We start from the raw sequence: 55,895 nt of genomic DNA, 5'->3' as shown, positions 1-55,895 counted from the left end.
CCTCGTCGGCGTACTCGGAGCGTAGAAAATGATCGACTTCCTCAACCGGAACATCTTCCAGCCCCACCCCGAGCTGCTCGTCTTCCTCACCGTGGCGATCGGTTTCCTCTTCGGGAAGCTGCGCTACAAGGCCATCGCGCTCGGCGCGGTCACCGGCTGCCTGGTCGCGGGGCTGCTGCTCGGGGCGCGGTTCAAGGTCGAGATCGACGGGACGGTGAAGAACCTCTTCTTCACGATGTTCCTGTTCGCACTCGGCTACAAGGTCGGCCCGCAGTTCTTCCGCGGCCTGAAGAAGGACGGCCTTCCGCAGGTGCTCAACGCGGTCGTGGTCTGTGTGACAGGACTGCTCGTCTGCTGGGGCTTCGCCGCGATGCTCAGCTACGGCCCCGGTCTCTCCGCAGGGCTGCTCGGCGGCGCGCTCACCCAGTCCGCCGTCATCGGTGTCGCGGGCGACGCGATCTCCAATCTGCCGGGGCTCAGCTCCGGACAGGTCAAGAGCGAGTCGAACCTCGTCGCCATCGGGTACGCGGTGACGTACCCGCTCGGCACGATCCTCTGCGCGATGCTGCTCGCCAACGTCCTGCCCAAGCTCTACCGCCGCGACCTGGCGGCCGAATCAGCCGCCCTGGCGAAGGAGTTGGACGCACCCGGCGACAATCCCGACCTCGCCGACGGCTACTACGAAGTCGTCCTGCGCGCCTACACCATCCAGCGCCCGGACCTCGCGGGCCGCACCATCGAGGACTTCGAGAACCAGCAGCGCGAGCTGGGCCGCCGGGTCTACATCACGCGCGTACGCAGAGAGGGGAACATCCTCGACCACGACCAGCGGACCGCCCTGCGCGAAGGCGATGTCGTCGCGCTCAGCGCGCTGCGCGGCTCGCTCGTCGAGTTCGACGCCCGTACGCACATCGGCCCCGAGACCGACGACGTCGAACTCCTCGGCTACCAGACCGAGTCACTGCATGTAGTCGCCTCCGAGAAGGCCCAACTGGGCAAGGCCATCGGAGACTTGCGCCGAGAGCCGTTCATGGTCGGCGTCTACGTCAGCAAGCTGTACCGCTCCGGCTCCGAATTCCCCTACCGCCTCTCCACCCAGCTGGAGCGCGGCGACACCCTCATCCTCACCGGCCCCAAACGCCTGGTGGACCCGGCGGGCAAGGAGCTCGGCAAGCCCGTGCCGACCTCCTTCGCCACCGACATGCTCTGGGTGGGCCTCGGCATCTTCCTCGGCGGCTGCATCGGCATCCCGGCGCTTACGGCGGGCGGTGTGCCGATCTCGCTCTCCACGTCCGGCGGCGCGCTGATCATGGGCCTGATCTTCGGGTGGATCCGCGGCAAGTACCCGACGTACGGGAACGTACCGCCCGGCGCCCAGTGGTTCATGGACACGCTCGGGCTCTGCCTCTTCGTCGCGGTCGTCGGCATCAACGCCGGGCCGAGCTTCACCTCGGGCCTTTCGACGGCGGGCTGGGGGCTGCTGCTCTTCGGCGCGATCGCCACGGTGATCCCGCTGATCGTCGGCTTCCTCTTCGGGTACTACGTCCAGAAGATCCGCTTCCCGATCCTGATGGGAGTCCTGGCGGGCGGCCAGACGACCACGGCCGCGATCGGCGCGATCAACGAAACGTCCAAGTCCCAGATTCCCACGCTCGGTTACACGATTCCGTACGCCGTCGGAAACGTGCTCCTGACGATCTGGGGAGCCGTCATCGTCCTGCTCCACCACTGATGCCCCCACCCCCGTTCCCGTACGCATGTGAGGAATGAGCCGTGCCCAAGACCACCTTCACCCGAGCGGAAATCCAGTCGTTCGCCCAGCTCAGCCCCTTCGAGCTGAAGGACAAGTTCATCCAGCTCGCGCAGGCGACGCAAGGAGACAAGCCGGGCCAGAAGGAGAAGTCGAGCGCCCAGATGCTCAACGCGGGTCGTGGCAACCCCAATTGGGTCGCCACCGGACCGCGTGAGGCGTTCTACGCGCTCGGCTACTTCGCCCTCTCCGAGTCCCGCCGCGTCTGGACCGCCGACGACCTCGGCGGTATGCCGGAGAAGAAGGGATCAGGCGACCGCTTCGACATGTTCGTACGCCGGCACCCGGATCTGCCCGGCATCGAGCTGCTCCAGAAGTGCGTCGAGTACGCCATCGAGCGCTTCGGCTTCGACAAGGACGACTTCGTCCACGAGCTGACGGACAGCTCGGTCGGCGACAACTACCCGGTCCCCGACCGGATGTTGAAGCACTCGGAGCAGATCGTGCGCGGTTACATCGCGGACGAGATGTTCGACAAGAGGCCGCCCTCCGACAATCTGTCGCTCTTCGCCACCGAGGGCGGCACGGCGGCGATGTGCTACATCTTCGACTCGCTCATGAAGAACGGCATCCTGCACAAGGGCGACAAGATCGCCCTGATGGTGCCGGTATTCACGCCGTACATCGAGATTCCCGAGCTCGACACGTACGAGTTCGACGTGACGTACGTCGAAGCGAGCAAGTTCGCCGAGGCGGGCGTGCGGGAGTGGCGCTACCCGGAGGAGGAGGTGGCCAAGCTCGCGGACCCCGACATCAAGCTGGTCTGCCTGGTCAACCCCTCCAACCCGCCCTCGCTGGCGCTGAGTCAGCGGGTCGCGAACCAGATCAAGCAGATCGTCGCCACGTCGAATCCGAACCTGCTGATCGTCACGGACGACGTATACGGCACGTTCGTCGACGGCTTCCGTTCCATCGCCGCCGACCTGCCGCGCAACACGCTGCTCGTCTACTCGTACTCCAAGCACTACGGCGCGACCGGCTGGCGGCTCGGCGTGATCGGCCTGCACGACGACAACGTCATCGACGAGCTGATCGCCGCGCTCCCGCAGGCCGAGAAGGACCGGCTCGCGAAGCGGTACGGGACGCTTTCGCTGAATCCCGAGAAGATCAGGTTCATCGACCGTCTCGTCGCGGACTCACGCCAAGTGGCGCTGAACCACACCTCCGGACTCTCGCTCCCCCAGCAGATGATCATGGTCCTCTTCTCCCTCTTCGACATGCAGGAGGAGGGCCAGGCGTACAAGCTGCGCATCCGGGCGATCGTGCGGCGGCGGCTCGAACTCCTCCTGGAGGGCGCCGGGATGAAGATCTCGGAGGACCCCCAGCGTGCCGCCTACTACATCGAGCTCGACCTCCTCGCCGAGGCGGAACGCGTCCACGGCAAGGACTTCGCCGACTTCCTGGAGAAGAACTACGAGCCGGTCGACGCACTGTTCCGCCTCGCCGAGCAGACGCACGTGGTGCTTCTGAACGGGGGTGGGTTCGATGGGCCCGAGTGGTCGGTGCGGGTGTCGTTGGCGAATCTCGATGACCTGGACTACTTGAAGATCGGGCATCATCTGCGGGCGATCTTCAACGACTACGCGTCGGAGTGGCAGGCGTCAGGCGTCGAAGGCGTGACAGGCTGATGAGGTGGGCGCCCCGACCGGGTGGGGGGATGCCGGTCGAGGCGCCGTGGGGGGGCGGTGGCTTACTTGGTGGCTATCTGGTGGCTACTTGGCGGCTTACGTGGTGGCCACTTGGCGGCTTACTTGTAGGCGCCGAACGCCTTCGTGAAGGCGAGCGGCTCCTGCTCGATCGACGAACAGGTCGGCTGTGCGCCGTTGTTGGCGCCGCCCTCACAGGCCTTGTCGCGGGTCGACGACCACATCCCGAGCCAGCCGATGCCCTTCTCCTCGGCGAACTTCACCAGCTCCGTGGCGTCGTCGACCTTGAAGATCTCAGTGGTGACGTCGTTGACGCCGATCATCGGGGTGACCGCGACGGCCTTCCAGGCCGCCTCGTCGGACAGGTCGAGGGCGCCCTTGATCTGCTTCTGTGTGGCGGTCGCGGCGTCGATCGCGTACTTGCCCATGTCATCGCTGTAGGAGGGTCCGTAGTCCATCGCCATGATGTTCACGGCGGAGACCTTCACGCCGTTCTTCTTGGCGTCGGCGACGAGGTCGACGCCGGGCTGGGTGAGACCCTCGGGCATGACGGGCAAGGTGAAGGACACATCGAGCCCTTCGTGGTCCTTCTGAAGCTGCGAGATCGCCTGCGCACGGCGGGTGTTGGCGGCGGTCTCGGGGAGCGCGGCGCCTTCGATGTCGAAGTCGACCTTCGTCAGCTTGTACTTGTCGATGACCTTGCCGTACGCCTTGGCGAGCGCGTCGGCGCTGTCGCACTTGAGGCCGAGCTCGGAGCCGGAGGCGCCGCCGAAGGACACGCGTACGTCGCCGCCCTTGGCCCGCAGGGCCTCGATCTGCGAGGCGACCTTGTCGTCGTCCAGGCCGGTGACGCCACCCCACAGGGGCTCGCAGCTGCCGCCCGAGGTGATGAAGGCGAGGTTGAACTCCTTCACGCCGGTCTTGGTCGCGGTGTCGACGAGGTCGTACGCGGGAGCGAGTGAAGTGTCCACGAACGGGGCGAACTTGCTGCTTTCGGCGGCCTTCGCGGTGGGCTCGGACTCGGCGGGAGCCTTGGTCGCCTGTGCGGTACCGGCGAGGAGGAAGCCTCCGCCGCCGACGAGGGTGGCGGCCACGAGCCCGCCTATGACCTTGGTCTTGCTGCTCACCGTGCGCCGATGCGTGCTGCTCATCGCGTGCCTGCCTTAGCTGTGCGGGGGGGTGGGGGGTGCGTTGGTGCGTTGGTGCGGTCAGCACGTTAGCTTCGCGTGGGCGCGACATTGCGGGCAAATGGGGCTCTGCACGGGATCTTAGGGTCCGCTTAAGGGCGCGATCGGGGGTGGTTAATGGTGGGGCCCGGGGGCGGGCCGGGGTGCGGGCCCTGGGCATTCCCAGGTGGGCGGGCCGTGGGCGGACTCCCGTGCTCCGCACGGATCTCCCCCGCCCGCACGCACGGTGTACCTCTGCGGGTGCGCTGTGGCTGGTCGCGCAGTTCCCCGCGCCCCTTCAGGGCACCACACCATGCACCTCTACAGGTGCACCGTGGCTGGGCGCGCCGTTCCCCGCGCCCCTTCGGAGGCGGTCCGGCACCGGGCTCCTTGCGCCCGCCCACCCGGTTTCGCCACGGGGTGATCGGATGGGTGGGTGGGAAAGATCCGCCGCTAAGCGGCGGTATTGGGACCCACCGGCAAAGGCCTAGCGCACGCTAGGGGCGCGTCGACGGCGGCGTACGGAGCCCCCGTGTCCACGACCCCCCGTAACCGGGCGCCGCCCATCCAGCTGGATCCAGATGCGGACCTCGGTCCCGCCAAGCACGGACCGCCCGATGCGGACATCACCGCCCGTGGACTCCGCCAGCTGCCGCACGATGTCCAGGCCGAGCCCCGTGGACCCGTCGGCCCCCGACCCCGCCCCCCGCGCCAACGCCGCTTCAGGATCGGCGATCCCCGCCCCCGCGTCCGACACCAGGACGATCACCGCGTCCTCGCCACTGTGCACGTCCACCGCGAACGCGGACCCTTCCCGCGTGTGCCGGAAGACATTGCCGAGCAACGCGTCAAGCGTGGCGACCAGTTCGGGACGGGCCACCGGGATCCACACCGGCCGTTCCACCCCGGCGACGCGCACCTCGCGCCCCTCGTCCTCCGCGAGCGCCGACCAGAAGGCCATCCGCTCCTGGATGACCTCGGAGGCGTCGCAGCCCGCGCCTGGGCCGACCGTGACGGTCTGCGGCTTGGCGTCCCGTGCCGTACGGATGATCGTGTCGACCTCGCGCTCCAACTTCTCCACCGCGATACGGGTCTGCTCAGCCGCAGGACCGTCCCCCAGGGACGCCGCGTTGAGCCGAAGGACAGTAAGCGGCGTACGCAGGCGGTGCGACAGGTCCGCCGCCAACTCCCGCTCGTTCGCCAGCAACTGCACCACCTGGTCCGCCATCGAGTTGAACGCCACCGCGGCAAGGCGCAGTTCCGTCGGCCCTTCCTCCGGCACCCGCGCGCCCAGCTTCCCCTCCCCCAGGGACCGCGCCGCGCCCACAAGCCGCTTGGCGGGCTGCACCATCCGTACGCCCAGACGGTCCGCCACCGCCACGGACCCGATGATCAGCGCGATGCCGACACCCGCGAGCACCAGCCACGCCGTGGTCACCCCATTGCTGACCGCGCCCTCGGGAACGAAGATCTCGACCACGGCGATCTTGCCGGAGCTCAGCGCCATCGGCTGGAGGAGGGCGAAGCCGCCCTCGACCGGAGCCGTCCGCGCCCGGCCCTCCTTGCGCGTGGTCTCCACCGCGTGCGCGTCCGCCCGCCGGTCGCCGATCTCCAGTGCGGGCGCCTTGTCGATGGCCGGTACGTACACGGCCATCCGTCCCTCACCGCCCGCCTCGGACGTCGCGACGGCCCGCGTCAGCTGATCGTGGTCGGTGGTGATGGAGAGCGTGGTGCCCATACCGGACGCGTGCCGCTCGGCGTTCGAGAAGGCCCGGTCCCGCGCCATCTCCTGGATGACGAGGCCGAGCGGTACCGCGAAGGCGACCACGACCATCGTCGTGACGGCCAGGCACACCTTGACGAGTGCCCACCTCACAGCGGTGGCTCCAGCTTGACGCCGACACCCCGCAGCGTGTGCAGATAGCGTGGGCTCGCAGCCGTTTCGCCCAACTTGCGCCGCAGCCACGACAGATGTACGTCGATGGTCTGGTCGTCCCCGTAACTCTGCTGCCACACCTCGGCGAGCAGTTCCTTGCGGGGTACGACGACACCGGGCCGCCCGGCGAGGAAGGCGAGCAGGTCGAATTCGCGCCGCGTCAGATCGAGCCGCGCCCCGTCCAGCTCAGCCTGGCGCCGCAGCGGATCGATGGCGAGCCCGCCCACCCGCAGCTCCCGGCTCGGCGGGGCCTCGCCCGCCGTGACGCGCGAGCGGCGCAGGACGGCGGCCATCCGGGCCGACAGGTGCTCGACGGAGAACGGCTTGGTCAGGTAGTCGTCGGCGCCGTCGTTGAGGAGGCGCACGATCTCGGTCTCGTCGTCGCGCGCGGTGGCGATGATCACGGGTACGTCGGTGATCCCGCGCAGCATCTTCAGCGCCTCTGAACCGTCCAGATCGGGCAGACCTAGGTCCAGGATCACCACGTCGAAACGGAAATGGGCCACCTCGCGCAGCGCCTCGAGGGCCGTGCCGACGCTGCGCACGGTGTGCGATGCCTCGGTCAGATGCCGGATGAGTGCGGAGCGTACGAACTGGTCATCCTCGACGACGAGCACACTTGCCATGGGCGGCACCGTACGCCATATGAGTGACCCCGGTCCTCCTGGGAGACCGGCGACAGCGGCGGGGCCAGTGGTGCAGTATGGCTCGCGATGCGCAGAGGACTCGTACACGCAATAGCTTGGTCGCTGGCCACGGGCGCGGCGGTCACGCTCTCCTGGTGGGGTGTCCACACGGTCATGGCGGGCACCGCGTACGACCCGCCGCGCGCCGTCCCGCTGGCCGCCGAAGGCGACGCGGCCGAGCCGCTCTCCTCCTCCACGCACCGCCCGGACCCGACGCCGTCACCGTCGAAGAAGCCTTCGGAGACCCCCGAGAGCAAGCCGTCGAAGTCGAGTACCGACAAGCCGAGCAAACCGAGCAAGCCGAGCGAACCCTCCACACCTGCCTCCACGCCCGGCAACGTGAAGAGCTACTCCACCGACGGCGGCCGGGTCGTCTTCGACCTCGGCAAGGACTCCGCGACGCTGGTCTCCGCGACCCCGGCGGCGGGCTGGTCGGTGCAGGTGTGGAAGCAGGACACCTGGATCCGCGTGGAGTTCACGGCGGGCGCGGCGAGAGTCTCGGTGTTCTGCACCTGGCACGACCACGCACCGTCGGTCGAGATCAATAAGTACTGACCGGATCAGTACGTACTGACCGGATCAATACGTACTGACCGGCCGGTTCAGCGGAACACCGAAGGCGGCGGCGCGGGCGACGCCACCGCGCTCGCGTCCGTGACGGCGGCCGCTCCCCCGCTGAAGTCGACGAGCGCCCTGCCGTGCTCGACCCGCGCCGGATGCGAGTCCCCCGCGCTGCGCCGGGTCAGCTCGGCGATCGGCAGCGGCAGATCGGAGCCGACGAGCACCGCGTTGCCGAAGCGCTTGCCGCGCAGCACGGCGGGGTCGGCGATGAGTGCGAGCTCCGGGAAGAGCGCGGCTGCGGTGGCGAGCTGGCCGCGCAGATGCGCGAGCGGCGGCCCGTCGGCGAGATTCGCGGCGTAGAGACCGCCGGGCTTCAGGACCCTGCGTACGTCGGTGAGGAACTCGGTGCTCGTCAGGTGCCCGGGGGTGCGGGCGCCGCTGAAGACGTCGGCGATGACGAGGTCGGCCCAGCCGTCCGCGATCTTCGCGAGCCCCTCGCGGGCGTCGGCGGCGCGCACGCGCACCCGCGCCTGCGGGTCCAACGGCAGCTCGCGGCGGACGAGTTGGATGAGTGCGGTGTCGCGCTCGATGACCTGCTGGGTGGAGCGGGGCCGTGTCGCGGCTATATAGCGGGCGAGGGTGAAGGCACCGCCGCCGAGGTGCAGGGCCTGGACGGGTTTGCCGACGGGTGCGACGAGGTCGGCGACGTGGCCGATCCTGCGTTGGTACTCGAAGTCGAGATACGTCGGATCATCGAGATCGACATGGGACTGCGGGGCGCCGTCCACCAGCAGCGTCCACGCGCGGCGCCTGTCCCGGTCGGGCATCAGCTCGGCGAGGCCACCGTCCACCTTCTCGACGACGGCTTCCGCCTCTTCCCGGGTTCGCCTGTTCCTTGCCATCGGACCATTATCGGCGTACGCGGACCACGCGGCCCGATGACCTTGGAGCACCGCCCCATCGCGGGCTCAGCGGCAGTTGTCGGCGGCCTCGATCGTGCGGGCCGCGAGGCCGAGCGCCGCGCGCAGGACGGCGGGGTCGGTGACCGGATCGGTCTCGTCGGGGGGCAGCAGCCAGCCGGTCCCGGCGACCGGGGGCGGCGGGGGTACGGGCTCGGGCTCGGTGTGCAGGCTGACGCCTCGGCCGAAGGTCTGCGTACACGCGCTGCCCGGCAGGTCCCAGCCGTCGGCGGTACCCGGCGGCACCAGGAAGCCGAGGGTGTCGCAGCTCCCGTCGTGCAGGACGGGGCCGACGGCGTCGCCCGCACCCCGGCGCAGGATGTCGACGGCCTCCAGGCCCTGGCGGGCCGGGACCGTGACCAGGTCGCAGGGGTCGGCGGGCCCGGTGGGTTCCGCGGGCTGCGGTGGTGGTGCGCTGTGGTCCTGGGTCGGCAGATGTCGTGCCGTGGTCAAGGACGCCCGCGATTCGCCGTTCTCCACGCTGATCTCCAACAAGGGGACCCCTCCTCGCAAGGGCGGAAGCCACGTCGCTCCCTCTCCACATGGTTCAACGCGGAGCGGCGTCAACAGCTACGGCACAACACCGCCGCAAAGGATGGCACTTCATGGCGGATCATGGGTGAGATATCCGGTTTGTAGCCAAACTCCGCGTGGTGTCCCCGTCCCAGCCGGTACGTTCGTGCTCCGCCGGAGCAGGGGCAGCAGCGTGAGTCCAGCAGGACAGAGCGCACTCCGGCACGATCCGTACGAGAGGGTCAGGCCATGACGTCGTCACCGATGACATCGTCAACTCCGTCCCCACGACCGAATCTTTCCTTCCGGCGCCTGCGTGGACAGCGCTCGCCCGGCGAGTTCGCCGCCGTGATCCGCAGGGCAGCTCGTGAGATCGGTGAGCGCGTCAGCTGCGACGCCCGATACATCGGACGCGTCGAGGCGGGCGAGATCCGCTGTCCCAACTACGCGTACGAGCGGGTGTTCCTGCACATGTTCCCCGGCCGGTCGCTGACGGACCTGGGCTTCTTCCCCCGCGCGGCAGTGCGCGGGCGAGGGGCGCGCGCCAGGTCCGAAGCGCCTGTGCCACACACCACGATCCAGCTGTATGAGTCTCCTCCGTCCGGGCCGCTCGGTTCCGAATTGAACGAGTGCGACCCGTACGAGATCCAGAGTCACGAGGAGAGCGACGTGCGGCGTCGCGCATTCATGAGCGGCACGGCCACCGTGGCCGCCGCCTCTTTGGGCCCCTTCGGGTTCGCCGCCCAGGACCCCGCGGAGGCCACCGCACAGCGCGGCGGCCGGGCGGGCGAGGCCGAGGCGTCCGCGGTCGAGGACGCCGTACGCAAGATCCGGCTGCTCGACGACCGGCACGGCGCCGACGGCCTCTACCGACGCGCTTCCGCCCCGCTGCGGACCGCCTACGCCCTGCTCGACGCGGGCACCACACGGCAGTCCATGGCGGACCGTCTTTACGCGGGCGCCGGCGAACTGGCCATCTCCGTGGGCTGGTTGGCGCACGACTCCGGCCGCTTCGACGACGCGCGCTCGCACTACGCGGAGGCGCTCGCGACGTCCCGGATGGCCGGTGATCCGGCCCTCGAGGCACACGCCTTCTGCAATACGGCCTTCCTGGCACGCGATGCCGGGCGGCCCCGCGAGGCGGTGCGCGCGGCACAGGCGGCGGCGCGGGCGGCCAGGCACCTCGCGTCGCCCCGGCTGCTCTCGCTGCTCGCGCTGCGCGAGGCCGGGGGCTGGGCGGGGCTCGGCGACCGCGCGGGCTGCGAGCAGTCCCTGACCCGTGCGCACGCCCTCTTCGACCGGGGGCCTTCCGACGCCGACCCGGAGTGGATGAGCTTCTACGGCGCTGCCGAACTGGAAGGGCTCGAGGCGCAGTGCTGGTCGGCGCTCGGCGACTGGGGGCGGGCGGCGCGGCACGCACGGCGCGCGGCGGGTGTGGCGACGGCGCAGACCCCGCAGTTCACCAGGAACATCGCCCTCTACACCGCGGAGCTCGCCGACGACCTGGCCCGCGCGGGCCGCCCCGACGAAGCGGCGACGGCGGGCCTGCGGGTGCTCGGGCTCCTGGACGAGGTGCAGTCGTCGCGCATCCAGGCGATGCTCGCGACGACGGCCCGGGTACTGCTTCCGCACCGGCGGGCTTCGGGGGTCTGCGGCTTCCTGGAGCGGCACGCTTCGCTGCCGCGGGCGATGTAGTAGACGTACAGCTGTCAGCGCTATGGCAAGTGCCCGATGTCGTTCCACGACTCGATGGCCGGTTCGCCGTAGGCCCAGCCGAGGGTCGAGAGCGAGGTCGGGTTGAGGCGGATGCGGGCGGCGAAGTCGACGCCGAGGCCCAGCCAGCGTGCGCCGATGGCGCGCAGGATGTGCCCGTGCGCGAAGACCAGGACGTCACGGTCCGCGCTGCGCGCCCAGGCCACCACCTCGTCCGCGCGGGCGGTGATCTGCTCCAGGGTCTCGCCCCGCGGAACGCCGTCGCGCCAGATGAACCAGCCGGGGCGTACGCCCTGGATGTCGGCCGGGGTCATCCCCTCGTAGGAGCCGTAGTCCCACTCCATGAGGGTGTCCCAGGTGGTGGCACGGTCACCGAAACCGGCGATCTCGCAGGTCTCCCGCGCGCGGGAGAGGGGGCTCGTGCGCACCTCGGCGTCCGGGAGGCCGCCGAGGGGAGCGCGGCGCAGACGCTCTCCCAGGAGCTTCGCGCCGTCGCGGCCCTCTTCGAGGAGCGGGACGTCCGTCCTGCCGGTGTGTTTACCGGACAGGGACCACTCGGTCTGTCCGTGCCGGGCCAGCAGGATGCGCGGTGCCATGTCGAGCCTTTCCGAGCCGACGGCCGGTGGCCGGAGCCATCGGCTGTCATCGAGCGTCATCGAACGAATTCAGTGGACAAGAGACTGTCCGTACCCTCCATCATCACCCACACGACATCTCCCGATCACTCATGCCCTCAAGGAGCAACCCGCCCGTCGATCTCTGCGTCTTTGACGACCGGGGGACGCTGCGGCGGCCTTTCGCGTACGCCGTAAGGTGATGCGGCGGTCAACACCGCACGACCACAGAGGGATGGGGGACCGACCGGATGCCGCAGACCGACACTCCGGGCACGGGCGGTATCAGCAGGCTCCGGCTTCGCTGGTGGACTGAGCTGCCACTGATCGTGCTGGTGTACGCCGCCTACTCGGCGGGACGGCTCCTCGCACGGGGCGATGTAGCGAGCGCCGTCGACCACGGCATCGGAATACTCCGCATAGAGAAGTTCCTGCGCCTCAACGCCGAGAACCCGCTGAATCGTCTTTTCACCGCCCATTCCTGGATAGGCGTCCCGGCCGACTTCTGGTATGCGTCCCTGCACTATCTGGTGACGCCGGTGGTCCTCATCTGGCTCTTCCGTAGTCGCGCGGTCCAGTACCGCGCCGCACGCGCGTGGCTGATGATCTCCACCCTGATCGGCCTGGTCGGCTTCACGCTCCTGCCGACCTGCCCGCCTCGCCTGTTGACCATGGGCCACGGCTTCGTCGACACGATGGCGCAGTACAGCGACTACGGCTGGTGGGGCGGCGAGGCGAGCGCCCCGCGCGGCCTCGGCGGCATGACCAACCAGTACGCGGCGATGCCGAGCCTGCACGTGGGATGGGCGCTGTGGTGCGGTGTGATGCTGTGGCGCCACGGCCGCTCGCCGCTGGCCAGGATCGCGGCGGTGGCCTACCCCCTGATCACCACGATCGTCGTGATGGGCACCGCGAACCACTACTTCCTCGACGCGGTCGCGGGCGCCGCGACGATGGGCGTCGGCCTGCTTCTCGTACGTCCGGTGCTGCGGCTCGCGGACCGGGTGAAGGCGAGGCTGCGGCTGCCGTTCGCGGTCGCGCGGCCTTCGTCGGGCGGGGTGACGGGGGTGGTGACGGGGTCGAGCTCGACGTCGAAGTCGCTCACGGGCGCGCTCTCCGCCTCGTCCGCCGCTTCTTCCTCCCCCTCGTCAGCCCCAGAAGCCTCAATTGTCAGTGGCGGGTGCCAGACTTCGACAGGTGAGCGAATTCCCCGGCCGCGCAAGCGGCCTGCCGAGCCAGGCGCCGAGCCGAGTGCCCGCCCCGCCGACGCGGGGGACAGCGCTAAGACAGCGGCTCGCTGAGCTGCGCGGTCCTGACGTCCCCGCGCAGCCGATGGACGCCCGCGCGCTCGCGGCCCTCGCCGCGAACCCGGGCTGTCAGCGGCGCGCGCTGCTCGACGGTGCGGGCGTGGACAAGGCGGCCCTCGCGCAGTCGCTCGGCGCCCCCGCCTCCTTCGGTCAGTCGCAGTTCGCGTTCATGCGGGGCAATGCCTTCGAGGCGAAGGTCAAGGCGGACGGCGGCGCGGAGCTGCTGCGGCTCGTCCACAGCAGGCTCGGGGGCGGCCCGGAGCCGGTGCCTGGCGAGTCGTCCGTGCCCGACCTCGCCGCGGTGGGCCCCGAGGGCCGCGCGGCCCGCACCTCGCTCGCGCTGCGCGAGGCGTCATCGGCGGCGGGCTGGACACTCCTGGACCACCCCATGCTGGCGCTCGACGTCGCCGGGACTCCCGCGTTCCTCGAACCGGACGCGGTGGTGATCCACCCCGACGGCACCTGGACGGTCGTCGAGATCAAGTCCTTCCCGATGATCGACGGCTCGGCGGACGCGGCGAAGGTGGGCGCGGCGGCGCGCCAGGCCGCGGTGTACGCCCTGGCGCTCGAGCGGGTGGCGTCGCACATGGAGCCCGTGCCCCAGGTCCGGCATCACGTGCTCCTGGTCTGCCCCAAGGACTTCTCGAACCTCCCCACGGCGTCCGCGATCGACGTACGCAAACAACTCTCGGTGACGAGGCGCCAGTTGGCGCGCCTGACCCGCATCGAGGACATCGCGGCAGCACTCCCGGAGGGCACGACGTTCGACGTGAGCCGCCCCGCCGCCGACCTGACGGCAGCGGTCGAATCAGTCCCCGCGACCTACGCCCCCGAGTGCCTGGCCGCCTGCGAACTGGCCTTCCACTGCCGCGAACGTTCCCGCGAGGAGGGCGCGGTGACGTTCCTGGGCCGCGCGGTGCGGGGCGAGTTGGGTGGCCTGACGACGGTCACCGGGGTCCTGTCGGCGGCCGGTGGAGCCTCGGGCGACCCCGAGGACCCGACGGTGGCGGCGCTACGGAGGGCGGCGGCGCTGCGGGAAGAGGCGTTGTCCGGCACGGGCGGCACGGGCGGCACGGGATGCTGAGGCACTCGCCGCGCGGCGGCGAGAGAATCGCTCTCAACCCGCAGGGGAGGACAGCCCAATGTCACTGATCGACAACCTCGCCCGCCTGGAGGCGGTGGACACCGGCCGCGCTCAGCCGAGGGCGACGGTGAGGCACCGCCACCTCTCCCAGCGCCCCCTCGTCCTGGTCCCCCTCACCACGGCCGGCGAGGCGGGCGCCCCGCTCGGTGCCCTCGTGGGCACGGAGCGGACCTCGCCCCGCGTCCTCCTCGTACCGCAGCCCCGCGACCGCGACCTCCGCTTCACCTTCCTCGCCCAACTCGCGGACACCGTCCTGGAGTACGTCGACTCGTTCACGGACGGCGTCGAAGCGGCGGAGCGCAGTGAGACGGACCCGGAGACCGGGAAGCGCGTCAAGGTGGAGGTCGAACTCTGCGCGGACGCACCGCAGTTGATCGTCCCGAGCCGCGCCGGCATCGACTTCGTACGGCTCATCGGCCGCTCCACCCGCTTCCGCCGCACCGCCGAGCAGGACCCGGAGACCCCTTATCCCGCCCCGCCCCGCGTCCCCCTTCTCGGCCGCTGGCTGACCCATTTCGGGGAGCGGGCCCGCGTCCCCGGCTCCTCCCTCCTCGTCGCCATGACCGAGCTCCTCTCCCGGCATTGGGCCACCGGCCAGTCCAGCCTCGAGGACCAGCACCTCGGCGCCCTGCTCGCCTGGATCGAAGCCCCGGACGGCACATCCGGAGCCGCCGCCGCGCGCCACGCCGAGCTGGCCAGGGGCAAGGACGGCCAGCTGCTCTGCCCGCCCGCGGGCCCCGCCACCGACCCGGCGTTCGACAACCGCCTGCTCGCCCCGGCCATCGAGCGCTACGACCGCGCACGCGCGGCTCTCGCCACCGCCGATGACGGCATCCAGGCGGACATCCGCCTCGCCGAACTGGCCGCCGCCGAGCGGGAGATCCGCGCCCTGATCGACAGCAGGACCCGCCCCACCTGGGACGCGGTGTGGCGCGGCCTCGACGCGCTCTGCACGCTCCCCGAGGCTCCGCACGCCGCCGATCGCTGGACCCGCGACCGCTGGTCGTTCACCGGCCACCGGGACCGCGTGGCGGCGGGCGAACCCCCGCAGCCCCGCATCGACGACGCGGTGACGGCGGCGAACAAACTCGGCGCCCGGGAGCGCGAACAGGCCAGGCTGGATGCCCAGGAAGCGCTCGATGACCCGCTGGTGATGGCGGGCCGCCGGCTCTCGGGCGAGGCCTTCGCGGGCGAGGTGACCGAGGTGGTCATGGCGTACAGCGAGAGCAAGAGCCCGCGGCCGCGCCCCCTGGTCACGGTCCGCACGGACGACCGCCCGCACCTGGCCGAGCGCGCGAAGGTGTACCGCTCGCTGCAAGGCAAGCCGCAGACAGCCGAGTTCGTGGCGTACGAGGGTGAAGGCGCTGTCATCCTCCGCGTCACCGACAAGATGGGCCGCGGCAAGGAGCCCGAGCCAGGATCGGTGCCTCAGAAGGGCGACCGGATCTGCTGGACGCTCTTCGAGCACGAGCAGCGCGGCGGCCCCAAGCTGCCCGACCCCGACGCGACTCCCTGGACCCACGGCGGCCCGCCGGGCGACGCCGCCGAGCGACCCGACCCCGTGACGGCGGAGGACACCCTGTGAGTCCAGTAGCAGCAGCCCCCTTCGACCCCGGAGCGGCGGCAGGCCGCGCCACGGACGCGATCCTGCACGACACGCTGCACGGCGCGCACCGCGGCGTCGTGGTCGACTCGCCGCCCGGCGCGGGCAAGTCGACCCTCGTGGTCCGCGCGGCCCGCGAACTGGCCGCGGCGGGCCGCCCCCTGATGGTGATCGCGCAGACGAACGCGCAGGTCGACGACCTCGTCCTGCGCCTGGCCGAGAAGGACCCCGAGCTGCCGGTCGGCCGGCTGCACAGCAGCGACCCGGACGCGTACGACAAGGCCCTGGACGACCTGCCGTCCGTCCGTACGTCCACGAAGGTGGCCGATCTGGCCGGGCTCGACGTGGTCATCTCGACGGCCGCGAAGTGGGCGCACGTCGATTCCGCCAAGCTCGACGCGCCCTGGCAGCACGCCATCGTGGACGAGGCGTACCAAATGCGCTCGGACGCGCTGCTCGCCGTGGCCGGGCTCTTCGAACGGGCCTTGTTCGTGGGCGACCCCGGCCAGCTCGACCCGTTCTCGATCGTCGGCGCCGAGCAGTGGGCGGGCCTCGCGTACGACCCGTCGGCGAGCGCGGTGGCGACGCTGCTCGCGCACAATCCCGAACTGCCGCAGCACCGCCTCCCGGTCTCCTGGCGGCTCCCGGCCTCGGCGGCCCCGCTGGTCTCGGCAGCCTTCTACCCGTACACGCCGTTCCGCAGTGGCACGGACCACGGTGACCGGCGGCTCGGCTTCGGGGTGCCGTCGGACGGCTCGGGCCCCGACCGGGTGATCGACGAGGCGGCGGAATCGGGCTGGGGCCTGCTCGAGCTGCCCGCGCGGAACACGCCGCGCACGGACCCGGAGGCCGTGCGCGCACTGGCCCAGGTCGTCCGGCGCCTCCTGGACCGCGGCGGCGCGGCGACCTCGGAGCGCGGCCCGGAGCCCACTCCCCTGACGGCCGACCGCATCGCCGTCGGCACCGCGCACCGCGACCAGGCGGCGGCGGTGCGCGCGGCCCTCGCGGAACTCGGCGTCACGGACGTCACCGTGGACACCGCCAACCGGCTCCAGGGCCGCGAGTTCGACGTGACGGTGGTCCTGCACCCGCTCTCCGGCCGCCCGGACGCCACCGCCTTCCACCTGGAGACGGGCCGCCTCTGCGTCCTGGCATCCCGCCACCGCCACGCCTGCATCGTGATCTGCCGCGCGGGCGTGAGTGAACTCCTAGACGACCACCCGTCGACGGAACCGGTCCAACTGGGCGTCACGGTGAAATTTCCTGACGGGTGGGAGGCGATGATGTCCACGTGGGATCGCTGGTCCGAGCACCGAGTGCCATGGACCCCGTAAACACCGGACGGAGTCCGGCACACCGCCAGAGGCGGCCGACAGGTACAGCCCCTGACGGGTGGGAGGCGATGATGTCCACGTGGGATCGCTGGTCCGAGCACCGAGTGCCGTGGACCCCGTAAACACCGGACGGAGTCCGGCACACCGCCGGAGGCGGCCGACAGGTACAGCCCCTGACGGGTGGGAAGCCAACCACGCGATCCTGGCCCGCCTCGCCGAACACCGCGTGGCCTGGCGGCCATGAGCGCGTGAGCGCGGCGAACCCCGCAGCCCAGGACCCACGGCCCCCTTGCGCAGCAAGGGAGAATGGAAGACGGCCCCACGGCCGGACACCGTACGAGGAGGAAGAACCATGGCGGAGCCCGAGCGGCCCCGGACCGAGCAGCGTCTGCGCCCCGCGCCCCTGCTCTTCGAGCCCGCTGAAGCGGTCGCCGACCCGGAGCACTTCTTCGACCTGGAGTCGATGGAGGACCCCCGCGAGCTGCTTGCCCGCGCCACCGAGCTGACCCACGCGTTCCGTGCCGCGACGGACCGGGCGGTGGAGTTCCAGGCGATAGCGGCCGCCCAGCTCGCCGACCCCCGCCGCTTCGACCGCCTGACGCCCGCCGTGATCGCCGAGCGCGCTCAGTGGACCGAGGACTACGCGAAGAAGATGGTCGAGTTCGGCCGGGATCTGCTGCGCGCGGGCGGCACGGAGGCCTGAGGTCACGCCCGCACAAGATCCACGGGCATATGCCAAGTAGGGCAAGGTACTCCCCCTCACCCCTTGTTGTCCCGATTTCCGGCAACTCTCAGAAATGGAACGCTCACTACCGGTAGATGTATCTGCCATGAGCAACACGCAGAGCAGCAGCACGTGCCTCGCCCAGGACATCTCCGACGTCACCGCGGAGGGAGCCGCCTGGCTCGCCTCTGCGGAAACGTATCCGCGCAGCACCCTGGCCCACTGGCGGGCCCGGCCCACCGCCCCGGCCGTCCTCCCCTGCGGCTCCGCCTTCGACGTGGTGAGCGTCCCCGCCGTGTTCGGACGCCGGATGCTCGACCGCTTATGGGACGAGGGCCCCGGCTCGGGCCCCGTCGCGGCGCACCGCGGCCGCATGTTGCTCTTCGCCGCCCCCGGCACCGCCCAGCGGCTGCCCTCGCTGCTCGAGTGGGAGGAGTGGGGCAGCGCCGTGCCGGGCGTGCTCTGCCACGGCACGGGTGACGCCGTCACAGTGCCGCCCGTCACCGCGGGACACCGCGAAAGCCACCCGGAGAGCCACCTCGAGAACCACCTCGAATCGCGCTGGCTCGTCGCCCCCGACGCCCGGCATCCCTGGCTGCCGGGACCCGAGGTAGTGCTCTGGGCCTGCGTCCGGGCGGCCCGCGCCGCGGCAGGATCCGCGGTCCGTATATCGATTTTTCCTGGCGGCGATCAGAGTGCTAAGGTCTACGACGTCACCAGGCGCCGTTAGCTCAGTTGGTTAGAGCAGCTGACTCTTAATCAGCGGGTCCGGGGTTCGAGTCCCTGACGGCGCACAGACAGAAAGAAGCCCCTCGCGAAAGCGAGGGGCTTCTTTCATGTCAGTCCACCGACACCTTCACCGTCCAAGCCCCCGTCGCGGTCCGCCCCTCGACCTCGACCCGGACATCCTCACCCGGCACGGTGAAACTCTCCCCCACCCCCACCGGCGCATCCGCGAGCGGCGGATACACCGAGTCGTTCCAGCAGGCGTCCGAGTCCGGATGAGCGTCGACAACCTCGACCGGGCCGCTGCCGGACGAGGCCTCATTGCGTACCCGGTAGGCCAGCACACCCTCACTACAGGTCGCGTGATCATTGCCGGTCGCCCCCCGCGCCTCCAGGGCGATCGCGCTGTCGCGGCCCGTGCGGACGACGGCCAGCCTGGTGCCGCCGAAGCCCCCGCGCGCGGGCCTCGCCGACAGCGGCTCCAGGGTCAGCCGCTGCCCGCCGCCCGCCACGCACACCACCTGCCGCGGATCCAGCCAGCCGAGCTTCCACTTGTGCCAGCCGAAGAGGTCGGGGGAGAGCCCGAACTGGCTGCCCATGACGTCCCAGTCGCCGACGTACGTATCCCAGTCGCCCTTGCCGTCGGTCGGCCGGTGGTAGAGGTCCGGCAGATCGAAGACGTGCCCGGTCTCGTGGGCGAGGACGTTGCGGTCCGGCGGGTGCCGCTCGAAGACCGTGACGATGCGCTTGATGTCCGTGCCGTCGGCCCGCATCGGCCGGTCGAGGTTGACGACCTTCGTGGCGTCCGAGTCGACGCCGGGCGCGTCCGGGTCGGCGACGAAGTAGACGACGTCGTACCGCGAGAAGTCGACGCGCGGATCGGCGGCGGCCACCGCGTCGCGCAGATAGGCGCTGCGCCGGGACGCGTTCCAGTCGCGCTGTATGGCGTACGAGGTGGAGTCGTCCGGCATCTCGACCCACTCGCGCTGCGGGTGCGGGCGCAGGGCGAACTTGCCGTAGGAGGCGCGGTCGAAGAAGTCGCTGGTGGCGGGGAAGTAGTCGGCCGCGATGTCCTCGGGGGCGGTCAGCGGCGGGGAGTCGGGGAAGGACAGAAAGACCATCACCGCATCGAGCGCCCGGTTCGGGCGCGGATAGGCGGTGTTCCAGGAATCGAGGCCCTCCGAGTGATGCGCCGGTGTGCGCTGGAGCGCGCAGGGAAGCGCCGAGGACTGGGCGATCGCGGGCCCCGCGACGAGACCCGTGGCGGCGAGTGCGGTCAGGGATGTGAGGGCGGCGGCCGTGCTGCGCAGCCGGGTTCTCTCCCCTCCACGGGTGAGTCCCCAGGGGGGTAGCTGACGCGGCACGTCGACCTCCGGGTGCGGATTACGGGGCATCCCACCCACCCTGTGATGCTTTGTTGTATTACGCCCTGTTTATCTGACCCAGCCGGGTGAGAAGCGGCGCGTCGCCCACTCACAGAAAGTCACAAGCGGTCGCCAGCGGTCGCTGTGCAGAGCGAGGCGCAAAGGAAGCAGTGCGGGACGAGCAGAAACGATCTGCCGCCGGAGGCCTGGCAGACCCCTACCGGACATGCGCCTGTCCTATGCCGGAGAACACCGCCACGCGGCACCGCGCTGTGGCTGGAAGCACCCTCGGGCCAGCCCCTATGATCGGCACACTTTCCTGCGCGGGCCCGGCCTCGCCGAACAACTGCACTGCGGGAGCAAGTGGTGAACGGAACGTCTGAAGGCCAAGCGCCCACAGCACCCGACTTCGCCAGGGTGCCCACTACCGAGAGTCACCATTCGGGGCAGTGGCCCGATCGCCGGGCCGCCTTCGCCGCCGCGCCGCTCGGCCTCGGCGTAGTGGACAGCGAGGGCCTCATCACGGACGCGAACGACGCGCTCGCCGAGCTGCTCGGCGCGACCCCGGACGAGCTGACGGGGCGCCTCGCCGCCGATCTGGTGGACCTCGCGTCGGACGCCCGCACCTGGCACTCGTACCGCGAGGTCCTCCGCGGCCGCCAGGCCGAGCTGCGCTGCACCCGGCGCCTGAAACACCCCGCAGGGCACTCGCTCTGGGTGCAGGTCACCGTCTCGCCGATGCCCGGCGGCCGCACGGTGCTGCTCGCCGCCACGGACATCAGCGCCCGCCGCGAGCTCCAGGACCGGCTCCGCCACCTCCAGATGCACGATCCGGTGACCCGGCTCCCCAACCGCAGCCTGTTCTTCGAGCGGCTCGCCGCCGCGCTCGAAGCGGGCACGTACGACGACACGGGCACCGGCCGCATCGGCCTCTGCTATCTCGACCTCGACGGGTTCAAGGCGGTCAACGACACCCTCGGCCACCGAGTCGGCGACCGGCTGCTCGCGGCCGTCGCCGACCGGCTCACGCGCTGCGCGGACGAAGCCGGCCACGGCAGGACGACAGCCCCGCTGGTCGCCCGCCTGGGCGGCGACGAGTTCGCACTGCTCGTAGAGGACTCCACTGGCACGGACCAACTCTCCGAGCTGGCCGACGCCGCGCTCAAGGCGCTACAGCAGCCCTTCGACCTCTCGGGCCAGCGCCTCTCCGTATCGGCATCGATCGGAGTGGTCGAGCGACGCGCCGCCGGCACCACCACCACCTGCCTGATGCAGGCGGCCGACACGACGCTCTACTGGGCGAAGACGGACGGCAAGGCCCGCTGGACGCTCTTCGACCCCGAGCGCAACGCCCACCGTATGACGCGGCAGGCGCTGTCGAGTTCGCTGCGTCCGGCCGTCGACCGGGGTGAATTCGTCCTGGACTACCAGCCGTTGGTGGGTCTCGCGGAAGGCGATCTGCGCGGGGTCGAGGCGCTGGTGCGGTGGCAGCATCCGCAGTTCGGCCTGCTGACGCCGAATCGGTTCATCGGACTGGCGGAGGAGGACGGCTCGATCGTGCAGCTCGGCCGCTGGGTCCTGCGGACGGCGTGCCGCCAGGCCCGGCGCTGGCAGCTGGAACACCCGGAGCAGCCGCCGGTCTTCGTGAGCGTCAATGTCGCGGTGCGGCAGGTGTGGGACTCGGACCTGGTGGCCGACGTCGCGCACATCCTTTCCGAAACACAACTCACCCCCGAACTACTCCAGTTGGAACTCACCGAGTCGGCGGTGATGGGCTCGGCGGGCCGCCCGCTACAGGCTCTCCGGTCCCTCAGCGACATGGGGGTGCGGATCGCCATCGACGACTTCGGCACGGGCTATTCGAACCTGGCGTACCTGAGCCGGCTCCCGGTCTCGGTCCTCAAACTGGACGGCTCTTTCGTACGGGGCTTCCAGTACGACGCGGAGGCGGGCGAGGCGCACCTCAACCCGGCCGACGAGGTCATCGTCGAGGCCCTGGTGCAGCTCGCCCACAAGCTCGGGCTCACGGTCACCGCGGAGTGCGTGGAGACGACGGAACAGGCGGCGCGACTACGGAGGATCGGCTGCGACACCGGGCAGGGCTGGCTGTACTCCCGCCCGGTGACGCCGGACCGAATCTCCGCGCTGCTGAACGCCTAGGGCCCTAGGCGCCGGGCAGCCCATAGGCGTCCGCGATCAACTCGTAAGAGCGCAACCGGACTTCACCACTATGGGCGTTGGCCGTGATCATCAACTCATCGGCACCGGTGCGCTTGGCAAGATCATCGAGCCCGGTCCGAACCTGATCGGCGCTGCCATGAATGACATTGGAGTTCCAACTGCTCACGAACTCCCGCTCCATGTCACTGAATTCATAGGCCTCGGCTTCCTCGGGCGTAGGAACGAGCCCAGGCTTCCCGGTACGCAACCGGACCATGTTCAACGCGGCAGCAAGAACCTGCCGCCGCGCCTCACCCTCCTCATCCGTCGCCAGCGCCGATACCCCAATAAGGGCGTACGGCGCGTCAAGAACCGCGGACGGCTTGAACGAATCCCGATAGAGGTCGAGCGCCGGGACCGTGTTCTGCGCGGAGAAGTGGTGCGCGAAGGCGAACGGAAGCCCCAGAACTCCGGCAAGGCGGGCACTGAACCCGGAGGAACCGAGCAGCCACAGGGGCGGCCGGTGCGGGGACTGGACGCCGCCGGGCGAGGTGGCTTGAACGGGCCCAGGAACAGCGTGGATACGCCCATACGGATGACCGTCGGGAAAGTCGTCGTCCAAAAAGCGTGTCAGCTCGGCGAGCTGCTGCGGAAAGTCATCGGCACCTTCATTGAGGCGATCCGTCCTCCGCAAGGCAGCGGCGGTCGCCCCGTCCGTACCCGGAGCACGGCCAAGACCCAGATCCACCCGCCCCGGGGCCATCGCCTCCAGCGTGCCGAACTGCTCCGCGATGACGAGGGGGGCGTGGTTGGGCAGCATGACGCCACCCGAACCAAGCCGGATCCGCTCGGTGTGCGCGGCGAGGTGGGCGAGGATGACGGCAGGGGACGAGGAGGCCACTCCGGGCATGGAGTGGTGCTCGGCCACCCAGTAGCGGTGATACCCACGCCGCTCGGCCAGCTTGGCGATGTCCACGCTCTTACGCAGAGCATCGGTGGCGGTCCGCCCCGCCCCCACGGTCACCAGGTCGAGCACGGAGAGCGGGACCGGCGCGCTGCCGTGCCGCTCGCCGTGGATGTCGTCACTCGGTTCCGTTGCCACGGGGCCTCCTGCACATGCTTCTCTACGGTTCGTGTTGCTCACCCACACGAACAGGAGGCTGGCTCCGCTTTATTCCCGCCCCGGACGGGCCTCTCCCGCCCGTCACCCCGGAGCGTTGTTCCCCACGACGCACCTGCAGTCGGCAGCGCTCGCGCGGGGACGTGCCGGTATTTCCGCCCGGAGCACGGTTCGCGGCACTCCGGGGCCGAAGCACCACGCGGCCACTGGACGATAGCGAGGACGGACATACCGGCGCGGCCCCGCTGCCCGGACAAACCGAAGCCGCTACAACAACCCCCACCCCACCCGCCACAGGCGCCGCAGGCATCCCCACCCACACACCCGCACAAGCCCCGGCGGGGCGGGCCCGCCTACCCCCTCACCTGCACCACCGGCTCCTTGGTGAACAACGCCCCCAGCGACGGCGCATTCACCCTCCGTGAGGCCAGCCGCAGCCCCTCCCACACTGTCACCTGGTTCGCCGTGAGGACCGGCTTGCCCAGTTCCTTCTCCAGGTCACGGACGTACGCCGCCGTATGCAGCGCGGTGTCAGGGAGCAGCAACGCCTCCGCATCGGGGTGATCGCCCGCACGGGCCATCGCGCTGACCTCCTCCCAGCCCCACGTCCCCACCTCCGCCGCAGTGATGATGCCGCTCCCCCGCGTAGAGACGACCTCCGCCCCGGACGCCTTCAGAAACGCGGCGAACAGCGCCGCCACGTCCTCCGGATACGTCGCGGCGACCGCGACCCGCCCCGCGCCCACCTCACGTACCGCATGGGCGAACGCGAAGGACGTACTGGAGGCCGGCAGACCCGCCGTCCGGGCCAGGGTCCGGACCTGGTCGTGCGCGCCCTCCCAGCCGAAGACGAAGCTCGCGCTGGTGCAGGCCCACACCACCGCCTCCGCGCCGGCCAGGCGCAGCTCCTCGACCCCGGCGGCGAGCCGCTCCGCCGAGCCCATCTCCAGGAGCGCGTCGACCCGGTGCGCGTCCTCGCCGATGTCGGTGTGGACGACCTGTAGCCGGACGCTCTCCAGCATCTGCTCCATACGGGGGTAGTCGTCCTCAGCCGAGTGACCCGGATAGAGAAAACCAAGTGCGGTCACTTCCAGCCTCCTTCAAGGCAGCGTCGGTGGTCCTTCGGGCAGGCCCTGGGGCGGATCGGCCGAGACCACGCCCGGCAGGTCGCCGGGACCGGTGACCGGGCCCGCGCCAGGCCTTGCGCTCGGATCGATCAGCGCCTGGTAAGGCCCTACCGCATGAGTACCCAGCCGACGCAGCGCGGACCACATCGTCACCTGGTTCGCCGAGATCACCGGCATCCGCAGCTCGGCCTCCAGCTGCGGGATGACGTCGTACGTCGCGAGGTTGGTGCAGCTGATGAAGAGCGCGTCGGCCCCGCCGAGCACCGCCCGCCGGGCCATGTCGGCCACGTCCCGGTAGGGCACCTTCCAGATGTGCCTGGTCAGGCCCAGATAGGCGCGGCCGGTGACGAGCACCCCGGCCTCGGCCAGATAGTGCTCGAGGGACTGGGTCACCGACCAGGTGTAGGGCGTGACGAGCGCGATGCGCCGCGCGCCGAGGTCTTCGAGCGCCTCGAGCAGCGCGCCCGATGTCGTGACGGCCGAAACCGCGCCCTCGCGAGTCATCGCCTCGCACATCGCGCGTTCGCCCGCCGTGCCGCCGACGAAGCTGCCGGACGTACAGGCGTACGCCAGGACTTCCGGCTCGGCGGCGCTCAGCGCGCGCACCGCCTCGCCGAGTGTCTCGTGCTCACTGACCAGTCGTGCCAGGTCGAGGCTTACCTCGACGGGCACGTACGGAGTGCGCGTCAGATGGAGGGAGACTTCGTCGGGGACCCAGCGCCAGAGCTCCCGGTCGAGGGCGAAGTCGAAGGGGGCGACGACACCAACACCGCGTTGAGGGTGTGGTCCGCCGAGGAAAGAGACGTCCATGAGCAGGCCCCAAGTTCGTGCGTGCGTGCTGTGGAGGGACCGGCCGGGGGCCGGGAGATGCGGAACCGGCGACGCGCCGGGACGTCGGGATGGGGAAGAGGCGCCGAGAGAAGCGCTACAGAGAGTGCTATGACTTCGTACGGAGAGTACTCAGTTCTGGGGTGCTTGTGATACAGCACCTCTGTTGACGAAGGTAGTTTCAGGTGCGAGCGTGGTCAATCCGCGCATCTCAGACGGTTCCGGTTAAGCGGCTCCGGCCGCCACAACTCAGGGAAGCGGACTCTCATTGCGAAACGGTTTCTCCTCGATGTCCGATTCGGCACCCGACCCGAAAACGTCCGCCACGACGTCCGAACCGCCGCTCGCCACGACGTCCGAACCGGCGCCCGACCCGACGCCTGACCCGACGCCCGACCCGCCGTCCGAGTCAGCGCCCGCCACCGTCCTCGTCCTGGACGCCCCCTCCCCCGCCCCACCGCCCCGCCTGGGCAGCCTCACCGGCCGCGCCCGGATCGTGCACGCGGACGCGGACACCCTGGCGGCCCAACTCCCGGACGCGGACGTGCTCCTGGTCTGGGACTTCCTCTCGGACGCGGTACGTCAGGCCTGGCCGGGCGAGGGACCGCGCCCCCGCTGGGTGCACACCGCGAGCGCCGGCGTGGACCGCCTCATGTGCCCGGAGCTCGCCGCGTCCGACACGCTGGTCACCAACGCCCGTGGCGTCTTCGACCAGCCGATCGCCGAGTACGTAGCCGCTCTCATCCTTGCCATGGCGAAGGACCTGCCGCGCACCCTGCGGCTCCAGGACGAGCGCACCTGGCAGCACCGCGAAACCCAGCGGATCGCCCGTACGCGCGCGTGTGTCGTGGGCTCCGGCCCGATCGGGCACGCCATCGTCCGGATGCTGAAGGGGCTCGGGATCATCACCGCCCTCGTCGGACGCACCGCGCGCCCCGGTGTCCACGGGCCCGGTGAGCTCGACCGGCTCATCGCGCGCGCCGACTGGGTGGTGTGCGCGGCGCCGCTCACGGACGACACGCGTGGCATGTTCGACGAGCAGCGGTTCGGCGTGATGCAGCCGTCGGCCCGCTTCATCAACATCGGGCGCGGCGCGCTCGTCGTCGAGGACGATCTCGCGGCCGCCCTGTCGAAGCGTTGGATCGCGGGCGCGGCGCTCGACGTCTTCGAGCAGGAGCCGCTGCCCGCGGACAGCCCGCTGTGGACGGCACCGGGACTGCTCGTGTCGCCGCACATGAGCGGGGACACGGTCGGCTGGCGGGATGAGCTGGGCACGCAGTTCGTCGAGTTGTACGAGGAGTGGGCGGCCGGGAGGCCTCTGTCCAACGTGGTCGACAAGAAACGTGGGTATGTACCGGGGAATTGATCACTCTCCGAGCCAGGGGAACTGATCACGCCCGAGCCACCCCCCTCCCCTCCCCCTGAGGAGCGCGCATGACCGAGCTCACGGCTCTCACCGCGGCACAACTCGTCGACGGCTATCGCAAGGGCGAATTCACTCCGGTCGACGCGACACGGGCGGCGCTGAACAGGGCCGATGAGGTCCAGCCCGCCGTGAACGCCTTCGTGCGGATCGACGCCGACGAGGCCGTCACGGGAGCCGAGGCGAGTGCGGAGCGGTGGCGGCGCGGTGAGCCGCAGGGGCTGCTCGACGGGGTTCCGGTGTCGGTCAAGGACATCCTGCTGCAGCGTGGCGGGCCGACACTCCGGGGCTCCAGAACGGCCCGCACGGAGGGGCCTTGGGACGAGGACGCGCCCTCGGTGGCGCGCCTGCGCGAGCACGGGGCGGTGTTCATCGGCAAGACGACGACGCCCGAGTTCGGCTGGAAGGGCGTCACGGACAGCCCGCAGAGCGGGGTGACCCGCAATCCGTACGACCACTCGCGCACGGCAGGCGGCTCCAGCGGCGGCAGCGCGGCCGCTGTGGCGCTCGGCGCGGCGCCGCTGTCGCTCGGCACGGACGGCGGCGGCTCGGTGCGGATCCCGGGCGCGTTCTGCGGGATCTTCGCGCTGAAGCCGACGTACGGGCGCGTGCCGCTGTATCCCGCGTCCGCGTTCGGCACACTCGCGCACGTCGGCCCGATGACGCGGGACGCGGCGGACGCGGCGCTGATGATGGACGTCATCAGCGGCCCCGACTGGCGCGACTGGTCGCAACTGGGCCCGGTGGCAGGCAGCTTCAGGGCGGGTATCGAAGGCGGCGTACGGGGTCTGCGCATCGCCTATTCGCCCTCGCTCGGCGGCCAGGTCGCGGTGCGGCCCGCGGTCGCGGCGTCGGTGCGGCAGGCGGTGGAGTCCCTCGCCGCGCAGGGTGCGTACGTCGAGGAGACCGACCCGGACTTCACGGATCCGGTGGAGGCCTTCCACACCCTGTGGTTCAGCGGTGCGGCGCGGGTGATCCAGCATCTGCCGCCCGCCAAGCGGGAGTTGCTCGACCCGGGGCTGCGGGAGATCTGTGCGCAGGGCGCCCGGTCGAGTGCGCTCGACTACCTCGCGGCAGTTGACGTACGCATGGAGCTCGGGCGTCGCATGGGCCGCTTCCATCAGACGTACGATCTGCTGGTCACACCGACGCTGCCGATCACCGCCTTCGAGGCGGGGGCGGAGGTACCGCACAATTCCGGCCATCGCAGGTGGACGGGGTGGACGCCGTTCACGTACCCCTTCAACATGACGCAGCAGCCCGCGGCGACGGTGCCCTGCGGGGTGGACGGCGAGGGGCTTCCCATCGGGGTGCAGATCGTCGGGGCGCGCCATGCCGACGCACTTGTCCTGCGGGCCGCGCACACTCTGTACGAAGCGGGCAGCGCGGGAATCGCGCCGCCCGCGACTGGCGGCTGAGCCAAGGCCCGAAGGCTACGCTCGGCGGAAATTCAGGGTCTCGCCCTGCGCGCCCCCGCGCCACAGGTCGTTGCAGGCCTCGGCCATCCGGTCGAGGCCGTCGACCACCTCGCCCCAGACGATGCCGGGGACCCAGCCGACGTCTCCGTTGAGCAGTAGGTTGTTGCGTTCGTAGAAGAGGGCCAGGTCCACGACCGTGGCGCCCGCCTTGACGTCCGCGGCCGGTTCGTACCCATAGGACTGAGTGCCCAGCTGCGTCCCGTTGAAGGAGAAATAGCAGAGGTCGCCGGGAATCGGAGTGACTGTCGGATTTTCCAAGGGCGGCTCGCGGTCCGCGAAAGCCGGAAAGAGGGCGTAGATCTCATTGCGGGCGTACTTCGCGTGATAGACGTCTTCGCTGAGCGGAAGCGCCTCCCACACCGCCGCGCAGGTCACCGGGGCCCGGTCGTCGAGCAGCCTTGCCGTGCACTGAACTCCCCGCTTGGCGAGGGAGACTTCGATGAATCGGTCTGCCATGTTTCCCATGCTCCTCCCTGGGTCAAGAGGACAACGATTGCATCAGAGGCTGAAATTGGCCCGCATATCTTGCGTCACGGCGGGTAGCCGCGCGCCCATGGCTCCACCACTTGGGAACAACGAGGGATTCATCGGGAAAGCAGTCCGCCGCCGCTCCCTGCTCACCGGAGCGGGGATGGCGGCACTGGGGATGTTCGGGGGCGCGGCCTGCAGCCGGGTGCCGGAGGAAGGGAAGGTCGAGGGCGGAGATCTGCTGGACCGGCTGCGTGACGCCGGTGAGGTCAGGATCGGTGTCGCGGGCGAGGTCCCGTTCGGATATATCGACGAGAACGGCGAGGTGACCGGCGAGGCACCGGAAATCGCCAAGGTGATCTTCCCTCGCCTCGGTGTGCCCAAGGTCAAGGCGGTGCCCACCAAGTTCGGCGCGCTGATCCCCGGGTTGACCCAGGCGCGGCAGTTCGACGTGGTGTCGGCGGGCATGTACATCAGCCCGGTCCGCTGCGAGCAGGTGCTGTTCTCCGACCCCGACTACCTGATGCTCGACTCCTTCATCGTGAAGAAGGGCAATCCGCACGGGATCAAGAAATACGAGGACATCGTGAAGAAGGGCCTGAAGCTCGCGAGCGGCACGGCCTACGCGGAGATCGACACCGCCAAGAGGACCGGAGTGAAATCCGTCCTCGTGGTGCCCGACCAGGTGGCGGGCGCCGACGCCGTCGCGCTCGGCCGTGTCGACGCCTTCGCCGGGACCGCGGTCACCGTGCGCGACGTGGTCAAGGGCAACCCGAAGGTGGAGGCCTCGAAGCCCTTCCAGCCGATGGTGGACGGCGAACCGGTCTACGGGTCGGGGGGTTTCGCCTTCAGGCTGTCCGAGAAGAACCTGCGGGACGCCTTCAACAAGGAGCTGCTCAAGCTCAAGGAGAGCGGCGAACTGCTCAGGATCGTCAAGCCGTTCGGTTTCACCGAGACCGAGATGACTGATCTGACGGCCGCGAAGCTGTGTGCCCCTCCGAAGGGAGCCTCCTGATGATGTCGTCGCAGTTCTTCGAGAACTGGTTCCTGCCCGGTGTCTGGATCACCGTGCAGGTCACCCTCCTCAGCGCGGCCCTCGCCTTCGTGATCGCCTTCCCCATCGGGGTGCTTCGCACGTCCCGTCTCTGGATCGTGCGCTTCCTCGCCGGGATGTACTTCGAGATCTTCCGCAGCACCTCGTCGCTGGTCTTCATGTTCTGGATCGCGTTCACGGTGCCCATGCTGTTCCGGATCAGCTTCGAGCCTCTCTTCGCGGGTGTCATCGCCCTGGGCATCACCTACGGGGCGTACGGCTCCGAGATCGTGCGCGGCGCGCTCGCCGCGGTGCCGCCTGCTCAGCGCGAGGCGGGCATCGCCCTGAACTTCACGCCGACGCAGCGGCTGCGCCGCATCGAACTGCCGCAGGCCTGGCCCGAGATGCTGCCGCCCTTCAACAACCTGCTCATCGAGCTGCTCAAGGGCACGTCCCTCGTCTCCCTCATCGCGGTGGCCGACATGACCTTCGCCGGCGATCTGGTCCGTCTCGTCACCACCGACAGCGGGCCGATCTACACGCTGCTGCTCGGTCTGTACTTCGTATTCGCGTTCATCCTCACGCGCGGTATGCGGCTCCTTGAGCGGCATGCCAAGAAGGGCGTGGGGCAGGCTCCCGAGAAGCTGGGCCTGTTCAGTGGAGTGCGCTCCAAGTCGTCGATCGACGTCATCACCGGCGGGGGTGCCAAGTGAACTGGGACTGGCAGAACGTCGACGACTTCATGCCGCTCTTCTGGGACGGCGTGTGGATCACTCTCAAGGCGCTGCTCTTCGGCACCTTGATCGCCTTCTCGCTCGGCATGGTCTGGGCGATCGCGCAGCGGTCGGAGAAGAAGTGGCTCCGCTGGCCGGTGACGGTGTTCACCGAGTTCATCCGGAACACTCCGCTCCTGGTCCAGCTGTTCTTCCTCTTCTACGTGGTGCCGGAGTGGGGCCCGTCCATGTCCCCGCTCACCACGGGCATCGTCGGGCTCGGTCTGCACTACTCGACGTACACGTCCGAGGTGTACCGGGCAGGCATCGAGGGTGTCCCGGAAGGGCAGTGGGAGGCGGCCACCGCGCTCAGCCTCTCCAAGCAGCGCACCTGGACCTCGGTGATCCTGCCGCAGGCCGTGCGCCGGGTGATCCCCGCCCTCGGCAACTACGTGATCGTCATGCTGAAGGAGTCGCCGCAGCTGGCCGCCATCGGCGCGCTCGACATGCTGGGCGAGGCCCAGGGATTCAGCCAGGCGACCTTCACGTACGAGGCGATCAGCATCGTCGGTATCGCCTTCATCGTCATCGCCTACCCGGCCTCTCTTCTTCTGCGAGTTTTGGAGCGTCGTCTTGTCCGCTGACAGCAGCACTTCCCAGGAAACCCCCAACCCGGCCGTCGACGGCAGCGAGCTGATCCGCTTCGACAAGGTGGTCAAGCGCTACGGGTCCAACACGGTCCTCGACCAGCTGGACTTCTCCGTGGACTCCGGCAAGCACGTCACCCTGATCGGCCCGTCGGGATCCGGCAAGACCACGATCCTGCGCCTCCTGATGACCCTGGTGAAGCCCGATGAGGGCACCATCAAGGTGGGCGGCAACTACCTCATGCACGAGGAGAAGAACGGCAAGATCGTCCCCGCGGGCGAGAAGCACATCCGGGAGGTCCGCAAGAACATCGGGATGGTCTTCCAGCAGTTCAACCTCTTCCCGAACATGAAGGTCCTGCGCAACATCATGGAGGCGCCGGTCAGCGTCCTCGGCCTGCCCAAGGACGAGGCGGAGCAGCGGGCGCGTGAGCTGCTCGACCTGGTCGGCCTCGGCGACCGCTGCGACGCGTACCCGACGCAGCTCTCCGGTGGCCAGCAGCAGCGGGTCGCCATCGCGCGCGCCCTCGCGATGCGCCCGCAGGTGCTGCTGCTCGACGAGGTGACGTCCGCGCTCGACCCGGAGCTGGTGGCGGGCGTGCTCGACGTCCTTCGCGACATCGCGCACACCACGGACATCACGATGCTCTGTGTGACCCACGAGATGAACTTCGCCCGGGACATCTCGGACCAGGTCCTCATGTTCGACTCGGGTCGGGTCATCGAGTCCGGTTCGCCGGAGAAGATCTTCACCGAGCCGGAGCACGAGCGGACGAGGGAGTTCCTCAGCGCGGTGCTGTAGAGCGCCGCTCACCCAGTGGCAAGGAAGATCAGGACGAGGCGGGGCCGTGGCGTGCTGTCACGACCCCGCCTCGTCCCCGCCTCGTCCGGCCTTGTGGCCAGTCCCGCAGATACGGGGGAAGCCACGGGAGGTCTCGCCCACTGGGTCATGACTTTGGCATATGCCAGAGTGGCGCGTTCCTGCTGGAAGGGCCACAAGGCGCCGCCAATCTCGTCAACAGCCGCTCCATTTCGGCCCCTTGGCGGCTATCGTGGACGGAGCCCAGCTGTCCGGAACCGTTCCACGCAGGGGGAAGCCGTGGCGCTGAAGCACGAGTCGGCCACGCCGCATCATTCGGTGCAGAGCGCCCTGCGGGTGCTTGAGATAGTCGCCGGGCGGAGCTCCGGGGTGACCGACACCGAACTCGCCCGCCAGACGAAGCTGCCCACGCCCCAGCTCGCCGCCCTGCTGCGTATGCTGCGCCGCGAGGCGTACGTCCAGCAGCTGGCCGACGGTGCGTACGTCACCGGCGCGTCCCTCACCCGGCTCGGCTCGGCCCACCGGCGCGCGCAGGACCTCCGGGAGAAGCTCAAGCTGACCCTCGACGAACTGCGCGACTCGATCGGCGCGGCCGTCTACATCAGCCGGTACGAGGACGGCGAAATCAAGATCACCGACTTCGCGGACGGCCCCCGCACCCCGAAGGTCAACGAGTGGGTGGACTTCCGCTCCTCCGCGCACGCCAGCGCGGTCGGCAAGAGCCTGCTGACCCAGCTCGACCTGAACGGGCGCAGGGACCACCTCTCCCGCCACAAGATGGCCAGGCTCACCTCGCGGACGATCACGAACGAACGCGTCCTCCTGAACCGCCTCGCCGCCCAGCCCGCCACGGTTCCGGTGCTCGACCTCCAGGAGTACGCGGTCGGCACGGTCTGCGCCGCCGTCCCGATCACCGCGGGCTCCGCGGTCGGCTGCCTCGCCCTTTCCCTGCCGGTGGAGCACGCGCACCGGCTGCGGGAAGCGGCAGAGACGCTGAACCGCGGGGCGGCGCCGGTGCTGCTCTCGCTGGCGATCTAGAAGCAGGCTCCAGGGGTGCTCGGCCGCGGTCCGGAGCACCCTCCGAGACCAGGTATTATTGTCGAGTCAACAGGCGCCGTTAGCTCAGTTGGTTAGAGCAGCTGACTCTTAATCAGCGGGTCCGGGGTTCGAGTCCCTGACGGCGCACAGACAGTGAGAAGCCCTCCGCGGAAGCGGGGGGCTTCTTTCGTTTCGCGGGAATCCCCGGGATGCGGGAGGCGTGGCTGGAGACCGGTGATCATCGCGTCGCCGTTGTCGAGGGGCTCCGGCGGTCGGGGCGAGTCGTGAGCTGTGCGGCGCTGTTGCTCGCCATCGTCTTCGGCGGTTTCATGACCGGTGGCTTCTCGCCGATCCTGCAGATCGGGCTCGGTCTGACGCTCGCCGTCCTCATCGACGCGACCGTGGTCCGGATGTTCCTCGTACCGGCGACGATGACGCTTCTCGGCCGTCGTGCCTGGTGGGCGCCGCCGTTGCTGCGGAAGATCCATCAGCGGTACGGGCTCCGCGATGCGGCGGCCGACGCCCCCGTACCGGTCAGGCCAGCACCACCCAGTCCATGAGCAGCGCGGCCACCAGGCCGACCGCGAGGAGATAGCTGCCCAGCCGGGTCCGTCCTCGACGGCTGAGTTCGATCACCAGGCCGCAGAGGACGAGCAGTAGCCCGTACACCCCCACGACCAGGACGGACGAGCGGCTCGCCAGGCGTACGGCGAGCACTGCGGCCGCCGCGGCCATCAGCAACGATGCCGCGGCGATCCGTATGCGCCGGGCCTGGCGCGGGGTGAGTCCTGCCCTTGTCTGGTCTGACGTGCTCATGGTTCTGGATCGTAATCGACCATACCGGTGGCCAGTGCAAGGATCGGCGGGGTCGGGTGGGGGAACAGGCTCCCGGCAGACTTCGCTCACGCCCCCGGCAGCAGCTCCTCCCGCCCCTGGGCCCGGTACCGGGCCCGCAGCTCGTCCAGGTCGGCGGGGGTCAGACGGCGGTAGGACCCCGCCCCGGGCACCGGCACCCACCACACCGGGTCCCCGCATTGGAACCCCGCCCTCCGCAAAGCCCCCCGCGCCACCTTGTTCGTCGCCGTTACCGGCATCTCCCCCACCACCCGTACGTAGGCAGGGGCCATCTTCGTACCCAAGTCCGGTTGGGAGAGGAGGAATTCCGCGAAGGCCAAGGGGTCGAAAGCGACCCCGGGGGGAGGTGCGACCGCCGCCATCACCTGATCCCCCGCCACCGGATCCGGCACCGCGTAGACCGCCACCGCAGCCGCCCCCTCCCACCGCGCGAGGATGCTCTCGATCATCGCGGCGGCGAGGTTCTCGCTGTCCACGCGGAGCCTGTCATCCGTGCGGCCCGCGAAGTAGAGGTAGCCCTCCGCGTCCCGGTAGAAGAGGTCTCCCGTCCAGTACCAGCCGCCCTGGAGCCGCGCCGCGTCCGCCTCCGTATTGCGCCAGTACCCCTCGAAAGGGCTCCGGCCCTTGTTCACCAACTCCCCTATCGCGACATCCCCGTTCAGGAGCCTGCCGTCCGCCGTGAACGCGGCCGGCGGGCAGCTCCGGCGCGTCCCCGGGTCCACCACCGCCAGGTCGTCACCCGGCGCCGCCCGCCCGATCGCCCCGGACGGAGTCCCCGGCGTCCGCTGGATCGCCGCCCCGCCCTCCGAAGACCCGTAACCCTCCACGAGCCGTACCCCGAACCGTTTCTCGAACCGCGCCGCGTCCACCGCCCCGGCCTCCGTGCCGAAGCCCATCCTGAGGGGGTTCTCGGTGTCGTCGGGACCCTCGGGCGTCGCCAGGACGTACTGCACCGCCCGGCCCACGTACGTGAAGTACGTCGCCCCGTAGGTCCGTACGTCCGCAAGGAAGGCGGAGGCCGAGAAGCGGCCGCGCAGCGCCACCCCCGCACCGGCCGCCAACGCGGGCGCCCAGTCCGCGATCACCGCGTTGCCGTGGAACATGGGCATACAGATGTAGTGGATGTCCGCCTTGCCCAGCTGGAAGTGGGTGATCAGGGACTGGCCCGCCGCTGCCAGGCGGCCCTGGGTGCAGATGGCCGCCTTGGGCGCCCCCGTAGAGCCCGAGGTGAAGTAGAGGAGCATCCGGCTGGAGGGGGTCGCGGTTCGCGATATGTGTGGGTGCGCGTCCGCGTAGGGGGCCAGCAGCTCGGCGTATGCGTCTGTGTCCGTCACCAGGATTCGTACGCCGGGGAGTTGTATGCCGTCCAAGAGCGGCAGGTGCGCCTTTTCCGTTATCAGGATCGCGCAGTCCGTGTGCGTGATGTCCCGCGCCAGTTCCGCGCCCCTGCGCGTCGGGTTGATGCCCGCCACCGCCACCCCGGCCAGCGCGGCAGCGCTCAACCAGAGGGGGTATTCAGGGGTGTTGTCGAGCAGCACGCCGATGTGCGGCTCGACCCCGGCCGGCAGCAGGTCGGCCAGCAGCGCCGCTCTCGCCGCCGCGCCCGATGCGACCTGGTGGTGCGTCAGCTCCCCCTGCTCGAAGTGCAGTCCGGGACGGTGGTCGCCCCAGCGTGCCTGTACGAGTTCCGCGACGGTACTCCCGGTGGCCTTCATGGCCGCGCACCATAATTGATGGGCCGTCAGATAGGGAGGTCTACGGGAAGTCCGAGCTCGACATGTCGTTCGCCGTCACCAAGAAGAAGACGCAGAAAGCCAGCATGACGCCGAAGAAGCACAGCAGGCCTATCGTGCTCGCCGCATTCTTGACCGGGCTCGGCGCGTGCGCCGTCGCCCTCTCGGGGCGCTCCGCCGTGTAGTGCACGGTGACGAAATCGCCCTCGATCGTCGTCGCGGGGCCGTTCTCCTCCTCGAAGCGGACGGGGCGGCCCGCCGCGGACGGCGTGAACTCGTAGACGTGGTGCAGCGTGGTGGTGGTGTGGCTGCTGTCGTTGCGGCTGCTCGTGGTGGTGTACGTGCGCAGGCAGCGCGCCTCCGCCGTCAGGCCGCTCGACCACGCGCTCCGTAGCTCCAGGGAACGCCTGATCACCTTTACCGCCATCGCGATCACCGCCGCGGCGATCAGCACCGGTACCGCGACGAACATGAACTCCATGGTTGTCCCCCGACATTCTGTTGCTCCGCGCACGCCGTCCTGGTCGTGGACGGCGTGCGCAGAACCTACCCGCGGGGAGGGCTGTGGAGCCTCAAGCCCTGCTCAGAACTTGACGTCCGAGCAGGCGTAGAACGCGTTCGACGTGTCGGCGACCGTCCACACCGCGACGATCACATGGTGTCCGCTTCTGCCACCGGGGATCGTCCCGGAGTGCGAGAGCGTGGCGGGCGGCTGCTGGCCGTTGTAGGGGACGTCGAGGAACGGGGCGGTGTCGAGCGCGGCCCGGGTCACCGCCTTGCTCTCGTCCCAGCCCTGCTTGGTTATGTAGTACTTGAAGTCCGTAGTGCGGTGGCGTGCCGTGAACTGCCAGCGGAAGGTGTAGTTCTGACCGGCGCCGACACTCGTCGTCGGCCAGGCACCGCCGCCCGGCGCCTTCGGCTGGTTGAGCGAGTCGAAGCCGCCGTTGCCCGCCGAGCAGATCTTGCCGTCGGCAGGTCCTGCCGCCGGGAAACCTTTGGGGCCCTCGACGCTCTGGGGTTCGTACTGGATGGAACCGCAGCCGCTCACCGTGCCGTTGGCACAGTTGATCTGGCGGCTTGCCGGTAGGTCGGTGTAGCCGTGACTGCTCGCGCCACCGGACGAGAGCGCGAAGGCCCCGACCGTGGTGACGCCGAGCATGGCCGCGTACATCTTCTTGTTTCGCATGCTGCCGCTCCAGGGGGACGTGGGGATTCCGTGAGCTGTGCGCGCGCCTGCCGTGGTGAGTACTGCGGTCTAGACCAAGGCAAGATTATGGGCGGTAGTTGAACATGTCCATACCAATAGTGGAGAGGATCCGGCCGCATCGGTGGCTCGATTTCTCCACCAGACCGCCGTTGGGGGTGTCGTTCTCCGCCACCCACTCGGCCGCCCCGTCAGGGGATTGGCCTCCTGCCAACTGCCGCTCGATCAGCCTCAGTTGGCGTACCTCCGCTGGTGCCCCCACGTACCAGCACTCCGCCATCAGCTGTCGCGCCTCGCGCCAGCCGGGCAGATCGCAGGCGAGATAGTTCCCCTCGGTGACGACAAGGCGGGCGGTCGGCGGGACGCGGTGCCGGGCCGCCACCGGCTCGTGCAGGGTGCGGTCGTAATCGGGTACGTAGATGTCGTGGGCGGTGTCGGTCAGGACCCGGGTGAGCAGTGCGACGTATCCCCTGACGTCGAAGCTCGGCTCCGAGCCCTTGCGGGAGGTCAGGGACAGCCTCTCCAACTGGGCGTTCGAGAGGTGGAATCCGTCGAGCGGCAGATACGCGGCGCCCTCGCCGGCCGCCTCCACCAGCGCCCGCGCGAGCGTCGACTTGCCCGCACCCGGCGGCCCCGCGATCCCGATGAGGGTGCGGGGCCGGTTCGCTGTCAGATTCCAGGCGTCCCTGGCGAGGGTCGCGAGGGTGGGAGTGGGGGCAGGGGGTGTTTCGTGGTCATCGGTCTCCATGGCCCGTATAGAACGCCACCGTCAGGTCCTTGACCAAGGCCTTGCGCTCGTAGTCGTCGAGCTCGACCAGGCCGCGCGTCGTCAGCCGGGCCACCGTGTCCTCCACGGAGTCCACCACCGAGGTCAGCACGCTGTCGCGGTGCCGCGCGTCCAGTGCGGCGACCCGGCGCAGGCGCATGGTGTCGGCGATCTCGGGGGCGTACTCGATGCGGGTCGGCTGGGCCGAGAAGATCTCGATGCCGACCGGATCGACCTCCGCGGCGACCATCCGGGTCAGCATGTCGCCGACCGCGTCCGCGTCGCGCAGGGTCGGGGTGTCGTCGTGGAAGGCGTCGGCGGGCAGCCGGGACAGGACGCGTGCCGTCGCCGCCTCGACGCACTCACGCAGATACTCCTGGTGGTCGGCGACCCCGAGCGTCGCCCGCGCCGCGTCCTTGACCCGCCATACGACGAGGACGACGACCCGCAGCGCGACCCCGCCCCGGTCCACCGCGGGCATCGGCTCGCTGCGCCAGTGGCGGAGGCGTACGTCGACGCGGCGGCGCAGGAGGAGCGGGTTGACCCACATCAGACCGGTGCGGCGGACGCTGCCCCGATAGCGGCCGAAGAGTGTCAGCACCCACGCCTTGCCGACCCTGCCGCGGGCCAGCCCTCCGAACCCGAAAAGGGCGAGGGCCCCCGACCCCGCGAGCGAGGCCCATTGTGCGAGGCCGAGACCCGCGTACGCGTCGTACCCCTCATATCCGTCGGCCCCGGGCAGCCGCACCGCCAACGGCTCGGGCAGCACCCCCGCCCACCACAGCGCGGCCGTGCACCCGGCGGCGCCCGCGACCCCGCCGAGCACCCCGACCGCGCCCGGCAGCACACGCGCGGGGCGCTCGCCGAGCGACGGATCGACGACGGGCACGGGCCGGGCGGACGGCGCCGCCACGGACCGCCGCGTGGTGCGCGGCTGCTCGCCCGTGCCCTGCCTGCGCCGCACCACGGCGGGTGCGAGGGCGACTCCGGGGTCGCCGGGATCGTCACGGAAGAGCAGATGGATGGGGATCTCGGTGGTCGCCTCGTTCTGGATCAGGCGGGGCGGCCGTGGGGCGGTGTCCGGAGGCTCGTCCGGCTGCGGGGCGGCCTCTGGCCGTGGTGTCGTCGCGCTCATCCGTTCCTCCGTGGTCATGAGAACAACCGCCGCCAGGTCTCGGGGCCCGGATACCCGTCGGCCGCCGCGCCCCGCCAGCCCTGCGCCCGCTGGAACGCCTCGACGTTGCGGCGGTCGCTCTCGCTCCAGCGAGGGCCAGGACCCTGGGCGTAGTGCTTGCCGAAGCCCTTCTTCACCAGCTGTCTGCCGAGCTTCTCGACGGCCGGGCTTGATCGGCCCGGACGGAACACCGCACTGCCGGGGTACACGGGCGCCCTGCCGTGGGTGCCGCCCGCGCCCGCTCCGGCGCGCGGGATGTCGCGGCCCTTGCCCGTCATCAGGTACGACCAGGTCGTGGGGCCCGGCAGACCGTCCGCGTTCGCGCCGGTCCAGCCCTGCGCCCGCTGGAACGCCTGCGTGGCCCTGCGGTCCGCGTCGCTCCAGCGCGGTCCCGGACCGGTCTTGTAGAAGCGGGCGCCGCCCCGGCCGACCAGTGCCTTGCCGAGCTGGGTGACGTACTTGCTGTCGGCCCCCGGACCGAACGAACCGGCACCGGGGTAGCGCGTCCCCGTGCTCGGACCCGAGCCGCCGGGGACACCGCCCTTCACTCCCTTGAAGCGGTACGGCAGATAGCGGCTCCCATTGCTCCAATAGGCATAGGGAGTCGTCTGCACACGGGCATGCGGGCGGGTCTGTTCGTACGCGGTGTATTGCGTGTGCGACGAGTCCGTCCAGCCACCGAAAATCGTCACATGCGAACCCTTCTCGGGGTTCTCCGGATTGTGGAAGAGAAGGATGTCGCCGGGTTGGAGCTGGCTCTTCGTAATGCGGACGGCATACGAGGAGAGGCTTCCCGTCCATTCATTGCCGCCGAGATTCCAGGCCATCGAGACAAAGCCCGAGCAGTCCTGCCGGTAACCGTCTGGGCCGTACGTGTCCATGTTGTACGGCACCTTCGCCGCGACCCACTTCTTGGCGCGGGCGAGGATCGCGGCCCGCGTCGTCGGCCGCACCGCCTGCCCCGCCGCGGGCCCCGGAGCTCCCGGCTCGCCCGGCGCTCCGTTCAGCGCACTGGTGCCACCCTGCGGGCCGGGCCCCGGCCCCTCGTCCGAGGGGAGCCAGGGTGACGTGCCCGGTGGTCGCACCGGGTGGTGGCCCGGACCGGCCGAGCCAGTCGCACCGGCCGTCCCAGTCGCACCCGCCGCCGTGGCCGGAAGAACCTGGCCGCCGCCGAACACCGTGCCCGCCGCCGCTGCCAGGACCAGCGCCCGCCGCGCGCCGTGCGCCGCCGGGTGGCCGCCCTGCCGTACGGGGAGTGCGTGGGTCATGGCTCGTCGCCAGTGAATACATCCGGCGCAGTCGCAGTCGCTCTCGGGGTCGAATTCCTCGAATACCGGAGCACCCTCCATGCGATTCCCCTCACACACCGAAAAAGAATGCCTGTGTCCCATCTGCACAGTCGTCAGCTTCTCAACTGTCGGGCGATATCGCATGTTGACGGTCCGAATGATGGATCCGCCCGCATTCGCCTCCGCTTCACCTCCGCGCCACCCGCCCCGACTCGCCCCGGACAATGCCCCGCAGCACGCCGGCGGACCGCCCGGTGGTCCGGAGCACCTGTCCGCGTCCGGTAGAGTTCTCCAGGTCAGCGCGCGCCGTTAGCTCAGTTGGTTAGAGCAGCTGACTCTTAATCAGCGGGTCCGGGGTTCGAGTCCCTGACGGCGCACAGACAGCGAAAGCCCTCCGTTCACGCGGGGGGCTTTCGTCATGCCACCACCGGCGCGGGTACCGCTAACGTTGCGCCATGGCGCGCGACATTCAGGAGCGGATCAAGAAACTCATCATCGACCAGCGGCTGCCCTCCGGAGCCTCCCTGCCCACCGAGCCCGAGCTGATGGAACGCCTCGGCGTCAGTCGGAACTCCGTGCGAGAGGCCCTCAAGGCACTCCAGGCGATGGGGATCGTGGAGATCCGGCATGGTTTCGGCACATATGTCGGACCCATGTCGATGGCCCCCATGATCGAGGGGCTCACGTTCCGCACGGTGGCAGGGCACTACCGCGGCGAGGACAGTCTGCTCCAGCTCCTTGAGCTGCGGGAGGCCGTGGAGACCGGACTCATCGCGCGCCTCGCGGGCCGCATCCCCGCTCAAGATCTGGCCGAACTCGATGCCCTCGTCGACCGGATGGACGCCGAAGCGGCGTCCAGCGACGGCCAGATCGATCGGTCTGGCGCGGTTCACACCGAAACCGACCGCGCATTTCACGCCACTCTCTACCGCTGCCTGCGCAATCCGCTGCTCGGCGAAGTCCTCGAGGCCTTCTGGGACGCCTTCCACAAGGTACGTACCGATCTGGTGGACGTACCGCAGGATCCGAAGGTCACCTGCCACCAGCACCGCGAGATCCTCGACGCGGTCCGGTCCGGCGATGTGCTCCGGGCCGAGCGGGCGATACGGGAACACTTCGGTAATATTCGAACGCGATTGACTGCTCCTGCCCCAACAGGCAACTAAAATCGCTCGTATGACCGGTAAACACCTTGTTTCGCTCTTGCGATCATGGCTAGGGGCGTAGAACCTTGTGCTGGAGCCATTGGCTCTCATGAGGCAGACGGTGCGGGGCAGTTGGGGGGCCTGGCCGTCGCCCGCGGGGGAGGGGCGGGGGCCCCGTTCACGAACAGATGCCGAGGGGGCATCATGCAACCGGAAGGTAGCTGTTCCATGTCTAAGGGGACGGGGACCTGCCACTGATGCGCCCGTGAAGGTCGAGGGGGATCCGACCGGGCGGAAGGACCAACGAACACGCGGGCGACCGCGTGCGGGGGGATGACTCATGACGTCGACGCCGACGGGCGCCCGGCCGAACGACCCGTCAGAGACGACTCAGCTGCGGGTGCCATCGCACCGGACTGGGGGTTTCCGGCGTATCAAAAAAGCGCTGCCGAAATACGACTACGAGCACTACAGCCGTCTCGCGGGACCGCTCACACAGCCCGATCCGAACAAGCCGTACAAGGTGCAGTACCGCTCCCTGCTCTCGCAGGAGCCGCACCGGATCCGGGCCGCCCTGATGCTGGGCGCGGCGCCGCTGCTCTCGCTCGTGCTGCTCGCCTGGCTGCTCCAGCCGACGCACTGGACGAAGCGCGACTATGTCGCCAACGACTGGCTGCCGACGCTCGACATCGTCATGCTCATATCCATCGGCCTGATCGAGTTCTTCCGCTGCATGAACGTGCTCTCGAACGCGCACGCCACGCTCGTCGCCCGTGACCCGATACCCGTGGTGCCCGAGACCGGCACCCGTGTGGCCTTCCTCACCTCCTTCGTGCCCGGCAAGGAACCGCTGGAGATGGTGACGAAGACGCTGGAGGCGGCCGTCAAGATCCGGCACCGCGGCCTGATGCACGTCTGGCTCCTCGACGAGGGCGACGACCCCGCCGTCAAGGAGGTCTGCCGGCGGCTCGGCGTGCACCACTTCTCCCGCAAGGGCGTGGCGAAGTGGAACATGAGCAAGGGCCCGCACCGCGCCAAGACCAAGCACGGCAACTACAACGCCTGGCTGGACGCGCACGGCAGCGACTACGACTACTTCGCATCGGTCGACACCGACCATGTCCCGATGCCCAACTACCTCGAGCGGATGCTCGGCTTCTTCCGCGACGAGAACGTCGGCTTCGTCATCGGCCCGCAGGTCTACGGCAACTACGACAACTTCATCACCAAGGCAGCCGAGTCCCAGCAGTTCCTCTTCCACGCCCTGATCCAGCGCGCGGGCAACGCCTACGGCTCCCCCATGTTCGTCGGCACGAGCAACGCCGTACGCATCAGCGCCCTGAAGCAGATCGGCGGTCTGTACGACTCGATCACCGAGGACATGGCGACGGGCTTCGAGATCCACCGCGCCACGAACCCGAAGACGGGCAAGAAGTGGAAGTCGGTCTACACGCCGGACGTGCTCGCGGTCGGTGAAGGTCCCAACGCCTGGACGGACTTCTTCACGCAGCAGCTGCGGTGGTCGCGCGGGACGTACGAGACCATCCTGAAGCAGTTCTGGAAGGCGCCGTTCTCGCTGCCTCCGGGGCGGTTCTTCAACTACACGATGATGGTCATCTTCTACCCGATGTCCGCCATGAACTGGATCCTGGCCGCGCTCTCCTGCGCGCTGTTCCTCGGCATGGGCGCATCGGGCGTGAACATCGACCCGACGATCTGGCTGATGCTGTACGGCAACGCGTCGGCGCTCCAGATCGGCCTCTACATCTGGAACCGCCGCCACAACGTCTCGCCGCACGAGCCCGAGGGCTCCGGCGGTATCGCGGGCATGGTGATGTCGGCGCTGTCCGCGCCGGTCTACGCACGCTCGCTGCTCGACGCCGTACTGCGTCGCAAGAGCAAGTTCGTGGTGACCCCCAAGGGCGATTCGGCAAGCCCGGACACCTTGTTCGGCACGTTCCGGATCCACCTGTTCTTCATCCTGGTCTTCTGCGGTTCGATGGTCGCCGCGTTCATGTTCGACCACGTCCACCCGGCGATGATCACCTGGGCCACGTTCGCCCTCCTCATCACGGCCGCGCCGATCTTCGCGTGGCGGTGGGGTATGCGGCAGGACAAGAAGAAGCGCAAGTCGAACCGGGGCCAGGGCCCTTCGGGGCCGCCGTCAGGCGGTGGGGACCCGATGGTGCCGCAGCAGCGCGACGGTGAAGACGCCACGACCCAGCTGCCGCAGGTGCCCGGGGCGCCCCAGGCACCGCACGCGCCGCAGCAGAAGCCCAGCTGGGCCTCGAACGACCAGACCATGCAGATCGCCCTTGGGGGACGTAAGAAATGAAAGACCGTTCCAGCCGCCGCCGCGCCCGCCGCATCGCGATAGGCGCGGCGGTGGTCATAGCGCTGGCCGGGATGAACGGCCCGTGGCTGTGGCGCGTGGGGTCGGAGAAGTACCACGACTACAAGATCAACAAGCCGGAGTACAAGGCCGACAACGGCCACTGGCAGGTCGTGAACTTCCCCGAGGAGTACCGCCAGAACACCATCCACGCGGCGCTCCTCCACACGGGCAAGATCCTCCTGGTCGCCGGGTCCGGCAACAACCAGAAGAACTTCGACGCCAAGAAGTTCGACACCCGCCTGTGGGACCCGGTCAAGAACACCATCAAGAAGATCAAGACACCCGTCGACCTCTTCTGCACCGGCCACACCCAGCTCGCCAACGGCAATCTCCTCATCGCGGGCGGCACCCAGCGCTACGAGAAGCTCAAGGGCGACACCACCAAGGCCGGCGGCCTGATGGTGGTGCACAACGAAGACCCGGACAATCCGATCACGCTGCCGTCGGGCACGCGGTTCACCGGCAAGAAGAACGGCAAGACGTTCGTCTCCAAGGACCCGGTGGTCATCGAGCGCGCGAAGAAGGTCTTCGACAAGGCGACCGGCGCGTTCGTCCGCAACGAACCCGGCCTCGGCCGCGTCTACGTCGAGGCGCAGAGGAGCGGCACGAAGCACGAGACGGGCACGCAGGACAACTACCGCGTGCAGGGCCTCAAGGGCTCGGCGACGCGCAACACGTACGGCATCGCGCAGAAGCTCGCCCTGGACAAGAAGGACTTCCAGGGGATCAAGGACACCTTCGAGTTCGACCCGGTCGCCGAGAAGTACATCAAGGTCGACCCGATGAACGAGGCCCGCTGGTACCCCACGCTGACCACGCTCTCGGACGGCAAGGTCCTCAGCCTCTCCGGCCTCGACGAGATCGGCCAGCTGGTCCCCGGCAAGAACGAGCTGTACGACCCGAAGACCAAGAAGTGGACGTACACCAAGCAGAAGCGGCAGTTCCCGACCTACCCCGCCGTGTTCCAGCTGGAGAGCGGCAGGCTCTTCTACTCCGGTTCGAACGCGGGCTACGGCCCTGACGACGTCGGCCGCAAGCCCGGCACCTGGGACCTGGAGGAGAAGGGCAGCTGGAAGGGGATTCCGGGGATGAGCGACCCGAACCTCCTGGAGACCTCCAACACGGTCGAACTGCCGCCCGCGCAGGACCAGAAGTACATGGTGGTCGGCGGCGGCGGTGTCGGCGAGTCCAAGAACTCCAGCAAGAAGACCCGCATCGTCGACCTCAAGGACGACAACCCGAAGTTCGTGGACGGGCCCGAGCTGGAGAAGGGCACGCGCTACCCGCAGGCCTCGACCCTGCCCGACGACTCGGTGCTCATATCCGGCGGCTCCGAGGACTACCGCGGGCGCGGTGACTCGAACATCAAGCAGGCGCGGATCTACGACGCCAAGACGGGCAACATGAAGCAGGTCGCGGACCCGGAGGTCGGCCGCAACTACCACTCGGGCTCGATCCTGCTTCCCGACGGCCGCGTGATGTTCTTCGGCTCCGACTCGCTCTACTCCGACAAGGCCAACACCAAGCCCGGCGAGTTCGAGCAGCGCATCGAGATCTACACCCCGCCGTACCTGTACCAGGGGTCGCAGCCCACGCTCAGCGACGGTCCCAAGGAGATCAAGCGGGGCGGCTCCGGGACGTTCAAGACGCAGCACGCCTCGTCCATCAAGACGGCCCGCCTGATGAGGCCGAGCGCGTCGACGCATGTGACGGACATCGACCAGACGTCTGTGGCCCTGGACTTGAAGAAGTCCGCGGATGGCGTCACGGTGACGATCCCGCGGGAGCGGAGCCTGGTGGAGTCGGGCTGGTACATGCTCTTCGTCACGGACGATCAGGGCACGCCCAGTAAGGCCCAGTGGGTGCACGTGCCGTAAGGAGCGCCCCATAAGGGGCGCGGGGCTGTGACATGTGCGGCTCCGCCGCGGGGCGCGCTCAGCGCGCGAAAAGCCGCAGTCGCGTCTGCTCAGTAACTCGGCAGACGCGACTGCGGCTTTTCTGTGGTTGCTCGCGCAGTTCCCCGCGCCCCCTACGGGGCGCTGTTACTTGGCGGCCTCCGCCAGCTTCAGCGCGTACTCGGGCCACCAAGCCCCCGCCTTGGGCCCACCGCGACAGGTCCCGTCGGACTCACCAGGTCGCTTGACCCAGAGGTACGCGTCGACAAGCGGGTCGCCCGTTTTCGTGGTCGGCGTCTCGCCCAGCGCCCGGCCAGGGGGATTGCACCAGGTGTCCTTGCCCTTGGTGTACGGCCCGTTGCCATTGCGCGCCGTGTCGATGACGAACGGCTTGTTGCCGATCTTCGCCGACAGCTTCTTGCCGAACTCCGTACTCGCCTCGGTGCTCTGGAAGTTGGAGACGTTCACCGAGAAGCCGTCGGCCTGCTCGACGCCCGACCACTTCAGGGGCTCCCAGAGCGAGTCGGGGTTCTTCCAGCCCGCGTTGCCCGCGTCCAGGTACACCTTCGTGTTCTTCAGGGACTTGAGCTTCCCGATGGCGCCCTTGAGGAGGTCGTACCGCTCCTCGTGGAACTCCTCCGGCGTGCAGTTGTCGACCATGTGGAGCACCGCGTCCGGCTCCAGGATGACCGTGGCGCCGCGGTCGCCGATACCCGCGGCGACCTGGTCGATGAACTTCCGGTACTCGTTGCCGTCGGCCGCGCCACCGCCCGAGTACTGACCGCAGTCGCGGTGCGGGATGTTGTAGACGACCAGGAGCGCGTCGCGGTTCGCCTTCTCCGCGGCCTCGGTGAAGCCGCGCGCCTGGTCCTCCGCGTTCTCCGGGATGATCCATTCCGGGACCGGCTGTTCGGCGATCTTGCGGATCAGCTCCGCGTCGTCCTTCTTGCCGTCCTTCTCGTACGAGGTGACCTGCTTGGCGGCGTTCCCGTCCGGGTTGACCCAGTACGGGTCGGTGCCCTTCGGCTGCTGTTTGATCGGCTGACCCGACGACTCGTCGCCGTCCTTGCCGTCACCCGAGGAGCACCCCGCCAGCAACAGCGCCGCCCCCGCAAACGCCGCCGCAGCCTTCACCCCCCGGCCCGCGATTCGATGACCGCGGCCGGTGCCTTTGTGGTACATCCACTCCCCCTTGGGTGCACTGTCCGATTCTCAATCCTGACATACGCACTCCCAGCCCACGAGGCCCGCCCGTCCGCAGCGGAGACCTGTAGAAGAGCTGTTACAGCTTGGTGCCCGGGGGTAGGCGCCCCTGCGCGGGGAAGCACTCCCGGGGAGGAGATCATGCGGGATCGCACCTCTGAATTGCGGCTGGCCGAAGTCCTGATGGAGGCCACCAACACACTCGCCGACGACTTCGACCCCGAGCGGCACCTGAGCCGCGTCGCGGGCCACTGCGTGGAGCTGCTCGACGCGTCCGCAACCGGAGTCATGTTCAAAGGACCGGGCACCTCTCCCGTCGCCGTCGGCGGCCACCCCCCGGATCTCGCACTCGACCTCCTCGCGGCCCAACAGAGCGGCGGGCCCTGCGTGGAGAGCCTCGGCACGGGCAGGACCGTGCCGCCGGTCCTGCTCACGGAGCCCGAACCCGCCGGGCGCTGGCCGGAGTTCACGGAGGTCGCCCGGACCCACGGCATCGCGGTGACCTACGCGGTTCCGCTGCGGCGGCACGATGACCTCCTCGGCGCGCTCAACGTCTTCGTACCCGGGACATCTCAGGGCCCGTACGCCGAGGGCGAGTTGCTCCTGGCGCAGGCGATCGCCGACGCCATCGCGGTGGGTCTGCACAATTTCCACACCTACTCGGAGTATCGGACCCTCACCACACAGCTACAGGGCGCTCTGACCAGCCGAATCCGCATCGAACAGGCCAAAGGCATACTCGCCGAGCGCCGGCACACGAGTGTGGACGAGGCATTCGACGTGCTGCGGCGGTACGCACGCAGGGAACGCCTGCTCATAGACCTTGTGGCCACCGAAGTGATCAAGGGATCGATCGACGACAAGACGCTGCGCGGCAGTTGACCAGCAGTTGGTCCGAACCTTCCCGATGGCTCTCCCGGCGACCGTCGCCACCTGGGGAGATCACACAGGGGCAAGAGATCGCGACTTGGCGTCAATCCACCTCTAGGCTCCAGCGCTCATCCGTTCTAGAGTCGTCACAACGGCCCAAGCCCCCGGCCTGATCGACCAACCCGCATTGCGGGGTTGGCCATCGAACCTCCCGCGCCGGCGCCGGGTTACTCCCGCAGCTCGTGCGCGCGCGGTCGAGGACCAGCCCGGTCGACGGCTCCGGGGGGAGCGGGCCGCCGACCGGGCATGGTTGCCTGGAGGCACTGTTGACAGTGCCCATGACCAGCTGGGACTCTCCGGGACGACAAGTCCATACATTGAGGCGACGGTTGACAGGAACCCGGTGCGATTCCGGGGCGGTCCCGCCACTGTGACCACACACCGCGAGGCGTGCGGAAGCCAGGAACTGAGCTGTCGTCCTCCTGCATTGGGGCGTGGAAACCCCAGAAGGAGGCCCATCCGTATGTCTGCCCTCACAGGCCACAGCGCATCGCACACGGACAGCCTGGCGGTCCAGGCCGCCACGGCGAGCACCCGCGACTGGCTGATCGCGTCGGCCGCGGCCATCATCGCGTTGATCGCGCTCTACGCGGTCTTCATCGACAACGGCTCGCTGATCTCGGCGACCGGCAGCTACCTCCACGAATTCGCCCACGACGGCAGGCACCTCTTCGGTGCCCCATGCCACTGATCGGGGACGGAAAAAGCACCATGCCATCCCCATCGTCCTCACCTGTACTCCCCCTGCTCGGCCGGGGTCTCGCGGCGGGAGGAGCGGCGGGCCTCGCGGCCGGTCTCTTCTCCCTCCTCCTCGCCGAGCCGCTGATGGACCGGGCGATCCGCGTCGAGGAGAAGCGGTCGGCCGCCGAGGAGCACATGCACGGCGCCGCTCAGTCCGCGCAGCACCACGAAGAGCTCTTCACCCGCTCGACCCAGCACCTGGGTCTGGTCGTCGCCTCGGTCGTCATGGGTCTGGCCATCGGCATCCTGTTCGCCGTGGCATACGCCCTGGTGCACCGTCGCGACCCGCGCTCGGCCCCCTGGCCGCGCGCACTCACCTTCGCCGGAGCGGCGTTCCTCGCCGTCTCCCTGCTGCCCGGTCTGCGCTATCCGGCGAACCCGCCGGGTGTCGGCGACTCGGGCACGGTCGGCGACCGCCAGACGATGTGGCTCGCGTCCGTCGCCATCGGCGTCCTCGGCATGTTCCTGGTCTGGCAGGTGTACGTACGCCTGTCGGCCAGATCCGTTCCGGTGCGGCAGATCGCGGCGGCCCTGACGACCGTCGCCGTGCTCGCCGCGCTCTTCCTGCTCCCGGACAATCCCGACCCGGTCCCGGTCGACGCGACCCTGCTGTGGGACTTCCGGGTCCTGTCGGTCGCCTCGCACGCCCTGCTGTGGGCGGTGTTCGCGGCGGTGTTCGGAGGCCTCGGCCTGCGGGCCGTACGAGAAGGGGCTGTACGAGAAGGGGCCGCACAGGAAGGGGCCGACGCCACGGGTGCCTCCGTGAGTGCGAGCGCGGCGGGAGTGCCCTCGCCCCTCGGCGCCACCCCTACGGCGCCACCCCAGTGAGGTAGGCGGACACCACCACGTTCGCCGAGTAGGTCCTTGCCGCCCGGTCGAACGTGCCGCCGCAGGTGATGAGACGGAGTTCGGCGCGGCCCTTCTCGTGGGGGCCGTACGCCTTCTTCGCGTCGAAGCGGTCGCGGCTGAGCACCTGGACGTCGTCCACGGTGAACACCGCGACCGAGCCGTCGTCCCGCGTCACCCGGACCTTCTCGCCGGGGCGCACCGCACTGAGGTCGTAGAAGACCGCCGGGCGCGTCTCGGTGTCGACATGGCCCACGAACAGGGACGTGCCGACCGCACCGGGGCGCGTCCCGCCCGCGTACCAGCCGACGTCGCCCGCCTGCTCGAAGGACGGCGGATCGATGGCACCCTCCTGATCGAGACCACGGGCGATCACCGGCGCCCGCACCTTCAGCGAGGGGACATCGACGCGTTGCGGCCTCGCGGGGGCCAGCGGCTCGTGCGCGTCCGGGAGTTCGACACCGAACGGGCGGCCCACCGCCGCGACGTCACCGTTGGTGGGCTCGGAGACACCGCCGCGTACGTCGGTGATCTCGCTGCCCCACAGCCAGAGGCCGACGAGCAGCAGCGCCCAGGCGAGCCCGGTGAGGAATCGCCCGTGTCCTGTCGGCCTCTCATGGCCGGACATATCGGTCGTGGCCCGTCACTCGGAGCGGCGCCGGCGGACGCTGCGGAACGCCACGGCCACGGCCGCCACCCCGGCGAGCACCAGGCCGATCACCGCATGCCGGGTGCCGGGGCCCGCCTCCTGGGCGGGTTCGACGGCCAGCTGCGCCGTGCCGCCGCCGCCCGCGCGGACCGGCGAGACGGGCTCGGAGTGGTGCTGGATCACCTGGACGGTGCCGGCGCCCTGGTGGGGGTGGCCGTCGCAGATCACGGTGACGTCGAACGTACCCGAGATGCCGTTCCTGACCGTCGCCGAGCCGTTGAGGGAGAACTTGTCGCCGTCCCGCCCGGTGAGCTTCGCGTCACCGGTGAACGCCCCGGACCCGGCGGACCCGGTCGTCCCGTCACAGCCCGTGACGCTCACCTCGACCTGGGCCCCCGGCGCGGCGCTGGACGGGCTGACCGTGGCATGAACTTTGCCCTCGTCATGGGCGTACGCGGGCGTCGCGGCGGCGACGGGGAGCGCGGCGATGGCGGCCGCCGCGGCTATGCCACGCAGGGTGGTGGAACAGGTACGCATCGTGAACCTCCTGTTCCGAGGTTCACGCGCCGCGACACGCCGCGCCTGCCCTGTGAGGCAAACGGGTGGCCCAGGGGCCTACCGGGGGCGTCAGATCCTGTCGACGAGGTCCGCGATGGAGTCCACGACGTTGGACGGCCGGAACGGGTACTCGTCGATGTCCTTCTCCGAGGTCAGGCCGGTGAGGACCAGGAAGGTCTCCATCCCGGCCTCGAGACCGGCGAGGACGTCCGTGTCCATGCGGTCGCCGATCATGGCGCTCGTCTCCGAATGCGCCCCGATGGCGTTGAGCCCGGTCCGCATCATCAGCGGATTCGGCTTTCCGGCGAAGTACGGGGTCCGCTTCGTGGCCTTGGTGATCAACGCGGCGACGGCGCCCGTGGCGGGCAGCGGCCCCTCCGTGGAGGGCCCGGTCTCGTCCGGGTTGGTGCAGATGAAGCGGGCCCCGCCGTTGATGAGCCGTACGGCCTTGGTCATGGCCTCGAAGGAGTACGTACGGGTCTCGCCGAGCACCACGTAATCCGGGTCGTGATCGGTCAGGACATAGCCGATGTCGTGCAGGGCGGTGGTGAGCCCCGCCTCGCCGATGACGTACGCCGTGCCGCCGGGCCGCTGGTCGTCCAGGAACTTCGCGGTGGCGAGCGCGGAGGTCCAGATGTTCTCGACAGGGACCTCGAGGCCCATGCGGGTCAGGCGGGCCTGGAGGTCGCGCGCGGTGTAGATGGAGTTGTTCGTGAGCACCAGGAACGGCTTCCCGGAATCCCGGAGCCTCTTGATGAACGCGTCGGCCCCGGGAATCGGGACACCCTCGTGAATGAGCACGCCGTCCATGTCGGTGAGCCACGATTCGATGGGCTTGCGCTCTGCCATGGGGTGCACTCCTGCGGTCTGCGATGAGCAAGTGGCGTGGGGGGCGCCGGGACGACTTTGTGCCGACGCCCCCCAGCCTAATCAGGATGCGTTGATCGTGACCCCGTCGATCACCCAGTACCAGTTGTTGCCGCCGGTGTACCGGAAGCGGACCTGGGCCTTCCTGGCGCCCGCGGGCACCTTGAGTGCGATGTTCTCGACGACGGACGGGGTGTCCGCGGTGTACGTCTTCACCGCGACCGGGGCCCCGCCGTCGTACGAGACGAGCACCTCGCCCTTCTGCGGAGCTTCCTGGCGGTAGTACGTCGCGTAGGTGAGGGTGGCCTTCGCCCCGCCCTGGACGTCGTACGCCGGGCTGACCAGCGTCGAGTCGAAGGTCCCCGAGAAGGTCTTGTCGGTCCACTCGTCGCCGTCGGCGACCGCGAAGACGTTCCGGGCGCGGATGTTGAGTTCACGCTGCTGATCGCGCTCGGTCTTCGTCCAGAACTCGTCCGTGGTGAAGGACCAGCCGCGCCACTCGGTCATGCCGCCCGTGCCCATCTTGGAGTTGTCGACGCTCCAGCCGCTCGGCGCGGTGTGCGTGAAGCCGATGACTCCGCCGCCGATGCCGGTCTCGTCGACGGGCCCGGTCAGCTTGGCGCGCAGGGCGTCGAACGCGTCCGGCTTCGGCTGCTGTACGGGGCGGCCGTCCAGGCCCCAGGCCGGGTCGATCGCGACGCCGAGGTGGGCGAGCGCGCTCGCTGCGATGTCGGGCATACGGACATCGTGGCGGACCGAGCCCGCCGTGACCGTGCCGCCGGCGGCGATCATGAAGGTCTGCCGCTCGGGCCAGCTGGAGCCGCCGTGGCCGCCGGGGTCGGTGTGCCCGTGGTCGGCGGTGATCATGATGAGCCAGTCCTCATTGCCGTACGTGGCACGGGACTTGACTGCGGCGACGATCTGACCGACCTGGGTGTCGGCGCCGTGGATCGCGTCGAGGTAGGCCTGGCTCGCGGCGCCGCTGCTGTGGCCCGCGTGGTCGATGTTGTCGAGCTGGACGAAGACCGCGTCGGGGTTGCCGCTCTTGACCTCGGCGACGGCGCGGGTGGTGGTTCCGGCGTCGTACTCGGCCTCGGGCGTGGAGACCCGCGTGTCCACCTTCGCGGAGAAGATGATGTCGGTGATCGGGTTCCAGGACGCGACGGCGTACGTGCGCAGGTTCGGCTTCGCAGCCTCGATCCGGGTCAGGAAGTCCGGGTACTTGGCGAGGTCGTGCCCGGTGAACTCGTTGTTCACGACCTTGTGCTTGTCGGGCCAGACGCCCGTGATGAGCGTCGACCAGCCGGGTCCGGACGAGGTGGGCGCGAGCGGGTTGGCGTAGATGGCACTGGGGGCCGTGAGTCCCGCGCTCATCAGGCCCTTGAGGGCGGGCGCGTCGGCGTCCTTGATTCTGTTGAGCAGGGCGCCGTCCAGGCCTATGACCAGAACCTTGGGGGTCCTGGCCGACTTGGCCTTCGCGGCGGCGGCGAGGGGGCCTGCGGACACCGCGAGGGCGGCGGTGGAGACGAGCAGGGAGCGGCGGGTGATGCCTGACGACACGTGGTCCTCCGAGGTGGCTTGGGGGGAGCTTGTCCGGGGGGAGCTTGTTCGGGCGGATCCAGGACACGCCAACGCCCCTGGAGATCCAGGGGCGTTGAGGCCATTGGGTCCATACCCGTTATCATTTCGCTACCGAACACCTGAGGCCAAGGGTGCTGCAGTGAACTCTCAGCTACCGGTCGCCGACTTCCAGTCCTCCACGTACGTCTGGAGGTTCTCGGAGATGTCGTCCCAGTCCGGCTCGAAGATCTCGACGCCGTCGACGATCTTGTCGAGCGCGACCGCGTTGGCGTCGGTGGCCTTGATGTCCTTGCGCGCGGCGAAACCGCCGCCGATCTCGCTGACCTGCTGCTGAGCCTTCTGGCCGAGCAGATAGTCGAGGAACTTCTTCGCGTTGGCGGAGTGCGGGGCCTTGTTGACCAGGCCGGCCGCGTAGGGCAGCGCGAAGGTGGTGGGCTTGCCGCCCTCCTTGGCGGGGAACCAGATGCCGAGGTTCGGCATGTCCTTGGACTGCGCGTAGTTCATCTGGACGTCACCGTTGGCGGCGAGGAGTTCGCCCTTGTCGACCTTGGGGGCGAGCTTGCCGGTGGAGGCGGAGGGCCCGACGTTGTTCGCCTGGAGCTTCTTCAGGTAATCCATGGCGGGCTTCTTGCCGCCGAAGTCGTGCATCGCCTTGATGAGCACGGCGGTTCCGTCGCCCGCGACGCCGGGCGTGGAGTACTGGACCTTGTTCTTGTACGAGGAGTCGGTGAGGTCCTCCCAGCTCTTGGGCGCCTTGCCGCCGCTGAGCTCCTTCTTGTTGTGGATGAAGCCGAAGTAGTTGTTGACGACGGAGGTCCACTTGCCGTCGGGCGCCTTGTCGGCGCCGTCGACCTGCTCCGACCCCTTGGGCTTGTAGGCCTGCAACAGGCCCTTCTCATCGGCCTGCTGGATGAAGGGCGGCAGCGTGATCATGACGTCGGCCTGCGTGTTGGACTTCTCGCGGACGGCGCGCTGCACCATCTCGCCGGAGCCGCCCTCGACGTAGTTGACCTTGATGCCGGTCTTCTTCTCGAAGTCCTTGAATACCTGGTCGTACCAGCCGTCGCCGTTCTCGCCCTTGAGGCCGTCGGCGCTGTAGACGGTGACTTCCTTGGCGTCGGACGCCGAGGAGTCGCCGCCGCACGCGGTGAGGGATGCGGCGATGACGAGACTGCCGGAGACGGCGGCGAGCGTTCGGATGCGGGTGGTGGCGTGACGGGGACGGGGCATGACGTTTCGTACTCCTTGAAGAAGTCAGCGGTATGAGGCGCGGGTGCGGACGCGTGACACGGCGAAGAGGACGAGCAGCGTCGCCGCCATCAGGACCACGGCGACGGCGGCACCGGTGAAGAGGGAGCCGCGGTCGGTGGCCGCGTAGATCTGCACGGGAAGCGGCATCCAGTCCGGCGGGTAGAGCATCATCGTGGCGCTCAACTCGCCCATGGAGAGCGCGAAGCAGAGGCCCGCGGCCGCGTTGAGCGACGGCAGCAGGAGCGGTAGCTTCACCTTCCACAGGACGTACGAGGGCCGGGCACCGAGCGATGCGGCGGCCTGTTCGTACGCCGGGTCGAAACGCACGATGGCAGCCGAAACCGACTGGTAGGCGAACGCCGTGACAAGAATGGTGTGCGCGAGGATCACGATCCAGCGCGTCCCGTTGAGGATCATCGGCGGCTTGCTGAACGCGACGAGGATCGCGAGCCCGACGACGACGGAGGGCACGGCCACGGGCAGCATGAAGAGGGTGTCGAGGATGCGCTTGCCCCCCTTCTTCAGCGAGGCGGCGGCGAGCGCGGCCCAGGACCCGACGAGCAGCGCGAGCAGACTGGCGCTGACGGCGGTGACCAGGCTGGTGGTGAGCGCCTTGAGCGAATCCCCGCGGGTGGCGGAGGAGTAGTGCTCGGCGGTGAACCCGGAGGGAAACGCGCCCGACCAGTGCGAGGAGAAGGACGCGGCCAGAATCACCAGCAACGGCAGCGCGAAAAGGGGCAGGAAGAGCACGAAGAAGACCAGCCAGGTGGCCCATTTGCCCTTGCGGCTATGCACCAACACGACGGCTCACCACCCTGTAGAGGCTGTAAAGGCCCACGGAGATCGCGATATTGACGACGGCGACGACACAGGCCGCCGGATAGTCGGACTCGAGAATGGCTTTGCTGTACACGAGCATGGGGAGGGTCGTGACCCCCTTGGCGCCCGTGAAGAGCACGATCCCGAATTCGTTCAGACACATGACGAGTACGAGGCTGCCGCCGGCAGCGAGGGCGGGCAGTGCCTCGGGCAGGATGACCCGCCGGATGATGCGTCCTGGCTTCGCCCCGAGACTCGAAGCGACCTCCAGCTGCGCGGTGTCGATCTGCGAGAACGCGGCGAGCAGCGGGCGCATCACGAAGGGCGTGAAGTACGTGATCTCGGCGAGGAGAACGCCCCAAGGGGTGGTGAGGAACTGAAAAGGTCCTTCGGCGGCCCCGGTCGCATCCGTCCACATCCCATTGGCCATCCCCTTGGTGCCGTAGATGAACAGCAGGGCGAGGGTGATGAGGAAGGACGGAAAGGAGAGAAAGACGTCGATGAACCTCGCAACGGCTTTCCCTCCCGGGAAGGGCACAAAGGCGATCACGAGAGCCAGCGAGAACCCGAGCACGAGACACCCGATGGTGGACCCGACGGCCAGCCACACAGTGGTCCCGAGCGCCTCCCGAAACGCTTCGGAGGCGAAGACATCCGAGTACGGCTGGAGGGAGGTACCGCCGGTGTCGGGTTGGACGGACTGCTGGACGACCAGGGCGAGGGGATAGAGAAAGACGAGGGCGAGGGCGACGATGGGGGGCAGGGCCCATACGAAGCGGGGTACTTGCCGCCGTACACCTGCCAGCCGTCTCGGCTGTGGGCAGGCGTCCCGCAAGGCGATGGGGGTCCCCCCGCTCGAACGGAGTTGAGAGTGGGGGAGGGTGGGCACAGCCCTGGATCCCGGCTCAGCGTCGACGAGGCGTCCATCAGAGCTGCCCATCGGTCACCCCACCGGACAGCAACACAGCGTCTTCCGGCGCGAAGTGCAGCGTGACCTCGTCACCGATGCCAGGCGGAGTCCGAAGCTCCCGGAGGTCCGCCTTGATCCGCTGCCCAGCGACATCGACGTACAACCGATGGGTGGCGCCACGCCACTGCACCTCGGCGACGCTGCCCGTAAGGGCGTTGGGGCCGTCCCCCAAGCCGACGAGATGCGGTCGCACGCAGAGCGTGGCTGTCACCCCGGCGGCCACCTCCCCGGTGTCGACCTTGAGCGACGCCCCGGCGAGGATGACGCCCCCTTCGCCGACCCTCACCGGCAACAGATTCGCATTGCCGACGAATGAAGCCGTGAACTCGGTCCGAGGCGCCCGATAAAGCTCCTGCGGAGTCC

At 69.3% G+C, this 55,895-nt stretch carries 52 protein-coding genes, 3 tRNA genes, 1 pseudogene and 1 riboswitch (2 of these 57 cut by a window edge); of the genes and pseudogenes, 29 read left to right on the top strand and 27 right to left on the bottom strand.

Annotated features, from left to right (window positions below; translation table 11 throughout):
• The 3 genes in view from aspT (ACGFSB_RS01040) to ACGFSB_RS01030 are tightly spaced (at most 41 nt apart) and all read left to right on the top strand, a layout consistent with a single transcriptional unit that may run on beyond the window.
• Positions 1-25 carry the final stretch of an aspartate-alanine antiporter gene (aspT, locus tag ACGFSB_RS01040; RefSeq protein WP_393392171.1) on the top strand. The gene continues 1,655 nt to the left of window position 1, outside the view, so the window shows 25 of its 1,680 coding nt (coding positions 1,656-1,680); its start codon lies off the left edge, out of view; its stop codon occupies positions 23-25.
• Positions 26-28: 3 nt separating this feature from the next.
• A complete protein-coding gene (aspT, locus tag ACGFSB_RS01035; protein ID WP_393392168.1) occupies positions 29-1,732 on the top strand; it encodes an aspartate-alanine antiporter in 1,704 nt (567 codons plus the stop codon).
• A 41-nt stretch (positions 1,733-1,773) separates the two neighbouring features.
• Complete coding sequence (locus ACGFSB_RS01030; protein WP_393392165.1) at positions 1,774-3,438, top strand: bifunctional aspartate transaminase/aspartate 4-decarboxylase; 1,665 nt, start codon at positions 1,774-1,776, stop codon at positions 3,436-3,438.
• Positions 3,439-3,557: 119 nt separating this feature from the next.
• On the opposite strand, the gene ACGFSB_RS01025 is transcribed toward ACGFSB_RS01030, so the two are convergent.
• From ACGFSB_RS01025 to ACGFSB_RS01015, 3 genes are all read right to left on the bottom strand, one after another.
• Complete coding sequence (locus tag ACGFSB_RS01025; RefSeq protein ID WP_393392162.1) at positions 3,558-4,607, bottom strand: chitinase; 1,050 nt, start codon at positions 4,605-4,607, stop codon at positions 3,558-3,560.
• Positions 4,608-5,109: 502 nt separating this feature from the next.
• Complete coding sequence (locus ACGFSB_RS01020; protein WP_393392159.1) at positions 5,110-6,498, bottom strand: sensor histidine kinase; 1,389 nt, start codon at positions 6,496-6,498, stop codon at positions 5,110-5,112.
• Positions 6,495-7,184, bottom strand: a complete 690-nt coding sequence (locus ACGFSB_RS01015) for a response regulator transcription factor (protein ID WP_393392157.1) — start codon at positions 7,182-7,184, stop codon at positions 6,495-6,497. Before ACGFSB_RS01015 ends, ACGFSB_RS01020 begins: the two co-directional genes overlap by 4 nt.
• 87 nt (positions 7,185-7,271) lie before the next feature.
• On the opposite strand from ACGFSB_RS01015, the gene ACGFSB_RS01010 reads away from it, so the two are divergent.
• Positions 7,272-7,799: a hypothetical protein gene (locus ACGFSB_RS01010; protein WP_393392155.1), complete on the top strand. Its 528-nt coding sequence runs from the start codon at positions 7,272-7,274 to the stop codon at positions 7,797-7,799.
• Between the two features lie 47 nt (positions 7,800-7,846).
• Here the strand turns inward: ACGFSB_RS01010 and ACGFSB_RS01005 are convergent, their stop codons facing one another.
• Both ACGFSB_RS01005 and ACGFSB_RS01000 read right to left on the bottom strand, forming a co-directional pair.
• Entirely contained in the window at positions 7,847-8,707 is an 861-nt protein-coding gene (locus tag ACGFSB_RS01005) for a spermidine synthase (RefSeq protein ID WP_393392152.1), read from the bottom strand.
• A gap of 66 nt (positions 8,708-8,773) precedes the next feature.
• Positions 8,774-9,259: a hypothetical protein gene (locus ACGFSB_RS01000; RefSeq protein WP_393392150.1), complete on the bottom strand. Its 486-nt coding sequence runs from the start codon at positions 9,257-9,259 to the stop codon at positions 8,774-8,776.
• Positions 9,260-9,526: 267 nt separating this feature from the next.
• Here ACGFSB_RS01000 and ACGFSB_RS00995 point away from each other — a divergent pair, with 267 nt between their 5' ends.
• Positions 9,527-10,972: a tetratricopeptide repeat protein gene (locus tag ACGFSB_RS00995; protein WP_393392147.1), complete on the top strand. Its 1,446-nt coding sequence runs from the start codon at positions 9,527-9,529 to the stop codon at positions 10,970-10,972.
• Between the two features lie 20 nt (positions 10,973-10,992).
• On the opposite strand, the gene ACGFSB_RS00990 is transcribed toward ACGFSB_RS00995, so the two are convergent.
• Complete coding sequence (locus ACGFSB_RS00990; RefSeq protein WP_393393746.1) at positions 10,993-11,586, bottom strand: histidine phosphatase family protein; 594 nt, start codon at positions 11,584-11,586, stop codon at positions 10,993-10,995.
• A 269-nt stretch (positions 11,587-11,855) separates the two neighbouring features.
• Here ACGFSB_RS00990 and ACGFSB_RS00985 point away from each other — a divergent pair, with 269 nt between their 5' ends.
• The 7 genes from ACGFSB_RS00985 to ACGFSB_RS00955 all read left to right on the top strand — a co-directional run bounded on the left by ACGFSB_RS00985 (position 11,856) and on the right by ACGFSB_RS00955 (position 18,510).
• A complete protein-coding gene (locus ACGFSB_RS00985; RefSeq protein ID WP_393392144.1) occupies positions 11,856-12,905 on the top strand; it encodes a phosphatase PAP2 family protein in 1,050 nt (349 codons plus the stop codon).
• Positions 12,856-13,995, top strand: a complete 1,140-nt coding sequence (locus tag ACGFSB_RS00980) for a hypothetical protein (RefSeq protein ID WP_393393744.1) — start codon at positions 12,856-12,858, stop codon at positions 13,993-13,995. Before ACGFSB_RS00985 ends, ACGFSB_RS00980 begins: the two co-directional genes overlap by 50 nt.
• Before the next feature lie 58 nt (positions 13,996-14,053).
• Positions 14,054-15,640, top strand: a complete 1,587-nt coding sequence (locus ACGFSB_RS00975) for a hypothetical protein (protein ID WP_393392141.1) — start codon at positions 14,054-14,056, stop codon at positions 15,638-15,640.
• The gene (locus tag ACGFSB_RS00970) at positions 15,637-16,992 is read left to right on the top strand and encodes an AAA domain-containing protein (protein WP_393392138.1); all 1,356 of its coding nucleotides are present in this window, start codon (positions 15,637-15,639) and stop codon (positions 16,990-16,992) included. The genes ACGFSB_RS00975 and ACGFSB_RS00970 overlap by 4 nt, the downstream gene beginning before the upstream one ends.
• A gap of 352 nt (positions 16,993-17,344) precedes the next feature.
• Complete coding sequence (locus ACGFSB_RS00965; protein ID WP_393392136.1) at positions 17,345-17,695, top strand: hypothetical protein; 351 nt, start codon at positions 17,345-17,347, stop codon at positions 17,693-17,695.
• A 127-nt stretch (positions 17,696-17,822) separates the two neighbouring features.
• The gene (locus ACGFSB_RS00960) at positions 17,823-18,446 is read left to right on the top strand and encodes a bifunctional DNA primase/polymerase (RefSeq protein WP_393392133.1); all 624 of its coding nucleotides are present in this window, start codon (positions 17,823-17,825) and stop codon (positions 18,444-18,446) included.
• Positions 18,437-18,510: transfer RNA gene (locus ACGFSB_RS00955), tRNA-Lys, on the top strand. Before ACGFSB_RS00960 ends, ACGFSB_RS00955 begins: the two co-directional genes overlap by 10 nt.
• A 45-nt stretch (positions 18,511-18,555) precedes the next feature.
• On the opposite strand, the gene ACGFSB_RS00950 is transcribed toward ACGFSB_RS00955, so the two are convergent.
• A complete protein-coding gene (locus ACGFSB_RS00950; protein WP_393392130.1) occupies positions 18,556-19,836 on the bottom strand; it encodes a M6 family metalloprotease domain-containing protein in 1,281 nt (426 codons plus the stop codon).
• Between the two features lie 336 nt (positions 19,837-20,172).
• Here ACGFSB_RS00950 and ACGFSB_RS00945 point away from each other — a divergent pair, with 336 nt between their 5' ends.
• Positions 20,173-21,966, top strand: coding sequence for a putative bifunctional diguanylate cyclase/phosphodiesterase (locus ACGFSB_RS00945; protein WP_393392127.1), 1,794 nt, complete (start codon positions 20,173-20,175; stop codon positions 21,964-21,966).
• A 4-nt stretch (positions 21,967-21,970) separates the two neighbouring features.
• On the opposite strand, the gene ACGFSB_RS00940 is transcribed toward ACGFSB_RS00945, so the two are convergent.
• The 3 genes from ACGFSB_RS00940 to ACGFSB_RS00930 all read right to left on the bottom strand — a co-directional run bounded on the left by ACGFSB_RS00940 (position 21,971) and on the right by ACGFSB_RS00930 (position 25,023).
• Positions 21,971-23,068 carry an LLM class flavin-dependent oxidoreductase gene (locus ACGFSB_RS00940; protein ID WP_393392125.1) on the bottom strand — a complete coding sequence of 366 codons (1,098 nt, stop codon included), beginning with the start codon at positions 23,066-23,068 and terminating at the stop codon, positions 21,971-21,973.
• Between the two features lie 371 nt (positions 23,069-23,439).
• Entirely contained in the window at positions 23,440-24,174 is a 735-nt protein-coding gene (locus tag ACGFSB_RS00935; RefSeq protein WP_393392122.1) for a decarboxylase, read from the bottom strand.
• A 12-nt stretch (positions 24,175-24,186) separates the two neighbouring features.
• On the bottom strand, positions 24,187-25,023 hold the full coding sequence (locus ACGFSB_RS00930) for a decarboxylase (protein WP_393392119.1): 837 nt from the start codon (positions 25,021-25,023) through the stop codon (positions 24,187-24,189).
• A gap of 307 nt (positions 25,024-25,330) precedes the next feature.
• On the opposite strand from ACGFSB_RS00930, the gene ACGFSB_RS00925 reads away from it, so the two are divergent.
• A complete protein-coding gene (locus ACGFSB_RS00925; protein ID WP_393392116.1) occupies positions 25,331-26,407 on the top strand; it encodes a D-2-hydroxyacid dehydrogenase in 1,077 nt (358 codons plus the stop codon).
• 68 nt (positions 26,408-26,475) lie between these two features.
• Positions 26,476-27,882: an amidase gene (locus tag ACGFSB_RS00920; protein ID WP_393392113.1), complete on the top strand. Its 1,407-nt coding sequence runs from the start codon at positions 26,476-26,478 to the stop codon at positions 27,880-27,882.
• Between the two features lie 15 nt (positions 27,883-27,897).
• On the opposite strand, the gene ACGFSB_RS00915 is transcribed toward ACGFSB_RS00920, so the two are convergent.
• A complete protein-coding gene (locus tag ACGFSB_RS00915) occupies positions 27,898-28,398 on the bottom strand; it encodes a DUF3830 family protein (RefSeq protein ID WP_393392110.1) in 501 nt (166 codons plus the stop codon).
• A 97-nt stretch (positions 28,399-28,495) separates the two neighbouring features.
• Between ACGFSB_RS00915 and ehuB the strand changes: the two genes are divergently transcribed.
• From ehuB to ACGFSB_RS00880, 7 genes and pseudogenes are all read left to right on the top strand, one after another.
• Positions 28,496-29,425 (top strand): ectoine/hydroxyectoine ABC transporter substrate-binding protein EhuB, encoded by a 930-nt coding sequence (gene ehuB / locus ACGFSB_RS00910; protein ID WP_393392107.1) that lies wholly within the window; start codon positions 28,496-28,498, stop codon positions 29,423-29,425.
• 2 nt (positions 29,426-29,427) lie between these two features.
• The gene (gene ehuC, locus ACGFSB_RS00905) at positions 29,428-30,156 is read left to right on the top strand and encodes an ectoine/hydroxyectoine ABC transporter permease subunit EhuC (protein ID WP_393393741.1); all 729 of its coding nucleotides are present in this window, start codon (positions 29,428-29,430) and stop codon (positions 30,154-30,156) included.
• Positions 30,153-30,800, top strand: a complete 648-nt coding sequence (gene ehuD, locus ACGFSB_RS00900) for an ectoine/hydroxyectoine ABC transporter permease subunit EhuD (RefSeq protein WP_393392105.1) — start codon at positions 30,153-30,155, stop codon at positions 30,798-30,800. Before ehuC ends, ehuD begins: the two co-directional genes overlap by 4 nt.
• The gene (gene ehuA / locus ACGFSB_RS00895) at positions 30,790-31,605 is read left to right on the top strand and encodes an ectoine/hydroxyectoine ABC transporter ATP-binding protein EhuA (RefSeq protein WP_393392103.1); all 816 of its coding nucleotides are present in this window, start codon (positions 30,790-30,792) and stop codon (positions 31,603-31,605) included. Before ehuD ends, ehuA begins: the two co-directional genes overlap by 11 nt.
• A gap of 297 nt (positions 31,606-31,902) precedes the next feature.
• On the top strand, positions 31,903-32,661 hold the full coding sequence (locus tag ACGFSB_RS00890; protein WP_393392100.1) for an IclR family transcriptional regulator: 759 nt from the start codon (positions 31,903-31,905) through the stop codon (positions 32,659-32,661).
• Positions 32,662-32,734: 73 nt separating this feature from the next.
• Positions 32,735-32,808, top strand: a tRNA-Lys gene (locus ACGFSB_RS00885).
• 62 nt (positions 32,809-32,870) lie between these two features.
• Positions 32,871-33,221, top strand: a pseudogene (locus ACGFSB_RS00880) (MMPL family transporter); the annotation flags it as partial.
• On the opposite strand, the gene ACGFSB_RS00875 reads toward ACGFSB_RS00880, so the two are convergent.
• The 7 genes from ACGFSB_RS00875 to ACGFSB_RS00845 form a co-directional block, all read right to left on the bottom strand.
• Entirely contained in the window at positions 33,196-33,477 is a 282-nt protein-coding gene (locus ACGFSB_RS00875) for a hypothetical protein (RefSeq protein WP_393392097.1), read from the bottom strand. The pseudogene ACGFSB_RS00880 and the gene ACGFSB_RS00875 overlap by 26 nt on opposite strands.
• An 86-nt stretch (positions 33,478-33,563) precedes the next feature.
• Complete coding sequence (locus tag ACGFSB_RS00870; RefSeq protein WP_393392095.1) at positions 33,564-35,231, bottom strand: AMP-binding protein; 1,668 nt, start codon at positions 35,229-35,231, stop codon at positions 33,564-33,566.
• A 40-nt stretch (positions 35,232-35,271) separates the two neighbouring features.
• Complete coding sequence (locus ACGFSB_RS00865) at positions 35,272-35,730, bottom strand: DUF3592 domain-containing protein (RefSeq protein WP_393392092.1); 459 nt, start codon at positions 35,728-35,730, stop codon at positions 35,272-35,274.
• Between the two features lie 102 nt (positions 35,731-35,832).
• On the bottom strand, positions 35,833-36,435 hold the full coding sequence (locus tag ACGFSB_RS00860; RefSeq protein ID WP_393392089.1) for a lytic polysaccharide monooxygenase: 603 nt from the start codon (positions 36,433-36,435) through the stop codon (positions 35,833-35,835).
• A gap of 85 nt (positions 36,436-36,520) precedes the next feature.
• Positions 36,521-37,201, bottom strand: a complete 681-nt coding sequence (locus tag ACGFSB_RS00855; protein ID WP_393392086.1) for a nucleoside/nucleotide kinase family protein — start codon at positions 37,199-37,201, stop codon at positions 36,521-36,523.
• Positions 37,188-38,354 (bottom strand): SPFH domain-containing protein, encoded by a 1,167-nt coding sequence (locus tag ACGFSB_RS00850; protein ID WP_393392083.1) that lies wholly within the window; start codon positions 38,352-38,354, stop codon positions 37,188-37,190. Before ACGFSB_RS00850 ends, ACGFSB_RS00855 begins: the two co-directional genes overlap by 14 nt.
• Before the next feature lie 14 nt (positions 38,355-38,368).
• Positions 38,369-39,742 (bottom strand): peptidoglycan-binding protein, encoded by a 1,374-nt coding sequence (locus tag ACGFSB_RS00845; protein ID WP_393392080.1) that lies wholly within the window; start codon positions 39,740-39,742, stop codon positions 38,369-38,371.
• A gap of 243 nt (positions 39,743-39,985) precedes the next feature.
• Between ACGFSB_RS00845 and ACGFSB_RS00840 the strand changes: the two genes are divergently transcribed.
• The 4 genes from ACGFSB_RS00840 (at position 39,986) to ACGFSB_RS00825 (ending at position 45,099) form a co-directional block, all read left to right on the top strand.
• A tRNA-Lys gene (locus ACGFSB_RS00840) sits at positions 39,986-40,059 on the top strand.
• A gap of 78 nt (positions 40,060-40,137) precedes the next feature.
• Positions 40,138-40,848: a FadR/GntR family transcriptional regulator gene (locus tag ACGFSB_RS00835; RefSeq protein ID WP_393392077.1), complete on the top strand. Its 711-nt coding sequence runs from the start codon at positions 40,138-40,140 to the stop codon at positions 40,846-40,848.
• Between the two features lie 319 nt (positions 40,849-41,167).
• On the top strand, positions 41,168-43,162 hold the full coding sequence (locus tag ACGFSB_RS00830) for a glycosyltransferase family 2 protein (RefSeq protein WP_393392074.1): 1,995 nt from the start codon (positions 41,168-41,170) through the stop codon (positions 43,160-43,162).
• Positions 43,159-45,099: a galactose oxidase-like domain-containing protein gene (locus ACGFSB_RS00825; RefSeq protein ID WP_393392072.1), complete on the top strand. Its 1,941-nt coding sequence runs from the start codon at positions 43,159-43,161 to the stop codon at positions 45,097-45,099. Before ACGFSB_RS00830 ends, ACGFSB_RS00825 begins: the two co-directional genes overlap by 4 nt.
• A gap of 165 nt (positions 45,100-45,264) precedes the next feature.
• On the opposite strand, the gene ACGFSB_RS00820 is transcribed toward ACGFSB_RS00825, so the two are convergent.
• A complete protein-coding gene (locus tag ACGFSB_RS00820) occupies positions 45,265-46,299 on the bottom strand; it encodes a glycoside hydrolase family 6 protein (RefSeq protein WP_393392069.1) in 1,035 nt (344 codons plus the stop codon).
• A gap of 162 nt (positions 46,300-46,461) precedes the next feature.
• Here ACGFSB_RS00820 and ACGFSB_RS00815 point away from each other — a divergent pair, with 162 nt between their 5' ends.
• The 3 genes from ACGFSB_RS00815 (at position 46,462) to ACGFSB_RS00805 (ending at position 48,819) form a co-directional block, all read left to right on the top strand.
• Positions 46,462-47,202: an ANTAR domain-containing protein gene (locus ACGFSB_RS00815; protein WP_393392066.1), complete on the top strand. Its 741-nt coding sequence runs from the start codon at positions 46,462-46,464 to the stop codon at positions 47,200-47,202.
• A 357-nt stretch (positions 47,203-47,559) separates the two neighbouring features.
• Positions 47,560-47,681: riboswitch (cobalamin riboswitch) on the top strand.
• A gap of 32 nt (positions 47,682-47,713) precedes the next feature.
• A complete protein-coding gene (locus ACGFSB_RS00810; protein WP_393392064.1) occupies positions 47,714-47,941 on the top strand; it encodes a CbtB-domain containing protein in 228 nt (75 codons plus the stop codon).
• 20 nt (positions 47,942-47,961) lie between these two features.
• A complete protein-coding gene (locus ACGFSB_RS00805; RefSeq protein WP_393392061.1) occupies positions 47,962-48,819 on the top strand; it encodes a CbtA family protein in 858 nt (285 codons plus the stop codon).
• Here the strand turns inward: ACGFSB_RS00805 and ACGFSB_RS00800 are convergent.
• The 8 genes from ACGFSB_RS00800 to ACGFSB_RS00765 form a co-directional block, all read right to left on the bottom strand.
• Positions 48,800-49,465, bottom strand: a complete 666-nt coding sequence (locus tag ACGFSB_RS00800) for a class F sortase (RefSeq protein ID WP_393392058.1) — start codon at positions 49,463-49,465, stop codon at positions 48,800-48,802. The two genes, ACGFSB_RS00805 and ACGFSB_RS00800, sit on opposite strands and share 20 nt — an antisense overlap.
• Positions 49,466-49,480: 15 nt before the next feature.
• A complete protein-coding gene (locus ACGFSB_RS00795) occupies positions 49,481-50,023 on the bottom strand; it encodes a hypothetical protein (protein WP_393392055.1) in 543 nt (180 codons plus the stop codon).
• A gap of 90 nt (positions 50,024-50,113) precedes the next feature.
• Entirely contained in the window at positions 50,114-50,893 is a 780-nt protein-coding gene (locus ACGFSB_RS00790; RefSeq protein ID WP_393392052.1) for an HAD-IIA family hydrolase, read from the bottom strand.
• Between the two features lie 81 nt (positions 50,894-50,974).
• Entirely contained in the window at positions 50,975-52,471 is a 1,497-nt protein-coding gene (locus ACGFSB_RS00785; protein WP_393392049.1) for an alkaline phosphatase family protein, read from the bottom strand.
• Positions 52,472-52,639: 168 nt separating this feature from the next.
• Positions 52,640-53,722 (bottom strand): 2-aminoethylphosphonate ABC transporter substrate-binding protein, encoded by a 1,083-nt coding sequence (locus ACGFSB_RS00780; RefSeq protein WP_393392046.1) that lies wholly within the window; start codon positions 53,720-53,722, stop codon positions 52,640-52,642.
• A gap of 24 nt (positions 53,723-53,746) precedes the next feature.
• Entirely contained in the window at positions 53,747-54,544 is a 798-nt protein-coding gene (locus ACGFSB_RS00775) for an ABC transporter permease (RefSeq protein ID WP_393392045.1), read from the bottom strand.
• The gene (locus ACGFSB_RS00770; RefSeq protein WP_393392042.1) at positions 54,531-55,451 is read right to left on the bottom strand and encodes a 2-aminoethylphosphonate ABC transporter permease subunit; all 921 of its coding nucleotides are present in this window, start codon (positions 55,449-55,451) and stop codon (positions 54,531-54,533) included. Before ACGFSB_RS00770 ends, ACGFSB_RS00775 begins: the two co-directional genes overlap by 14 nt.
• Before the next feature lie 37 nt (positions 55,452-55,488).
• On the bottom strand, positions 55,489-55,895 hold the 3' portion of the coding sequence (locus ACGFSB_RS00765) for an ABC transporter ATP-binding protein (protein WP_393392039.1). It continues 682 nt past the right edge of the window; 407 of the gene's 1,089 nt are visible here — the last part of the coding sequence; its start codon lies off the right edge, out of view; it ends in the stop codon at positions 55,489-55,491.

Source organism: Streptomyces sp. NPDC048441 (genome assembly GCF_043200235.1).
GTDB lineage: Bacteria > Actinomycetota > Actinomycetes > Streptomycetales > Streptomycetaceae > Streptomyces.
Note: the sequence above shows the minus strand (reverse complement) of the source record. Positions and strands in the feature narration are given on the sequence as shown.

What these genes read in the sequence shown, in the direction of transcription:
- aspT (WP_393392168.1), top strand. Translation starts at nt 29, where the DNA reads ATGATCGACTTCCTCAACCGGAACATCTTCCAGCCCCACCCCGAGCTG.
- ACGFSB_RS01025 (WP_393392162.1), bottom strand. Translation starts at nt 4,607, where the DNA reads ATGAGCAGCACGCATCGGCGCACGGTGAGCAGCAAGACCAAGGTCATA.
- ACGFSB_RS01015 (WP_393392157.1), bottom strand. Translation starts at nt 7,184, where the DNA reads ATGGCAAGTGTGCTCGTCGTCGAGGATGACCAGTTCGTACGCTCCGCA.
- ACGFSB_RS01010 (WP_393392155.1), top strand. Translation starts at nt 7,272, where the DNA reads ATGCGCAGAGGACTCGTACACGCAATAGCTTGGTCGCTGGCCACGGGC.
- ACGFSB_RS01005 (WP_393392152.1), bottom strand. Translation starts at nt 8,707, where the DNA reads ATGGCAAGGAACAGGCGAACCCGGGAAGAGGCGGAAGCCGTCGTCGAG.
- ACGFSB_RS00995 (WP_393392147.1), top strand. Translation starts at nt 9,527, where the DNA reads ATGACGTCGTCACCGATGACATCGTCAACTCCGTCCCCACGACCGAAT.
- ACGFSB_RS00990 (WP_393393746.1), bottom strand. Translation starts at nt 11,586, where the DNA reads ATGGCACCGCGCATCCTGCTGGCCCGGCACGGACAGACCGAGTGGTCC.
- ACGFSB_RS00985 (WP_393392144.1), top strand. Translation starts at nt 11,856, where the DNA reads ATGCCGCAGACCGACACTCCGGGCACGGGCGGTATCAGCAGGCTCCGG.
- ACGFSB_RS00975 (WP_393392141.1), top strand. Translation starts at nt 14,054, where the DNA reads ATGTCACTGATCGACAACCTCGCCCGCCTGGAGGCGGTGGACACCGGC.
- ACGFSB_RS00965 (WP_393392136.1), top strand. Translation starts at nt 17,345, where the DNA reads ATGGCGGAGCCCGAGCGGCCCCGGACCGAGCAGCGTCTGCGCCCCGCG.
- ACGFSB_RS00960 (WP_393392133.1), top strand. Translation starts at nt 17,823, where the DNA reads ATGAGCAACACGCAGAGCAGCAGCACGTGCCTCGCCCAGGACATCTCC.
- ACGFSB_RS00950 (WP_393392130.1), bottom strand. Translation starts at nt 19,836, where the DNA reads ATGCCCCGTAATCCGCACCCGGAGGTCGACGTGCCGCGTCAGCTACCC.
- ACGFSB_RS00930 (WP_393392119.1), bottom strand. Translation starts at nt 25,023, where the DNA reads ATGGACGTCTCTTTCCTCGGCGGACCACACCCTCAACGCGGTGTTGGT.
- ACGFSB_RS00925 (WP_393392116.1), top strand. Translation starts at nt 25,331, where the DNA reads ATGTCCGATTCGGCACCCGACCCGAAAACGTCCGCCACGACGTCCGAA.
- ACGFSB_RS00920 (WP_393392113.1), top strand. Translation starts at nt 26,476, where the DNA reads ATGACCGAGCTCACGGCTCTCACCGCGGCACAACTCGTCGACGGCTAT.
- ACGFSB_RS00915 (WP_393392110.1), bottom strand. Translation starts at nt 28,398, where the DNA reads ATGGCAGACCGATTCATCGAAGTCTCCCTCGCCAAGCGGGGAGTTCAG.
- ehuB (WP_393392107.1), top strand. Translation starts at nt 28,496, where the DNA reads ATGGCTCCACCACTTGGGAACAACGAGGGATTCATCGGGAAAGCAGTC.
- ehuC (WP_393393741.1), top strand. Translation starts at nt 29,428, where the DNA reads ATGTCGTCGCAGTTCTTCGAGAACTGGTTCCTGCCCGGTGTCTGGATC.
- ACGFSB_RS00875 (WP_393392097.1), bottom strand. Translation starts at nt 33,477, where the DNA reads ATGAGCACGTCAGACCAGACAAGGGCAGGACTCACCCCGCGCCAGGCC.
- ACGFSB_RS00870 (WP_393392095.1), bottom strand. Translation starts at nt 35,231, where the DNA reads ATGAAGGCCACCGGGAGTACCGTCGCGGAACTCGTACAGGCACGCTGG.
- ACGFSB_RS00865 (WP_393392092.1), bottom strand. Translation starts at nt 35,730, where the DNA reads ATGGAGTTCATGTTCGTCGCGGTACCGGTGCTGATCGCCGCGGCGGTG.
- ACGFSB_RS00860 (WP_393392089.1), bottom strand. Translation starts at nt 36,435, where the DNA reads ATGCGAAACAAGAAGATGTACGCGGCCATGCTCGGCGTCACCACGGTC.
- ACGFSB_RS00855 (WP_393392086.1), bottom strand. Translation starts at nt 37,201, where the DNA reads ATGGAGACCGATGACCACGAAACACCCCCTGCCCCCACTCCCACCCTC.
- ACGFSB_RS00850 (WP_393392083.1), bottom strand. Translation starts at nt 38,354, where the DNA reads ATGAGCGCGACGACACCACGGCCAGAGGCCGCCCCGCAGCCGGACGAG.
- ACGFSB_RS00845 (WP_393392080.1), bottom strand. Translation starts at nt 39,742, where the DNA reads ATGGAGGGTGCTCCGGTATTCGAGGAATTCGACCCCGAGAGCGACTGC.
- ACGFSB_RS00835 (WP_393392077.1), top strand. Translation starts at nt 40,138, where the DNA reads ATGGCGCGCGACATTCAGGAGCGGATCAAGAAACTCATCATCGACCAG.
- ACGFSB_RS00830 (WP_393392074.1), top strand. Translation starts at nt 41,168, where the DNA reads ATGACGTCGACGCCGACGGGCGCCCGGCCGAACGACCCGTCAGAGACG.
- ACGFSB_RS00825 (WP_393392072.1), top strand. Translation starts at nt 43,159, where the DNA reads ATGAAAGACCGTTCCAGCCGCCGCCGCGCCCGCCGCATCGCGATAGGC.
- ACGFSB_RS00820 (WP_393392069.1), bottom strand. Translation starts at nt 46,299, where the DNA reads ATGTACCACAAAGGCACCGGCCGCGGTCATCGAATCGCGGGCCGGGGG.
- ACGFSB_RS00815 (WP_393392066.1), top strand. Translation starts at nt 46,462, where the DNA reads ATGCGGGATCGCACCTCTGAATTGCGGCTGGCCGAAGTCCTGATGGAG.
- ACGFSB_RS00810 (WP_393392064.1), top strand. Translation starts at nt 47,714, where the DNA reads ATGTCTGCCCTCACAGGCCACAGCGCATCGCACACGGACAGCCTGGCG.
- ACGFSB_RS00805 (WP_393392061.1), top strand. Translation starts at nt 47,962, where the DNA reads ATGCCATCCCCATCGTCCTCACCTGTACTCCCCCTGCTCGGCCGGGGT.
- ACGFSB_RS00800 (WP_393392058.1), bottom strand. Translation starts at nt 49,465, where the DNA reads ATGTCCGGCCATGAGAGGCCGACAGGACACGGGCGATTCCTCACCGGG.
- ACGFSB_RS00795 (WP_393392055.1), bottom strand. Translation starts at nt 50,023, where the DNA reads ATGCGTACCTGTTCCACCACCCTGCGTGGCATAGCCGCGGCGGCCGCC.
- ACGFSB_RS00790 (WP_393392052.1), bottom strand. Translation starts at nt 50,893, where the DNA reads ATGGCAGAGCGCAAGCCCATCGAATCGTGGCTCACCGACATGGACGGC.
- ACGFSB_RS00780 (WP_393392046.1), bottom strand. Translation starts at nt 53,722, where the DNA reads ATGCCCCGTCCCCGTCACGCCACCACCCGCATCCGAACGCTCGCCGCC.